This is a genomic window from Vibrio sp. MA40-2 (assembly GCF_047302445.1).
GTDB lineage: Bacteria > Pseudomonadota > Gammaproteobacteria > Enterobacterales > Vibrionaceae > Vibrio.
In genome coordinates this window covers 346029-403699 of sequence record NZ_CP178627.1, presented here as the reverse complement: position 1 = coordinate 403699, position 57671 = coordinate 346029, and the positions used below count along the sequence as shown (strand labels likewise).

The following is a 57671-nucleotide window of genomic DNA, read 5'->3' as shown; positions in this document are numbered from 1 at the left end:
TTATAGGCTGAATCCTACGCAAAATCTAACGTTAATGTAAGTAATCTGAGGTAAATAACCTCAAATTATGGCAACTTAGGGATTTTTGGGAGCCGCCCTTTTTTATAAGGTGAAAGTCTAAACTCAACATAATAGAAGCGATTATTGAGTTAAAATGTGTAATTTCATTAGATAAAAGCAAACGTTTTCTTATGAGTTAGAGCCGGTTTTTTAACCATAGATTGAATTAATAGTAGGTTTTATATCAAAACTGTCATATAACAATGGTATCTCTATTCACAGACGACTAAGAGGTAACACGTTATGAATGAACAATATCTAGAAGCTGACGGATTAGAACTACTAGATGCATTAGAAATTGGTTTTGACTTGTCAGATTATGAGTTAGATGACGATGCTTTTGATGAGGCATTGTAAAGATAGTAAAACACTAAGAACTAGCTGATATTAAGGGAAAAACAGAGGAAAAACGTATAAAAATGCATAAATCGCTTTATCAATTTTGATAGTAATCCTTGATATCTGCTACACTCTTAGGCCAAATTTCTAAGAGCTATTCGCAGATGTCCAATTCCCAACTCTCTTTTTCTGATCTAAATCTTGATCAACCACTTATTGATACCTTATCTAAGCTTGGGTTCGAACAACCAACAATGATACAAGAAAAAGCGATTCCTCATGTGCTTGAAGGAAAAGATGTCTTGGCTGGAGCCCAAACAGGAACAGGTAAGACGGCCGCTTATGGTTTACCTATTATTCACAACTTGATGCATAAAACCAAGCCGACCCACGACTCCTCGCAACGAAGAGTAAGAAGCTTGATTCTTGTGCCGACACGAGAGTTAGCGCAGCAAGTGTTCGATAGCTTGATAAGTTATGCCGAGCATTGTGATCTACGGATTGTGGTCGCGTATGGTGGAACCAGTTTACAGGTACAAAGAAACAATTTAAAAAACGGTGCAGATATTTTAGTCGCGACTCCTGGACGGTTGCTCGATCATGCTTTCACTAAAACCGTCGATTTACGCCATACAGAAACCTTAGTTCTTGATGAAGCGGATCGTATGTTAGATATGGGGTTTCTGCCGGATATAAATAGAATTTTAAAGCTGCTACCAACCGAGCGACAAACGTTGTTTTTTTCGGCAACCTTTCATGAACGAGTAAAAAAAATTGCTCATCAAATACTGACCAACCCACAACAAGAGCAAGTATCACCAAGTAACAGCACCGCACTTACGGTGTCGCAAATTGTTTATCCTGTCGATAAAAGTCGTAAAAGTGAACTGTTAGCCTATTTAATTGGCTCACGCAATTGGCAGCAGGTTTTGGTCTTTACTAAAACCAAGCAGGGCAGTGATGCATTAGTTAAAGAACTCAAGCTCGATGGTATTAAAGCGGCTTCTATTAATGGTGATAAAAGCCAAGGAGCACGACAAAAAGCCTTAGATGATTTTAAATCCGGTAAAATACGCGCTTTAATCGCTACTGATGTTGCAGCTCGTGGGCTCGATATTCATGAACTTGAATGTGTTATTAACTACGATATGCCATATAAAGCAGAAGATTATATACATCGTATTGGGCGTACAGGACGAGCTGGCAATACGGGTAAAGCAGTATCGCTATTGGCGCGCAATGAAGAATACTTATTGAAAGCAATAGAAGATTTGCTAGATGAGCGTTTACCGCAAGAGTGGTTAGAAGGCTACGAACCGAGTCTGATAGAGGAAAGTGAGCATGACCAACCGAAGCGTAAACAGAGTCGTTCTGCAGAGAAACGCAAAATGAAGTCAAAACTCAATATTCATCGTCAAAGAGGAAAGCGCAGTTAGGAATATTTTCTGAGTTCTTCGTTACAGGCTTCTGAATTGGAAAAATCACAAGCTATAGGCAATAAAAGCGAACGTAGGTTAGTTGGCTGAAGCTTATCTTGTGATTTTATATTTAGCATTGTGGACATTTGCTGGTTAAATAGTGACCAGTGCTTGAGTAGTATTTCATCTTGATTGTCGGTTTCTGGTTGCCAAACTTTATTTAGTAATGGTTTTAAACTAATAGCGGCGTGGGCAGTATATATTAGTTGCCATTTCATTTCCCAAAGCACTATCTGATGATCTGGATTAGTTTTATTGTGTTCACAAATTAACTTTTGAGTAGCGGTTTCAAAGGTGCCAGATTGGTCAATAAAGTAATCAAAAAACTTACCTTCTTGCCTAACTGCGTCAGCTATAAATTGCAAAGGCTCAGGATTAAGTAGCATGTGCGCCATTAGTTTCATAATAAAATTGTATAATACAACTTGTGCTGGTTTATCTTCAGGGAACTGATCGATGAGCGCTTGCAGATAGTTTTGCATATAAGCGTTTAACGTATCACTTACTGTATACCATATTTGCTCTTTGCTACCAAAGTGATGGCGTATTAAGCTATGAGACACTCCGGCACACTCGCTAATATTTCGTAGTGATACTTTTTCATAGCCGAATTGGCAAAACATTTTTCCGGCAGTTGCTAAAATTAGGTGTTTAGTCTCTTCTGCCGTTTGGGCACTTCTCTTGCCTTGTCTTCTACAAATCATAATCTTATCTCAAATGTTGAGCATGTATTTTAGTAAAAATAATCTTTGTCGTCATCACTTTATTATCCATTTGGAAAGTATAGTTACTTGTTATTATCAATAAGTTGAGCTTGGTAGCAGTTAAATTGGTATAAGGGCTAAGTCACTCAGTATGAGCAGCTTAATTAGATGACTAGCCAAGAGTCGTTGGTAGAAATAGTTATTTGCTTACGGCTGTAGAGAAGAGAGGCGACGACCAATGACGCCTCTTGAGAAGCCTAGTTACACAATTTTTCGAGTTGACTTAGTAGTTGGTCGATATCGCTAGAGGTTATATCTTTGTGTGTGGCAAATCTAATGGGGTTACTTGGCGTAATGAGTATGTCTTGTGCCTGTAAAGACTGCGCTATTTGTTCTAGATTGATGCTGTTATCTACTTTAGCGAATACCAAGTTGGTTTGAACATGTTCTGGCTTAAGTGAAAAGCCTTTGATATTCACTAATCCGTTAGCCAGTCGCTTAGCATTAGCATGATCGGTAGACAATTGAGCAATTTGATCGGTTAAGGCAATTTTAGCTGCCGCAGCTAAAATACCGGCTTGTCGCATACCACCGCCTAACATTTTACGTATTCTACGAGCTCTTAGAATAAATTCACTTGAGCCAAGTACCAGCGAGCCGATTGGCGCGGCTAACCCTTTAGACATACAGATAGTGATTGAATCAAAGTATTTTACGATTTCGGTTATATCTACATCTAAAGCAACGGCAGCGTTGTATACTCTTGCACCATCTAAATGCAGTTGTAGCCCATGTGAATTCGTAAATTCTCTTGCTTGTTGCAAGTAATTAAGCGGTAATACTTTGCCATTGATGGTGTTTTCGAGGCTTAGCAAGCGAGTGCGTGCAAAGTGAAAATCATCTGGCTTAATTGCTGAGTGCAACTTCTCGAAGCAAAGCGTCCCGTCCGGATTGTTCTCTATGGGTTGAGGTTGAATTGAGCCTAATACCGCGGCACCGCCCGCTTCGTATTTAAAGTTATGCGCTTGTTGCCCACATAAATACTCATCTCCTCGTTGGCAGTGAGCCATAAGTGCTAGCAAATTGGCTTGAGTACCGGATGTTGTGAATAATGCCGCTTCAAATCCATGTCGCTCAGCGGCCCATTTTTCTAGTTCATTTACGCTGGGGTCATCGCCATAAACATCATCGCCTACTGGTGCATTTGCCATCGCATTACGCATTGCTGCGGTCGGTTGTGTAACTGTATCTGAACGATAATCCATCATTATTCTCTTTTTTCTATGACTGGTTGTAGCCAAAAGTCATTAAATATAACCGCAAAGCTTGGCTTTTGAGAGGCAAGCAATCGTCTTGGAATCAATAATATACCCTTCTACAATCATATTTTCGAGTTGCTTAACTGAAAGGGACAGTACTTCAATGACTTCATCGTCATCGCAGGCATATCTTGAGGTTTTTTGTAATTGAGTTGCGACATATAAAGTTTGTCTCTCGTTACAAAATCCAGCCAATGGAATCAGGTCGCCAAGCGCTTTAAACGAGCCTGCACTGTATCCTGTTTCTTCCTCTAATTCTCGGTGTGCGCATTGTAAAGGGCTTTCATCTTTTTCTACCGTACCAGCAGGAAATTCATACAACCAATCATTTATTGAAGGTCGATACTGTTTAAGCAGTAAAATTTCACCATTATCAAAGATCGGCAAAATGACTGCTGCACCAGGGTGTTGAATAGTTGTGTGCAATACCTGCTTTTTATTGGGTAACGTAATCTCAGTTTCGACCAGAGATAAATTTTTCCATTGATGAATGAGTCGTGCCATAGCGATCTTCTTCTATTTTTATGCGTTTAATTGCTTAATAAATACTGAGGTAGTTTATTGAATCATAGCGCTGTGCACTTAATCTTGAAACTGTGTACCCAATATTGAAAACAAACTATTCAAAAATAATAATATTGTTTACTGTTATTATTTGCACCGTATTTATTTCACATATTGATGTATAGCTAGGTTTATATATAGATCGCGGTGACTAATAACACATTTGTACATGATGCTTACTGTAATCTTAGTTGTTGTTCCGTGCCATTATAGGCAATACAATAACTTTAATGATACTACGTTCTGTAAAATAACAATATATTAACAATATTGTTCGGTTTTCTATATACGTCACAACGATGGTTTTTCTATGACAACGTCTCAAACAACGTCTTATGCACAAAAAGCGCTATTGTCTGAAAGGATAAATAAATTGGTTAAAGCCCTTTCTTATGGAGTCTATGAACGAGAGGATACCATTAAGCTGTGTCTTCTGGCGGCATTATCTGGAGAGAGTGTTTTTTTATTAGGGCCTCCTGGTATCGCTAAAAGTTTAATCGCCAAACGGCTAATTCAAGCATTTGATCGCAGCAGCTACTTTGAATACCTAATGACGCGCTTTTCAACACCAGAAGAAGTATTTGGCCCATTAAGTATTCAAGAATTGAAAGACAATGGGCGATACGTTCGTCTTACTGAAGGGTATTTACCTCAAGCAGAAGTGGTGTTTTTGGATGAAATATGGAAAGCAGGGCCGGCCATTCTCAATACATTATTAACTGTTGTAAATGAAAAAACATTCAAAAATGGTAATGAAATAGAGAATGTACCGATGCGCTTGCTTGTGTCTGCGTCGAATGAGTTACCTGATGAAGACAGTGGACTAGAAGCACTTTATGACCGAATGTTGGTTCGAGTTTTTGTTAATCGAATTCAAAATAAACAAAACTTTAAAGCAATGTTGATGGTGGGCACAGAACAAGAAACCAGTGTACCGACGGAACTTACTATAACCGATCAAGAATATCACTTGTGGCAGGCCGAGCTTGACAAACTTGAGCTAAACGACGAGTGCTTTGAAAAATTGTATGAACTTAAACGCTTACTTGAAGAAAAAGACCAATCGGTGGATAGCGAATCAACAATCAGTGAGTTATACGTTTCGGATCGGCGTTGGAAAAAAGCAGTTAAATTGTTGAAAGCTAGCGCGTATTTTAATGGTAGAGATACAATAAACCCATTGGACCTTTTATTGCTCAAAGACTGTTTATGGCACAGTCCAGAATCACGCAAAGTTGTGCATGATGTTATAAGAGACTTTGCCACCAATTATGCTTTTGACCAACATATGATTAAGCAACGTATCGTTTCATGCCGTGATGGACTAGTCGACATTCAACAAACACTCGAATCACAATTTAGTATCACCCTGCAAGGCGAAGGCGCATCGGGTCTTTTGCGAAAAGGCGGTTATACCTTCAACCTATCAAATGCAAAAAATTATACTGTTGGCAGCGCACGAGGGTTAATTAAATTGGTTCTGTTACAGAGTAACATGTCGGTAAGTGAATCAGAAAAAGGTGATAGCCGTTGGATTTATATTGCTAAAGGTGAATTGGAAAAGGTGATCCGCGAAGGTGGGGGAGATGCCTACGGTTATGTGAATCAGAATACTAGTTTATGCCGACTACGGTTTGATATTAATGTTTCTGGTAGTTTAGTGATTAAAGATATCGCTAATCGCTCAGTATTAGTCGGCCTGGTTACCACTTCCGGATTGGAGCCTGCTCTGTATAGTGATTGGTGTGATCGTGCACAACATGCAGTCGAACAACTTACTCAAGCGGAACATCATTTTCGTAAGGTACGTTCTGATTTTCATGGCGCATTACCACACAGCTTTATTGACGCAGAATTACCGACTCAAATGGAAAGTAGCTTGCAGTCGTTAATGGATGAGTTAGAAGAGGTCAAACGGGACAGTGACAAGGTGACCCAGCGCATAATCAATTTGGACCAATTTTTTGCCTAGGGAAGTTTTATGTTAGGAGCTGATGGTTTAAATTTAGTTATGATGGTGGCCGAATCAGGCATCATAGATAGTGCGGTAAATGATTTAATTGGCCGCTCTCAACTGCTTATGATTCCAGAAAATAAAGCAATTCGAGCTTCCGTAAACAATCAAGTTAACAAGTGGCGCAATGGTATTAAGCGAAAAATCACCAAAGCCTGTGAAACCGATCGTTTATTAAATGAATTAAACACCTATCAAGAAGTGATTCATTTTGATGAAGATACGTTTTACCAAAAAATTGGTTCAATAGTCGAACAACTGGAATGGCACTCGCCGTTTCATACCAAAGCAAGAAAGTTATTAGAGCGTAATAAAGGGGTGCATAACCCTATGTTTGCTCACTATTTTTGTGAACAGTGGTATCAAAGTTTATCGAAAGCAATAAAAGAGGCTGAAATCGCTCAACTAGAGTCAGATAAAGAACAATTTTTAGCGGACCTTTATCAACGTGTCGAAACCATGAAAGAAATGCAAAGTGTTACCGAAGAAGGTGATATTGCTAAACTAGGTCGTTTATGGGATATGGCGGCAGCAAAGTTATCAAAAGGTGATGTTGCTGCAATGAAACGTTACGCTGATTTTCTAAAGCGCAACAAAGAATTGAAAGCGATTGCAGAAAAACTGGGGAAAATGGCTAGCAACGTTACCAACCCAGATTTATATAAAAACGCGGCTGATGATTTAAAACTAGTTGAAGAAAAAAGTGACCAAGCTGCAGATGATATTGTCGGTATTCATGAGAGTGATGATATTAGTCGAATGTTGCCAAATGAAACGATGTTTTTAGCCTATCCTGAACTTGAAGTGGTTTTCTACAAGCATCTAATTGATAAAAGATTAATGAACTATAAAGTGAAAGGCAAAGCAAGAAAACTTAAAAAAGTCACTTCTCAAAAACCAAATGCCAGCCATGTTTTAATAGAGAAGGGGCCGTTCATTATTTGTGTCGATGCGTCGGGGTCTATGTCAGGCTTTCCCGAACAATGTGCAAAAGCAATGGCTTATGCATTAATGCAAATAGCACTAGCAGAAAAAAGAGATTGTTACGTTATCTTATTTTCAACTGAGCAAATTACATATCAATTAACTAAGAATGATGGTTTGCGTGAAGTCAGTGATTTTTTGTCTTACCAGTTTCATGGTGGAACAGATTTACAACCGGTGCTAATAAAGTCGGTCGAATTAATGAACTCTGCCAGATATCGTAATGCGGATATGGTGGTAATATCCGATTTTATTGCGCCTACTCAGCCTGAAATAGTTTTAGATATGGTCTGTTCTTTACAAGCAAAGAATAATCGTTTTCACGCGATTAGTTTGTCAAAATATGGTAATCCTCAATTAATGGCTATGTTTGATCACTGTTGGCGTTATCATCCGAATATGATGGGAAGGTTACTAAAAAAATGGTAACAACTTAATGTTGTGGATATTTATCTCAAGGTCAGGTTATTTGTTATTGATTAACACTTAAGCCTGTTATTTTTAGCCAATTATTATAAAAACAAGGATAACAATAAGGAAAAAAACATTGTTAAAGCATTTTTCGGCTGTGTAATAAAATAATGTTTTATTAGCTAACATCATGAAATTTAAGCTTAATATGACATTCGGATTACAGCTGTACGCTCGAAAGTATTTGCATGAAAGTGTGAACAAGGTCAAAATCAGCGGGTTATAAGCTCAGATGATGAGCTTCCACTAGCAGAGGTTTATATGAAAGTTGTTGATATTCTCAAGCACAGAGGAGAATCTTTGACCAAGCATCACTTGGAAATCAAAGAACTTATGTCGCCTGTGATTAAAGATTACTGGAGTGACTTTGTGACCAAGGCCAATCAAAGCTCCATTTTACATTGGTTCCGCGACAGCGCGTTAGTTCCTGCAATTAATGAAGAAATTAAACCGAGTGAACAAGAAAGCTTTGATCTAAGTGATGAAGCTATTGCATTTTTAGATGAGATGCAAGATAAAATAGGCGAAGAAATTCACGTCGGTGATTGGACTCATATCAGTCAAGAGCGTATAAATTCATTCGGTAAAGTGACCGAAGATATGCAATGGATACATACGGATCCAGAGCGAGCAGAAAAAGAGTCCCCTTTTAAAACGACCATCGCACATGGTTTTTTAACCTTATCAATGCTTTCTAAAATGACCGATAGCGTGGATAGTGAAACGCCTATGTTTCCTACAGCACGTTTAGTGGTTAACGTTGGCTTAAATCAAGTACGTTTTCCTTATCCGGTTAAAGCGGGTAACCAAATTCGAACCAGAAGTAAATTGCTTAAAGTAACGCCTATCAAAAAGGGTGTTGAAGTTGAACGTGAATTGAAAGTTGAAATTGACGGAGTACGGCGCCCAGGTTGTGTAGTCGTCTCGGTTATTAGGTTGTATTTTTAATTTACAACTTAAGTTCATCTCATAGATATATACGAATATAGTTAAATCCAAATACAGTTAAAGTCAAATACATAAGCCACCGAGAATATTATATTGTCGGTGGCTTTTCTATTTGATGTGCAGAATTTAAGGTTAATTAATGCTGAATTATGCTCTGTGATGGTGGCAAACGTTTTTTAAAGACTACCGTTGTTTAAAGACTACTGTTCAGCTGGAATGTACCCATATTGTAGAATTAATTCTTTGGCACGTTTCGATTGAATGAAATCTATGAACTTTTTGCCATCTTGACTGATTTTGTCAGACTGATAGAAAACAATAAAAGGCCGCGATAGTTGATAGGATTTATTCTTAATGTTGTTGGCGTTTGCTTCTATCCCTTCGAACATTATTTCCTTAACCGTATTGTCTACCGAGCCATCAGAAATGAAGCCAATCGCTTGTGGGTTATGATTGACGATAGTTTTTACCATGCTATTACTGCTGACAACCAGATTGGTTGGGTTGATATCAGACACTAATTGTTTGTTAATGACTCGAGTTAACCCTAGTAATGATTCAAAGCTAGCTCGAGAACCAGAAGACAGCTCGCGGGTAACTACGGCGATATCAAGATCTTTTCCACCAAGTTGTTTCCAGTTAGTGATTGTTCCTTTGTAAACATCAAACAGCTGTTGGCGTGAAATATCGTTTATTTTATTAGCATGGTTTACTACCACGCCTAAGCCGTCATAAGCGATAGTTAATGTGGTTAAATCTTGCTGGTATTCAGCTTCGGTTAAGTAGCGAGAGCTCATGCCTATCTCTGCAACGCCTTTGTCTACCATGGTAATACCAGCTGTGGATCCTATACCTTGAACGGCGATGTAACGGGTGTCATATGTTGCATTGAATTCCTCAGCCAATACTTCCATGATGCGAGAAACGGATGTTGAACCCGAAATGTTCACTTGCTTTGCTTGCACCGAAGGTAACAATAAACATACTGATAATAGGGTGGTGAGAACAACACGGTACATAAAATCTCCTGACAATTATTTTTGATTAGCTAAATTGTATTTCTAAGGTATGACATTTTTATGAATGGTAAGCGATTAGTGTTTTTGTAACGGTTAGATCCATTGATAGCGATTAGTGATGGCATAGAAAGTTAATGTGCTTAAGACCAAATTAAGGGCTAAATAATAAATTAGTGTGTCTATTAACAATAAAGTGGCTATTTGTTCAATTGGCATTAATATGAGTTATACTTAGACGAACGACATTAATTATGGAGCTGAATATGCATATATCTGAGATAGAGCAATTCCGTCTTGAGAAAGCGGTTAGCGCCATGTGCTCAAGTCGAAATCAAAGTATATTAGCTGAAATGGGCAAAGCTCAGTATGAAATATATTCGGAAGGCGTAATATTTACCAAGTTATGTTTTTTGCTAGATTCTTCGCATGTAAATAACGAATATTCAATAGCGAAATTAGAATATAATTCGAGTACAAATGTCTGGGCGCTTTTTGTTGCACAACGAGATCAAAGTAGTGATGAGCTATTGGCTTGGTTACCTTACCCGCATTTAAAACCTAACACAGATTTTATGCCACTGTTGAATGAAATTGAATTAGACCCTTATCAGCTAATCTGGTAGTAAAAGAGAACGATTTTGTTCCCTTTTATGTTTACGATTTGACCTGTTGTCTAAACTCTTTTGGTGTCATCCCTTGCACACCTTTGAACGCTGTACTGAAATGCGCTGCACTTTTGAAGCCAGATTCAGTTGCGATTTGTGCAATTGATTTATTGCTTAATCTGAGTTTTGTTGCTGCGTGATTAACACGTTTGGTTTTTAATATTTGAGAAAAGCTCAAGTTTTCTGCTGCTAAGCGCCTTTTGAGAGTGGCAATGGACATGCCTAAGAAGTGCGCTGTTGTTTCTAAAGAAACATCGTTTTCGATATTTATTTCAATGAAAGCAATTACCTTTTCGGCTGTACCTTGGTTACAAGCGCTCTTGATAATAGGGAAGAAACCAGGCTCGATTGACAGCATTTCATACACGAGTGCTTGTGCTAGCGATTCCAACGTCGCTTCTGAACTGGATCCACTTTGTTTGGCATGTAATAACAGCTCCAAAATGTTTTTTGCGGTAGAGTGCTGGTCACTCAATGCAAAATTTTGTAACGGTTGTTGGTCAGCTAAAGACGCAGAGTGTTGTAAGTTGTCGCAAAACTGTCTAAATAAGCTAGGCTCAAATGTGACTATTTCTGCACTAAAATAACCATTTTTAGCGTGGGATTCTAAACAATCTATCCGTTCTGAGTGGTAAATAGAGAACTCACCCGCCTTGAGAATGCGAGATTGTTGTTCTTTTGTTTGGTAGCTCACTTCTCCATTGGAAATAAAAATGATACCGCATTGAGTTAGTGGGTAGCGGTTGGTTTTCCTGGCAATAAAAACGTCATGTTTATAGACTTTAATTCGAGACATATACTCACATTGTTTTAATAAAAAGGTGCAAATCATGCACCTTTAGTAGCATAAAAGTGTCGTTAGAATACTCTAATTACACCGATTTAAGTTCGGGAAATTGTTGGGTTGGTTTGGCGACAATATTTCGAGTTTCTATATTGACCTCACTTAATACTATTTCTAGCACATCACCAAGTTTGTAAACGTGATCATCGTCTATAGATACTATTCCTAGTTCCCAATTAAGGTCGATTCGTTCTTTGTCCGCTGTAATTAATGAGCTTGGTATAAATGCCGTTGCACCATTTTCGATGATACGCACTCTTAATCCAGCTCGGTTAATATCAAATATTTCACCATTATATTTGGTTGCCTTTTGTGGCTCATTAATTAGGCTTCTAGCATATAACCAGTCGGCGACGTTTCTCTCAGCAAATTTATGATGTTTACGAATTAATGCTAATTCGTCACCGATTTTACTGTCTAGCGGTATAGTTGGCGATACACCTAATATGTGCGCTTTTAATAATCGATGATTAATCATATCGCTATATTTGCGGATTGGTGAAGTCCAGGTCGCATAAATATCTAAACCCATAGCGTAATGTTCTGAAGGCGTTGTACTTATTTCACTGTAGGCTTGTGATTTTCTTAATCGGTTATCTAAATAGGACGTGTCTTGCGTGTTTAACCAACGTCTTAACGCGCTAAAGCCCTCTAATGTTGTGAGATTGTGTTCATCAAAGCGCTTGTCATCATCTGAAGTGGCTAATTTGCAATCAACTACTTCAGAGTTAATCAGCTGTACAACGTCTTTAATTTTTTCAGCTTTAAATCCTGAATGAGTATTAAAAATTCCAGCTGAAAATTGCTGTTTCAGAATCATACCAGCACAAATATTGGCAGTGATCATGCATTCTTCAACAATTTTATTTGCCGTTCTTCGTTGTTCTGTATGGATCGCGAGCACGTCATTGTCATCACTTAATTCAAAACGGTAGTCAGGGCGGTCTTGAAAAACCACTGCGTTACTTTGTCTCCATTCTGCTCGTGCGGCAGCCAGCGATGATAAGTCTTTAATTACCTTAGCTTCGGTGCTACTCGGTTGCCAATCTTGACTCGTTCCGTTTTCAAGCCAGTCTGAAACCTGGTCATAAATCAAGCGTGCATGAGATTGTATGCGAGCTGCAAAAAATGAGATATCGTCTTGTATCACGCCATCTTTAGAAATAGTTACAGTGCAACATAACGCGAGACGAGTTTGTTTTTCTACTAGCGAGCAGAGCTCATCGGCTAACTCTCTCGGCAACATAGGAATGTTTCTGCCAGGAAGATAGATAGTAAAACCTCGTTCTCTAGCCACTTTATCCATTTCACTATCAGCAGGGATATAAGCCGTCGGGTCAGCTATAGCGACCATGAGTTTGAAGCCACCAGATTCAAGCTGTTCTGCGTATAAAGCATCATCCATATCTTTGGTTGATTCGCCGTCTATAGTGACAAAAGGTATTTCGGTAAGATCAACTCGCTCTAAACGTTCATCATCGATTTGTTGCCAGTCATCAATTCCTGCGGGTTCACAGTTAGGCAGATCATTTTCAGCTAGCGTAACCCACCACGGGGCAATTTTATCGTTGCCATCAGTGATCTTGTTACTTATCTCAACTAAAAAGCCTTTATTATCAGATAGTGGATGCTGAACGAGATGCGCAACAACCCAATCGCCATCATGTAATTGTTGTGGACTAAAGCCTTTCTTCGCTTTGGCTTTGAATGTGACGTGTTTAAATTGAGTCTTGTCGGCTACAACATTAAGCCTTCCTTTAATCATTTTTATTCGGCCGATAAAACGATTTAGGTTTTGTTCAACTAACTGATCCGGTTCAGCGACCTCTTTTCCGTTTTCAGTCCGGATGAGGGCTACCACCTTATCACCATGAAGACACTTCTTCATATATGGAGGCGGGATAAAGAAACGAGTTTTACTGTCCACTTCAAGAAAACCAAAGCCTCTCTCAGTTGCTTTGATTACGCCTTCTTTCGTTGGGATGTTGTCCTTTATTTGCTGCTTTAATTGAGCTAGTAGGGGATTATCTTGAAACATGTTGTATTTGTCTGCTTTGATTTACTGCGCGATTCATAGTGAGCGCAAACTGGGCTGTGGGTTAACTATATCATTGCAGTGATCTATTACTACTATTTCATCTTATTTATTACTACTATTTTATCTTATTTATTACTACTAACACACTCAATTTATTACTGTTGTAATGCTTAGTTTTTATGATTATGTGTTTTTTTTTGACATTGCCGAGGAACGAGTCGTATTAATAAGCCATCGACGCCTAAGATTAACCTGTCGTTCAATAATACTGGTGCTCAGCAATATAGCGATCTAGTTCTGATTTTGATGTTTTAATAAAAAAAATAGGATTAAATTAGATAAAAGTGTGATGTATTTCAATTTTTTCTGGATTTTTTCTGCGAATTAGGGCATTATTCGCCCCCCTTAGATATGTCCCTAATGGCTTGATGCGTTTTTATACTCTTGGCTTCTGAATGGAATTGGTGCGAATGGTTCGTGCAACCATTGAAGTATTGGAATTGGAAGAGCACATGGGACCGATGAATTATTAGCAAAAATAGGATCCTAATGCAAGATTCCGATATTAAGTTCAGTGACTTAACACTGAATGACCAATTACTGTCCGCGTTAACCGACATGGGCTTTGTTTCTCCAACTCCCATCCAAGCTGCTTCAATACCATTTCTTTTAGAAGGCCGCGATGCTCTAGGTAAAGCACAAACAGGTACTGGTAAAACAGCCGCGTTTTCTTTACCGATTCTAAATAAAATTGAACTTAAACAGTATAAACCACAAGCAATCGTACTTGCGCCAACTCGTGAGCTCGCGATTCAGGTTGCGGCTGAGATCAAGAATTTAGGCCGTAATATTAAAGGACTAAAAGTGCTTGAAATTTATGGTGGCGCGTCGATCGTTGATCAAATGCGTGCACTAAAAGCTGGCACTCATATTGTTGTTGGTACGCCTGGGCGTGTACAAGATTTAATAAACCGAGATCGCCTGCATCTTGGTGAAGTAAAAACATTCGTTCTAGATGAAGCGGATGAAATGCTTAATATGGGCTTTGTAGACGATGTTACCGCTATTATGGAACATGCTCCTGAAACTGCGCAACGCGTACTGTTTTCAGCAACAATGCCTCCAATGTTGAAAAAAATTGTTGATAGATTCTTACGTGATCCAGCACGAGTTGACGTTGCGGGTGCTAACCATACTGTTGATAAAGTAGAGCAGAAGTATTGGGTTGTTAAAGGTGTAGAAAAAGACGAAGCAATGACTCGTCTATTAGAAACCGAAGAAACCGATGCATCTATTGTATTTGTACGTACTCGTCAAGATACCGAAAGACTAGCCGATTACCTTTCTGCACGTGGCTTTAAAGTTGCTGCGTTACACGGAGATATTCCACAGTCTCTTCGTGAACGTACAGTTGACCACATAAAAAAAGGTGTAATCGATATACTAGTAGCAACAGATGTTGTGGCTCGTGGTCTCGATGTACCGCGTATTACACACGTTTTCAACTACGATATTCCATTTGATGTAGAATCTTATATCCACCGTATCGGTCGTACAGGTCGTGCTGGACGTAAAGGGACTGCAATCTTACTTGTTCGTACCAATCAAATTCGTATGTTGCGTACCATTGAGCGTGTAACGAAATCAAGTATGCAAGAAATTCAATTGCCACTTCGTGATCAAGTTGCTGAGTCTCGCCTTGCTAAATTAGGTGCTGAATTAGAAAGTGAAAAAGAAAATCCTTCTTTGGTTAACTTTGCTGAGTTGGTTGAGAAGCTGCAAACATCTTTAGAAATTGATGCGACAACACTTGCTGCCATGTTGCTTCAACGTGCTCAAGGTAAAACACCTTTATTTTATAAAGGTCCTGACCCAATGATTGCGGCTATTGAACGTGATAAGAAGCGTCGTTCAGAACGTCGTGATAGTGATCGCCGTGGTGAAGGCCAAGGACGCAGCTATGGTGGCGCAACTAAAGATTGGGATACCTATCAGCTACAAGTTGGCCGTGAGCAAGGTGTTCAGGTTAAAGATATTGTAGGTGCACTGGCTAACGAACTTGGTTTAACTAAAGGGTCTATCGGTGCAATTAAATTGGCTCAAGGGCATACTTTTGTTCAGTTGCCTAAAACAATGAATTCAGACACGACTGGTAAGCTGCGTAAACTTCGTATTAGACAAAAAGAAGTATCAGCTGTTGTATGTGATTTTTCTGATTTCCGCGAGTCGCGTGGTGGCCGAAGTGAAGGTGGTCGCAGCGAAGGTGGCCGTCGTGACGGTGGTGGTTATCGTGGAAACCGTGAAGGTGGACGTGGTGGCAACAGAGGCGCAGGTAAAGATGGCGAACGTCGTTTTGACCGTAATCGTGGTGGTGACAACCGAGGTGGTTATCGTGGCGAAAGATCTTCTACTCGCGGTGCAAACACTTCTCCTCGTAGAGACGCTTAATTCACATCAGCACTCCATAAAGAATAAAAAAACCGAGCATTTGCTCGGTTTTTTTTATAAAAGAGTCAATTATAGCGATACAATTGGTTTGAAATTTAGCCCTAATGTTTGGTGCTAAATCAGCTTTTCTCTTCTCTTCTCTTCATCATCGGCACTGCCACTTAGCTTGGTTGTAGTCATCTTTTTCTTATCTATTCACTATCTATTTATTCTTCATTTACTACCTTTTTCATCTATACGTTCACTCTATACCCTGCATTATCGCTGCCAAATGATGGTTACTAATTCTTTAGATTAATTGCTCTGATGAATGGAAGTGGGCATATCAATTGTTTTAATACTATTAAAGCAAACTAAATTTAACCGATGCTAAAGTTCCTGCAAACGAAGCAAACATTAAATTGATAAATTATTTCGTTAAAACGATTATAATTTTAATTTGTATTGTTGTATGATGAATATGTTGGTTTAATTCAATACTAGTAAAAAATATAAACATGATCTTAATCAACAAAATTGCTGCTCAATGTAATTTATTTTCAATAAAAGTTGAAAGATTCAAAAATTATTGAATAATGGGCGTAGGAAATGGGGCACTGAATGTGCAGAGCTAGATAACAAAGGATACCTGTCTTATGGCAAACAAGTTTGTACTCGTGATTAACTCTGGTAGTTCGTCTTTGAAATTCGCAGTAATTGAATCAGAATCAGGTGATGCGTTATTGACTGGCTTAGGTGAATGTTTTGGTCTTGACGATTCACGCATGAGTTGGAAATACCAAGGTGAAAAAACAGAAGTTTCAATTAAAGAGGCTGGCAATCATCATCAGGCAGCTATAGCAATACTTGTAGATTTGGTAACTAAACTTGGCTTAACTGACAGCATTGTTGCTGTTGGTCACCGTGTGGTACACGGTGGCGAAATATTTAAAAAATCAGTGTTAATTGATGAAACAGTGATAAAAGATATTGAAGCAGTACAAGATCTAGCGCCACTGCATAATCCAGCTAACTTGTTAGGAATCCATGCGGCTCTTAAAGCATTCCCATCACTACCTCAAGTCGCTGTATTTGATACCGCATTCCACCAAACAATGCCTGCTAAAGCATTTACTGGTGGGATAGCTCATGAGCTTTATGAGCAATATGCGATACGTCGTTACGGTTTCCACGGTACTAGCCATTTCTATGTGAGTCGTGAAGCGGCTAAAATGCTGAATAAACCAGTTGAACAATCGAGCTTTATTTCTGTTCACCTAGGTAATGGTGCATCTGTATGTGCTGTTAGTAATGGTGAAAGCGTTGATACTTCTATGGGCTTTACTCCACTAGCTGGCTTGATGATGGGTACTCGAAGCGGTGATTTAGACCCAGGTGTAATCGAGTTTTTGCTTAAAAAAGGTTGGAGCCAAGATGAAGTTTTTGACACGCTGAATAAAAAATCTGGTTTCTTAGGAGTTTCTGGATTAACCAGCGATGCTCGCGGAATTCTTGATGCAATGGAAGAAGGGCATGCAGGGGCGAAACTTGCGTTTGAAGTATTTACTTATAGAGTAGCTAAGTACATCGGTTCTTATATGATTTCGTTAGATTCACTGGATGGTATTATTTTTACTGGAGGAATAGGTGAAAACTCTTTGCCAATTCGTAGTGAAATATTGAGTTACCTTAACCTTCTAGGCTATAAAGAAGATAGAGCGAAAAACGAAGCAGCACGATTTGGCGCCAGTGGTTTCATTACTCAAGAGGGGACACCTGTTGCAATGGTGATTCCTACTAATGAAGAGTTAGTGATTGCACAAGATGCGATTGCTTTAATTTAATTGCTTACATAACTGCAGTTAACATGTAATTATTTGCTTTACTATATAGCGGCTATCATTTGATAGCCGCTTTTTATAGTATGCTGGTCAGAATAATCTGCGGTAAAGGCTTATCGATCAATGACCATTTCTCTGTTTGAACGATTTTAAATGTTGTCAGTTGGTAAAATTAATGTACTATCTGGTGTTACAAAAAAATTATGTATGTTTTTTATCCGAATATAATTTGTGGGTATAGTTTTCGAATATAGTTCGCTGGCATAGTTCGTAGACATAGTTCGTCGGCATAGTTTGGCGACATAGTTTGTGGCTGTGTTACTGGCAGATATAAAACGGTTAATATTAGTTGGTTGAATATATGGATATAGTAATCGCTGGTACGATTTTTACCGTGCTTACAGGGCTTATGTTGTTTAGCTATCATTTAGCAACAACTAGAGTCGTTATGAGCCAACCTTCCACAGTTATTTTAGATACATCAGGTCACGTCATTTTTTTAAGCCAATCATTTCAAGACATAACATTTTTGGGTTTAACATCAGACAATTTCGTACAACTTGATTCTAATTTCCTGCAATTCTTACAACAAAATACCGACAAATCATTTCACTATAAATATCAATCTCACGATTCTAATTATTATTATTCCTTTTTTGGACAGAAAATTTATTTTCGAGGTAAAAGATGTTGGCAAATTACGGTTAATCTCGATTTGTCTAGCCTACAACATGCTCAGGAGTCTTTAGGTGAGCGCCTTGTATACAACAAAGCATTTCTACAGAGTATTATTCACAATATTCCTGACGCCGTTGGGATGACAGATGAAAATTTAGTGTATGAAGCCTGTAATCAAAGTTTTGTCGAAGCATTAGGAATCGCAGATCCAAATGAGTTGATTGGTAAGAAGTTAGATGAGGTTGCAGATAAAAGTATTGCCGAAAAATTTGCTGCATCAGATAAAAGTGTTTTAGATACTGGAGAGGAATTCCATATTGTCGATGAGGTTATCGATAAATCTGGCAATAAACAGTGGATAGAAGCTAGAAAGTTTATCTATTTTGATAGAGAAACCAATAAAAGAGGGCTTTTTATTGTCGCTCGAGATATCACGGAGGGGCAAATCGCTAAGCAAGCATTACAACAAGCTAAAGAGGAATTTAAGCGCTTAAGTTTGATTGATGGGCTGACTGATATTGGTAATCGTCGCTATTTTGATGAGACGTTACACTCTGTTTGGAACTCTCATTATATTCAACAGACACCTATGACTATAATGTTTTGTGATATAGATGAGTTTAAAGGCTTAAATGATAAATATGGCCATAGTGAAGGTGACCGAACCTTAATTAAGGTAGCTAGCGCATTGCAAAAATCACTCACCCACGAGCAAGATCGAGTGTTTAGGATAGGTGGGGAAGAGTTTGCGTTCATATTGCCAAATACTGACAAGAATAAAGCCGACATAATATCTGCTCGAATACACGAACATGTTGAAGCGCTTCAAATTGCTCATGATGAATCTAACATAAAGCCTGTTTTAACTATTAGTGTTGGTGTTATTACTTTAATTCCCCAATGCCTTGATTCCGTCGTTGATACATTAGAAATAGTCGATCAAGCGTTATATCAGGCTAAATCCAACGGTAAAAACCAAACGACCTATGCGGCGTGAATAGCATAATTTCAGTGTAAAGCTAACACATGTTTATTCCCATCTATAGATCTATAACCAAACATAGTATGTTGTGTTAACGATGCCTATCGCGTCGAATAAGTCAGTTAGCTAACCGCTTAGTAAGTCAAATATTCGTAAAATTAGAGTAACTAATATGAAAAAAATAGATCTTGATAAAGAAGTTGATAGGACGGGTAGTCACTCTCTGAAATGGGAGTTTATGAAAAAGATTTCGCCTCATGTTAATGAAGATACACTTCCGTTGTGGGTCGCTGATATGGATTTTCCCTGTGCACCCGAAATTATCGATGCGATGCGCGTTCGAGTTAATCAACAAATTTTTGGTTATAGTATGGCTGACCAAGGCTATTACCAAAGCGTACAAAGTTGGTTTCAATCGCGGTTTAATTGGTCGGTTGATACTGATGATATAGTCACTACCAGTGGTGTCATTCCGGCACTAGAAGGTCTAATTTCTATATTTTCCCAGCCGAATGAGGGCGTGATTATCCAGCCTCCGGTTTATCATATGTTTGCCACTGTTATAAACAGAACAGGGCGAGTAGTAGTAGATAACCCTTTGATCAATAAGCAAGGTGTCTATTCAATTGATTTTGACAACCTAGAGAAAAAAGCTAAAGTAGCTAGCAATAAAGTGATGTTGTTTTGTAGTCCGCATAACCCTACTGGGACCGTTTGGTCTGCGGAAGATCTGATTAAAGTCGCAAATATTTGTTTGGAGAATGATGTATTACTTGTAAGTGATGAAATTCATTTCGATTTAGTCAGAAAAGGAGTAACACACTATCCTCTAGCGTCATTACTCCCCAATGAAGATAAAATTATTACATGCACAGCGCCTAGTAAAACGTTTAATCTAGCCGGCTTACATATTTCGAATATTGTGATTCAAAACCAACATTTTAAACAGAAGTGGAATGAGAAACTTGGTCTTTCGTTACCTTCTCCTATCGCTATCTCTGCAGTTAAAGCCGCTTATACTTATGGAGAACCTTGGTTAGAGCAGGTGATCGATTATATAGACAGCAACTTTGATTTCGCTAAGTCATACTTAGAAAAAAACTTGCCGAAAGCGCAGTTTATCGTTCCTGAAGGCACCTATTTCATTTGGCTAGATTTGACTGCTTATGGTTTAACGCCAGCTAAGATAGACGATTTGATGGTAAAAAAAGCTAACGTCTTATTAGAAGGTGGAACCATGTTTGGTAAAGAAGGCAAAGGTTATCAGAGAATAAACATTGCCTGCCGTCGTGCCATACTTAGTCAAGCTTTAGACAGAATATGCAGCGCTTTTAGCGAGTAAATTATCAATGATTGATATATGCTCATCCGTAACGCCTGCTCGTCGTTGGTATTTCGGTTGAGTTCTATCATTTTCAAAAGGATGATGCCATCCTAAGGTGGTCTCAATAAAATGAATCGCGAAATTTTCGGAAATATCAAGACATCCCGCTAAAACCGTATCAACGTAGCTTTGCACTATAGGAGCTTGCTCTGTGGGGGAGTTTATGCTGTTTGTTACGTAGGCCCATACTGGCTTGGTTGAATCTAATCTACCTGGCATATCTATTTTATTATGATTGATTTTAATACGAGAATAACCAGCTTCTCTAATGTCGAAATCATTGAGTGAGCTATCATTAACTTCAAGTAAAACACCATTAACTTGACCTTCACCAATCTCAACCGCTAAAGGTGATAGCTGGTAGCTATCATCAATTAAACTCCAGTGACGGACTAGTCCACTGACTACTACGGGGATAGCCTCGCCTGTTTGTCCGGTTAGTTTCCGTGAATGGGAGTTAAGTAAGCTGCCATAGCCAAATATGTACATAGAATCTAATTTTCCTAATTAATATTAAATTACAGAATAGGGTCTTTTATTGTAAAAAAATTTCATGTCTTCATTTTGTACACTAATTGAACATGACTTACATCACATTAACAAATCAACTATGTGATTTATATCACTATTAATCTTGTCTAATAGGTTACAAATAATCATAATGTGATCTGTATCTCAATAAACTTTTTATTTAAATTTTATAAAGTGTGACATCAAATCTTATTTAATTGTTGACTTTGTTTTAATTAGATAAATGTAATAAAATTACATTGACTTTTTGCAGGTTAAATCACTTTATTTTATCTTTGTTATTTATTTATTGTGACTATTGTCACGAATGTTCGGCTATAAGTGAAAAGCACGTTTTATGTGTTAAATTTATTGTGTCGAAACAAAATACGGTTTTAGCGAACCGACAACATAAACTTTAGAACATCGAACGGGGAACTCTTATGTTATCACCAGAAGCGAAGGTCAAAGTACAGAACTTTGGTCGTTTTCTCTCCAACATGGTAATGCCAAATATTGGTGCATTCATTGCTTGGGGTTTTATTACTGCTCTATTCATTCCAACAGGTTGGATTCCAAACGAGACTTTGTCTTCAATGGTTGGTCCAATGATTACTTATTTGCTACCTCTACTTATCGGTTATACCGGTGGTAAAATGGTTGCTGGTGAACGTGGTGCCGTCGTTGGTGCTGTTACAACAATGGGTGTTATCGTTGGTACTGATATCCCAATGTTTATGGGTGCGATGATTGTTGGTCCATTAGGTGCACTTGCTATCAAGAAATTTGATGCAGCGGTTCATGGTAAAGTGAAAAGCGGCTTTGAGATGTTAGTTAACAACTTCTCAGCTGGTATCATTGGTATGATCTGTGCGATTCTAGCTTATGTTGTTGTTGGTCCAGCTGTTAAAGCGCTATCTACTGCAATGGCATCAGGTGTAAATGTTCTGGTTGAAACAGGTATACTACCTCTTACATCAATTTTTGTTGAACCAGCTAAGATCCTATTCTTAAACAACGCAATTAACCACGGTATCTTCTCGCCACTTGGTATCCAACAAGCAGAAGAAGCGGGTCGTTCAATTTTCTTCCTAATCGAAGCAAACCCAGGACCAGGTCTAGGCTTACTACTTGCTTACATGGCGTTTGGTAAAGGTGCTGCAAAACAATCTGCTGCTGGTGCGTCTATCATCCACTTCTTAGGTGGTATCCACGAAATTTATTTCCCATACGTATTAATGAACCCTCGTCTAATCCTAGCAGTTATCGCTGGTGGTTCTACAGGTGTATTCGTTAACGTAATGTTTGATTCTGGTCTTGTTTCTCCAGCATCTCCTGGCTCTATCTTTGCTGTATTGTTGATGACTCCGAAAGCTGCATTTGTTGGCGTTATTCTTTCAGTAATCGCATCGGCTGCTGTTTCATTCTTTGTTGCATCGCTACTGATGAAAACTCAAAAACAAACAGACGATGATGACTCTCTAGAAGACGCGACTAACCAAATGAAAAACATGAAGTCGACTTCAAAAGGTGCGGCTGGTACTGACATCAACATGGCTCAAGTGACCAAAATCATTGTAGCTTGTGATGCAGGTATGGGTTCAAGTGCAATGGGTGCGAGTCTTCTACGTAAGAAAGTTGAAGCGGCTAACCTACAGATTGAAGTCACAAACCTTGCGATTAACAACCTACCACAAGATGTTGATATTGTTGTTACTCATAAAGATTTAACCGACAGAGCGCGTAACCATGCTGCTTCTGCTAAACATATTTCACTGTCTAACTTCTTAGATAACGCGTTATATGACAATTTAGTCTCTGAGCTTGTTGCTGCTCAAGAGGGCGCTGCAAAAAAGCCTGAAGCATCAGTAGACACAAACTCTAGTGAAGAAGGAACACTAAAGTTATCAACTGACAACATCTTTTTAGGAATGGAAGCGTCAACTAAAGAAGAAGTTATCAAGTTTGCTGGTGAACAACTTGTTAAGTTGGGTAATGTGGCTCCCGAATATGTTGCCGGTATGCTGGCACGTGAAGAATTAGTTTCTACCTATCTGGGTGAATCTATCGCTGTTCCACACGGTACAATTGAAGCAAAACAACACGTACTAAAAACAGGTATTGTCTTCTGTCAGTTCCCTCAAGGTATTCAATGGGGTGAAGATGAAGATGATGTTGCTAAGATGGTTATTGGTATTGCCGCTCAAGGTGATGAACATATCCAAGTTATCTCAGCAATTACAAATTCACTTGACGATGACGAAGCAATTGAATGTCTGAAGTCTACATCTAATCCAGATGATGTACTTCGAATTTTAAATGGCAATTAATTCCTTTTAATCGACGCTCCTAAGCGAAGTGAACGAGGTCGGCCTTTGCCCCCAATGGCTGACCTCATTTTTGATTTTAATAACTTTTATTTTTTTGGAATACATATTATGAAAGCACTACATTTTGGCGCAGGTAACATTGGTCGTGGTTTTATTGGTAAATTACTAGCAGACGCAGGAGTAGATGTTACTTTTGCAGATGTTAATGAAGAAGTCGTTAATGGGTTGATTGCTCGCAATGAGTATCCTGTTAAGGTGGTTGGCGCAGACTGTAAAGTTGAAATGGTTACAGGCGTTACTGCATTGAATTCTACTAGCCCTGAAATTGTCGATGCCATTGTAGCCTCAGATCTCGTTACTACAGCGGTTGGACCAACAGTCTTAAAAATCATTGCGGGAACAGTGGCAGAAGCAATCGAAAAGCGCTTAGCTCAAGGCATTTCTACACCGCTTAATATTATCGCTTGTGAAAATATGGTACGCGGTACTAGTCAACTTAAAGAAGCAGTATTTGAAAAATTAAGTGACGAAGTGAAACCAAAAGTTGAAGAATTGGTTGGATTCGTTGATTCAGCAGTTGACCGAATTGTTCCTCCAGCAGAAGAGGGAGAAACCGATCCTCTAGCCGTGACGGTAGAAACATTCAGTGAGTGGATTGTTGACCAGACTCAATTTAAAGGTGATATTCCAAACATTCCAGGTATGGAATGCACCGATAACCTAATGGCATTTGTTGAGCGTAAATTGTTCACCCTTAATACAGGTCACTGTGTTACGGCTTATTTAGGTTGTCTTGCTGGTCACAACACCATTCGTGAAGCTATTGAAGATCAAACTATTAAAGCTGACGTAAAACAAGCAATGGAAGAAAGTGGTGAGGTTCTAATTCGTCGCTACGGTTTTGAACCTGCCGCACATGCTGCGTATATTGAAAAAATTCTAGGACGTTTTGCTAACCCATATCTTGTTGATGAAGTTGATCGTGTTGGTCGTCAGCCATTACGTAAACTTGGTGCAGGTGATCGCTTGATCAAACCATTACTTGGTACGATAGAGTATGGCACAGCAAACAAAACGTTACTTAAAGGTGTTGCAGCAGCGTTGAAATACACCAATAATTCAGACCCGCAAGCTGTAGAGCTACAAGAGTCACTAAAAGCAGAAGGCGTGAAAGCAACACTTGCTAAATATACAGGCCTTGACGTTGATGGCGAAGAAATAGCCTACGTCGATGCGTTGTATGCTCAGCTTTAAGTAATCTTATAAGGGAGGACGGGCAGTCCTTCCTTATACTCTATGTAGTAAAGACAAAATATGGTAGATACAGTAGACGAAACCGAAGTAATTGAAAAACTGAATAGTACAACCTCCGTTAGGGCATTTTTTGTCGTAGCCGTCAGTGTTTTCAACGAAGCAGTTGAAGGTCTAATGCATAGAATATTTCAAAAAGATAACTTTGCCGTACAATCAGTCGTTGGTCCTTTACTACATGATACAGGACCGTTAGGTGACGTTAGTGTAAGGTTGAAATTACTTTTTGGTTTAGGTGTTATTCCTGATGCTGTTTATCATGATATTGAAGATATAATTAAGTTACAGAATAATCTTAATGCCGATTTATCTGATCACGCATTTACAACTCCTATAGTTTTAGAGTCGATTCAAAATTTGAGACTGATAAAAAAAATGGGTGTGGTTCATTTTGAACAATTAGAACCAGATGGTGATGTCGATATCGAATTTTACCAAATGCAACAAGCTAGACAACAACAGGTTATAAAATCCAGCTTAGCGCTTGCTGTGGTGGAGATATGCCACGAACTAAATAAGGATAGTCCTTTCTAATCTTGCCATGTAAGCTCCGAATCGTTACTGGAGACGTCTAGATTGGGAAGGGCATTTTTTGCCAATTTCTTATCTTCATCCCACTAATCATTAGGTTAAGTTACATACCCATATTTAATTTATTTTCCTTTTCAGAGCCTAAAGAATTTGACTGTATAAATACACAGTAATATGATTGCGCTTGTTTAGGTTGATTTTTAATCTGCGTGGCGGTCTATCGTCTTACTTAATAATAAGTGTATGTTATGAACTTTATTGAAACCCAAAATTATAAAACGCCCTATGGTGAACTACTTCTTGCTAGCTTTCAAAACAAGTTATGCATGTGTGACTGGCGTTATAGAAAAATGCGAACCGCTATAGATAACCGGATTGCAAGTAAATTGGGTGCAACATTTGTCGAAAAAGATAATGCTGTATTGCAGCAAACTAGAAACCAATTTGAAGAATACTTTCAATCAAAACGTCGTGAATTTGATTTACCATTGCTGTTTATTGGCACCGCTTTTCAAAAGCAAGTTTGGCAACAACTTATGCAAGTGGAGTTTGGTGATACATCGAGTTATTTAGAATTGGCACAAGGAATAGGCAATAAAAATGCAGTACGTGCTGTTGCTAATGCTAATGGAGCCAATGCTTTGTCCATTGTTGTTCCATGCCACCGTATTATAGGCAGTAATGGTCAGTTAGTTGGTTATGCTGGTGGCTTAGAAACGAAAAGAAAATTGCTGATGCTTGAGCAAGATATGTTTGCTCCATCATAGTTTCCAATCCTTTTGTTTTAGTTCGAGTAATGATGCATATAATGGACTTCCACCGATGGCCTGAGCAATAAATGTCGCACCAAAACACGTTACCATGGTTGGTAGAATAAGTTGATAATTATTAGAGATCTCGACAACCAATACCACCCCAGTAAGCGGTGTACGTAAACTCCCAGCTATCAACGCTCCCATACTAGCCACTGCGTAAATCCCTGCATCGGTTGCTATATCAGGTGCAATATCATGTATTAGCACTCCGTAAGTTAAGCCAAAAAACGTCCCTAAGGTTAGAATTGGAGCAAAAATCCCCCCCGGAGCGCCAGAACCAAAGCACGCAATGGTGCCAAACATTCTTAACGCAAAAAATAATGCCATAACCATCCATGGAGCCGGAGTAGAAAAAAGCTGTGCGATGGCTGGTAAACTGCCTCCGGATAAAATAGGGTAAGTAACATGCAGTAACGAGAATAGCGCACCAAACAAAGCGCCCGTCGTCACTAAACGTAGCATGCTTGTTCCATGGTAATGTTTAAACCAGCTGGTGGTATGAAGAATCATTTTATTAAAATAGACGCCAATAATTCCGAACAACATGCCCAAAGCCGCAAATGTAGGTAAAGATTGAAGTTGTGGTGTATCAAAGGTAGGAATTAATAAAACCGCATTTTGGCCATTTAAATATTCCATCACAATAGTGGCAGCTATTACGGCCAACGTAACACATTTTACCGAGGTAAAATTATAACTAAACTGTCGTCGCATCTCTTCATTTACAAACAAAATTGCGGTTAAAGGGGTATTAAATGCCGCGGCAAGACCAGCAGCTGACCCTGCTGCAACTAGGATATGTTGGGCATGTTCAAATTTATGTGCCTTACTTGCTACCATACGACCAACAGCGCCACCTAATTGAATAGAAGGTCCACCTCGTCCTAAAATCATACCAGAGCCAATGGCAAGTGTTGCGGATACAAACTTAACCGGTAAAATTCGATACCAACGGATATCGTGTTCGCCAGCCAATGCTCCTTCAATATGAGGAATACCACTGCCTTCTGCTTCCGGAGCGAATCGATAAGTGAGCCAAAACCCGAGTGCAGCCATAGAAGCCCCACTGAAAACGATAATGGCAGCTTGAACTAAGAATTGGTCTGGTGAACTATAATCAAGTAGAGATATGCGAAATTCCAGTATCCAATTAATAAAAATATTAAAGTAAGACACAACTATACCGGCTAATGTTCCAACGATCCCTGATAACAGAACGACAGCAAAGTAGTCGCTTTGATTAGAAAAAAAATTAGGGATAAGCGTTGGCCGAGAAATTTTTGCCATAATATAAACATCATCTCTATAGTTGGTCGTTAAATGAAAGCGTGCTGCATAAGTGGCGAAATAATAACATATATTTCTAGTGGGTTTATGAGTAATAATTTTTAAAAGCGGTAAACTTACATCACAGTTTTGCTATTTCATTTCGGCAAATATTGCTTTTTTGTAAATACCAACCAAACTTAAAAAGTAAGGCAAAGCCAACCTACTTACATGGAGTTAATTTTGTTGTCTTACAGACATTTTGTTTTTACACACAATATGGATTAAGTGAAATATTATTTATAATCCTCGTTATTTGTTGGAACGTTTCGTTGACTGTTTCCATACGCATACTCACGATTGAGTCTCGAGGTGTTTTAAGGCGTACACAAAGTTGTACGTCTTTTGCATTTTATAATCTTCGAATATCTCTTATACTCCTTAGCCTATACAGGAGTACACTATGTCACAGCAGGTCCCAACCAATATTATCACTGGCTTTTTAGGCACAGGAAAAACAACCGCTATTTTAAGTTTGCTCAAACGAAAACCAAGTAACGAATCATGGGCGGTATTAGTTAACGAGTTTGGCGAAATCGGAATTGACGGCGCAATGCTTTCTGATAGTGGTGCATTCGTCAAGGAAGTACCAGGAGGATGTATGTGTTGTACTGCCGGCGTGCCTATGTCGGTCGGTGTAAATGCACTACTGCGTATGAAACCTGACAGGTTAATTATTGAACCCACTGGTTTAGGCCATCCTAAAGAAGTCATAGCGATCTTAACTTCACCACAGTACCGTGATTATGTTGATCTTAAGGCTACTATTGCGTTGGTTGATCCAAGTTATTTTTCTGATGATAGATATACCACTAATCAAAACTTCAATGACCAATTGGATAGTGCTGATATTGTTATTGCTAATAAAGCGGATACCAGTTCAGATTCAGACTTAGCAGAATTTCAAGCCTGGTTTGATAAACAACAACCGAGTAAAGCCGCCTCGAGTCTGGCCACTCAAGGGGAATTTGATTTGCAATTTCTGGATGTGGTTCGAAGTGAACAAAATCAACCTTCACATATCGAAACGCATCATCATGACCATGCCAGTATGGAGCCGCAATTTTCGATACCACCAGGTCAAAACTACAGTCGAAAAGAGAACAAAGGGCAGGGGTACTTTAGTTGTGGATGGTTATTTGCACCAGAAATAGTGTTCAGCTTTGACGATATGTTTTCAATGTTAAGTTCGTTAACAGCAGAACGAGTAAAGGGAGTGATCAACACTGAGAAAGGGTGTTTTGCCTACAATGTATCCAATGGCGTTGTGTCAGTAAATGAACTTTCATTAAGTGGTTTTGAATCACGAATTGAAGTTATTGATAGCTGTTTATTGCCGTGGGATCAATTGGAAGGCGTGCTATTACAACTAACAGAAATGTAATGCTCGAAAAATAGAATAATGAGAATTAACAATAGAGAGCTTGTGCCGAGCTCTCTATTGTTCAGCGATAATAATTACCTATTTGATAAAACAGAGTTAACGATGTTAACGTTTATTTCTTAAGTAACGCTTACGACGTTCTTCTTTTTTCTTTATCTGAGCTTCTTGTTTACGCGCTGTTTCAATTTCAACTTCAATCAATTCTTGAGTTATCATACTTGGTAACTCTAGTGTCACTTTACCTAATGTTCCGCTACGCAATTCATGCAACAAGATTTCCGATGCTTTATGGAGATCGACTCTGCCTCCCGCTCGTAAACAGCCACGTTTAGCGCCGATTGCTTCCATTAATTCAATTTCACTATCAGAGAGGCTATCAAGTTGATAACGCTCTTTTAACAGCTCTGGATACTGTTTGGCTAAATATTCAACGGTGTAAAATGCCACATCTTCATATTCCATTGCTGTATCTTTCACGGCACCAGTTGCTGCTAACCTGAAACCACTATGAGGGTTTTCTACCTTTGGCCATAAAATGCCAGGTGTGTCTGACAATACAATGCCATTTTGCAGGTTGATGCGCTGTTGTCGGCGTGTTACCGCTGGTTGATTACCCGTTTGTGCAATCGTTCGGCCTGCTAACGAATTGATAATGGTTGATTTACCGACGTTTGGAATACCCATAATCATAGTGCGAATGTTTTTTCCCATATCTTCACGATGAGGGGCAAGTTTACGACACAACTCCATGATTTTTTGCACTTCAGCAGGATTAGACGTGGTAATCGCCATGGCTTTAACGCCTTGCTCTTTCTCTAAGTGTTCGATCCAAAGTTGGGTTAACTCTGGATCAGATAGATCACGTTTATTTAAAACTTTGACACAAGGTTTGTCCCCACGAAGTGAAGATATCAATGGGTTCTCACTACTAAACGGTATTCGAGCATCTAAAACTTCAATAATGACATCGATCTGAGGAATAACTTCTTCAATTTCCTTACGAGCCTTGTGCATGTGGCCCGGAAACCATTGAATTGCGTTGTTAACCATTTGAGTTTATTACCTTTACGTTTTTATGTGTCGCTATGAAGTACTAACAATTGAAATGAACCTAGATAGTAGCAGCATTAGCAATTAAGAATTGTCGGCATTGTACCAGTAATGCTTTTTGAAAGACATTTGAAAGTATGCGATGAGAATTTATTACGAGGTAATTTGTACTAGATGCACCAAGTACAAGTGGAATGCAATACCGACCAAATAATAGCAGTAATTAAGTGGAGAATATCGAAAGCTGATAGAAACGATAGTTTGTTAAAATCAGCTGGTATTATGGTTTAGCTGCTATACGTTTTGAGAAACGCTTGGTGTCGCATCTGTTTCCTTTTTCGCCCAATAACCGGCGAGAACTGAACCACTAATGTTGTGCCAAACTGAAAAAATGGTCCCAGCAATTGCAGCGGTAGGTGCAAAGAATTTCATCGCTAACGCGGTCGCTAGGCCAGAATTTTGTAAGCCTACTTCGAAAGCAATCGTACGGCATATCTTTTCATCGAAACCAATTTTCTTTGGTATCCAATACCCCATCAACAAACCGATAGAATTATGCAGTACTACCGCTAACGCAACCATAGGGCCGACTTCAACCAGTTTTCCTGCATTTAGAGCAACAACAATAGCAATAATAACCACAATTGCTGTCATCGATATTAAAGGAAACACTGGGTTGAATTTCTCTATGTGTTGGTGGAACAAAGAATTGATGACGACACCGATTAATACAGGAACCAGTACTACTTTTATCAAACTAATGATCATACCTGTTACTGGGATATCGACCGCTTTGCCCGCTAAAGCCTCTACTAACAATGGCGTAAATATTACGCCTAGAAGTGTACTAATTGCGGTCATAGTGATAGAGAGTGCAACATCGCCTTTGGCTAAAAAACACATGACGTTACTGCTGGTGCCGCCAGCCACACAACCCACTAAAATTAAACCTACTGTCAAGTCGGCATCAAAGTTGAGTAATATCGCGATAGCGAGCGCAACCAAAGGCATAACGGAGAATTGCAAAATGATTCCAGTGGTTACGGCGCCGATATTATTACGAATATTACTAAAATCTTTAGGTCTTAAAGTTAAGCCCATTGCCAGCATAATAAGGGTTAGCAACGGAACGATGGCACTTTTTAATCCCACAAATAAGTTTGGCTGTAGGAAAGCAACCGTTGAAAAAAGAATCGCCCACAAAGGGAATAAATTGGTAAACATCCTGATCATATTATTATCCAGTTAATAAAGTTCTACGGGGGAGTGGCTATTGATAACATGCTTTACTTATTTACGCTAGTTTCTCGCATGATAGTTGGATATATCTTCTATAAATTAGTAGGTTATCAATAATTTTAGTCTCATAGCTCAGTATGGTGACCATACCATGTCTGTATGCTGCATTTAACTTGCTGGTGTTTATGAATCGATTAGTGTTAAGGAATCGGGTCGTTTCAGCTTGCCGGTTGGCTGTAACTAAACCAATTGTTGTCAATGTTAAAATCAAAACTATTATTGTTTTGTAACTCAATTTTGTGCATTTTTAGTTGAGCGTACAGTTGTGCGCTGATATTCTAGCGCACAACTGTTCTCTCAATTGATAAGGATAGCGGGAAAGGTTATGGATATAAGTAACAAACCACCGTTAATTTGGTTAAATGTTTTTGTTTTTGCACTAACAGCTATATTGGCGTTAGTTGCAGCCCCTGTATATGGATATTATCAAGGTTATGGATGGGAGCATGCAATTTGGCTAGCTATTGCTTACAGTTTTTGTAACTTATCTATTACCGCTGGCTACCATCGTTTATGGGCGCATAAAGCCTATCAATCACACGCAGCTTTACGTTATATTTACGCGATAGGTGGCGCATTTGCTTTACAAAATAGTGCATTGCACTGGGCGTCAGATCATCGTCCACATCATAAATTTGTCGACCACACAGATAAAGACCCTTATGCAGCAACCAGAGGTTTTTGGTATTCGCATATAGGTTGGATGTTGAGAAATTATTCTGAACAGGATTATGACGATTACAGTAATTGTCGCGATCTACAAAAAGATAACGTGGTTATGTGGCAACACAAGCATTACTTATCGCTGGCGTTACTGACTAATCTTGGTATACCAATTCTGCTCGGTCTTATTTATCAAGACGTGGTAGGTATGTTACTCATTGTTGGTGCTCTGCGGTTATTTTTGAGTCACCACTCCACCTTCTTCATTAATTCATTAGCTCATATATGGGGTTCACAACCTTACACCACCAAAAATACCGCACGTGACAATGGATTTTTAGCTATTTTGACGTTTGGCGAAGGCTATCACAACTTCCACCATATTTTTGAAAGTGACTATCGCAATGGGATTTACTGGTGGCAGTACGATCCAACCAAATGGTTAATTAAAGGCTGTTCGTGGTTAGGGTTAGCTACCAACCTAAGAGTCACACCAACACTAAGAATTGAAAAAGCCAAAGCGTTAGCTTTACTAAGCAAAGCAAAAAGCAATTTGGATACGCAACCTCATAACGCTCAAATAAAGGTTCGTTTGCAAGATGAATGTGAGTTGTTGGTCAAATATATGAACGATTATTACGATATTAAGAAAAAACTACTGGAAGGCAAAAAAGAGACGTTAATTAAACATTACGAACACTCTGTTTTAAAAGTAGAATACGAGCAAATTAAGATACGTTTTTACCAACAACAAGTGTCTTGGAATCAGATGGTAAAACAGTATGCATAAGCGGTTTCATGTATAGCCGTTATTTTCTAGCGTGAAGCTAGCATTGTGGATGTTAACAATAAAAAACCAGAACTCGATAACGTTCTGGTTTTTTTGACTTGTTGTGTATTCATTACGTGTAATTATAAGCATTCTTATAAGTGCGCTTATGCATATTTAATTGTTACCAATGAACTTTACACTTGAATTTATTAAGGTTTTTAAAAGGTCCAGCTTATAAGACTAATAGGCAGTTCCTAATTTAATTTACTGCAATTAACCTGTAATCTAGACGTCTTAAAGTCTTGAGTATCGAACTAAGTTACTATACATTACTAATGTTACCCGTAACGCAGTGCTTGACTGAACGAATGCCTTTGATGTTTTGGTCGTATATATTTGATAAAACCGACCCTAGGCTACAGACTCAAAAATGTTTCAATTAACAGTTAACAACTGTATGAGAGTACTATGAACAATATAGAAGATATAGTGAATCCAGAAAACAATACTATTGTAATATTCGGTGCTTCTGGCGATTTAACTCATCGAAAACTAATTCCTGCCTTGTATCATTTGTTTGCTAATAAAATGTTACCAGAAGACTTTGCCATACTTGGTGTCAGTAGAACGTCATTTGATGACGCAAGCTTCAAGGCTAAATTAAAACAATCATTGATTGATAATGAAAAAGTCGATCTTGAATTACTTGATGTATTTTGTGAACACTTATACTACGTGGCCATTAATACTTCTGAAACGAGTGAATACGCCATATTGAAAGATAAACTGTCGTCTATTAAAGACAAGCATCACACAAATGGTAATACAGTTTATTATCTCTCAACTCCGCCTAGTCTATACGGAATTATTCCAGAATGTTTAGCCGAAAATGGCCTAAATGATGAAACAGAAGGCTGGAAAAACTTAATCATAGAGAAACCATTTGGTTATGATTTAGAGTCTGCACAAAATCTTGATAAACAAATCCACGCTTGTTTTAAAGAGCACCAAATCTATCGTATCGATCATTACCTTGGTAAAGAAACCGTGCAAAACTTGCTAGTTATGCGCTTTTCTAACGCCATGTTCGAACCGTTATGGAATATGAGATTTATTGACCACGTTGAAATTACTTCTGCCGAATTTTTAGGAGTAGAAGAGCGCGGTGGTTATTACGATGGTGCGGGTGCGGTTAGAGATATGTTCCAAAACCATTTGTTGCAAGTGCTTGCAATGGTTGGAATGGAACCACCTGCAGTTATTAATGCCGATTCTATCCGAGATGAAGCCGTTAAAGTGATGCAATGTTTTAGGCCGTTAAGTGAAGATGACCTACAGAACAATCTTGTATTAGGCCAATATACAGAGTCCGTAGTTCGTGGCAATTTATTACCAGGATACAGAGAAGAACACGGTGTTTCTGATGACTCACGTACCGAAACTTACGTTGGTCTGAAAATGTTTATTGATAACTGGCGTTGGGCTGGTGTGCCTTTTTATGTCCGCACTGGCAAGCGTTTACCAACTCGAGTAACCGAAGTTGTCATCCACTTTAAAAATACTCCGCATCCAGTATTTGGTATTAACGCACCGGAAAATAAACTGATTATCCGTATTCAACCTGATGAAGGCATATTACTCAGTTTCGGCCTGAAAAAGCCAGGTGCAGGTTTTGAAGCAAAAGAAGTATCGATGGATTTCCATTACGATGACCTAGAAGAAAGCAATATGCTTACTGCCTATGAGAGGCTGATATTAGACTGTATGAAGGGTGATGCCACTTTATTTGCTCGTTCGGATGCGGTTGAAGCTTGTTGGGAGTTCGTGCAACCAATTCTAGATTATAAAGAAAACCTAGAGCATTTATTTGGCTATGCAGCGGGCACTTGGGGACCGATAGAGGCTGATAAGTTACTTACCGATGATGGCCGTAAATGGCGTTTCCCATGTAAAAACTTAACTAACACCGATTATTGTGAATTATAAATATGAACTATAAAGTATTCAAAACTCCTGAAAATGTTGTTAAATCTCTTGCTGATACGATGCAAGAACTGAGCTTAGAGAATCGAGCCATCCATATTTCACTTTCAGGTGGAAGCACGCCTAAGTTGTTATTTAAAACACTTGCCGCTGCGCCTTATAATCAATCAATTGAGTGGAAAAATCTCCACTTCTGGTGGGGAGATGAACGATGTGTGGCGCCAACCGATCCAGAGAGTAACTATGGTGAAGCTCATTCACTGTTATTCAGTGTTGTTGATATCCCTGAACAAAATATCCACAGAATTATTGGTGAAGATGATCCTCAAGCAGAAGTATTGCGATTTTCTGCCGAAATGGAGCAAGTTATTAGCCAGAAAAATGGTTTGCCGGAATTTGATTGGATTTTACTAGGTATGGGAACAGACGGTCATACTGCCTCTTTATTTCCAAATCAAACTGATTTTTCTGAGCAAGCTATTGCCGTGGTTGCAACCCACCCAGAAAGTGGCCAAGTGCGAGTGTCCAAAAGCGCGAGATTATTAGAAAACGCCAAGCGATTAACCTATCTTGTGTTGGGTGAAAGTAAAGCTGAAATATTACGAGAAATAGAAACGACGCCAGCAGATGAATTGATTTATCCTGCGGCAAAAATTCAATCAAACCATGGTCAGACGGAATGGTTTTTAGATTTACAGGCAGCAAAAATGCTGACGAAAGGAGAGTAAAGAATGAAAGGTGATATCGGTGTAATCGGCTTAGCGGTTATGGGACAGAATTTAATCCTTAATATGAATGACCATGGCTTTAACGTTGTTGCATATAATCGTACCGTATCTAAAGTTGATGAATTTATTGAAGGGCCAGCTAAGGGAACCAATATTGTTGGCGCATCTTCAATGCAAGATTTAGTTGATAAATTAGCCTCGCCTAGAAAAGTAATGTTAATGGTAAGAGCTGGTGACGTTGTCGATCAGTTTATTGATCAACTCGTTCCTTTGTTAGATGTAGGCGATATTATCATTGATGGTGGTAACTCAAATTATCCAGATACTAATCGTCGCGTTGCGTCACTTAAAGATAAAGGGATCCATTTTGTCGGTACTGGTGTATCTGGCGGTGAAGAAGGGGCTCGATTTGGACCTTCAATCATGCCTGGTGGTTCGCCAGAAGCATGGCCATTTGTTAAGCCTATTTTCCAAGCGATTTCTGCAAAAACAGAATCAGGTGAAGCATGTTGTGATTGGGTTGGTAAAGATGGGTCTGGCCACTTTGTTAAAATGGTGCACAATGGGATTGAATACGGTGATATGCAACTTATAAGTGAAGCTTATCACTTTATGAAAGAAGGTTTACAGTTATCTCATCAAGAGATGCAAGCCATTTTCGAAGAGTGGAAGTCAACAGAATTAGATAGCTACCTTATTGATATCACCACCGATATTCTTGGATATAAAGATGAAGATGGTGAGCCACTGGTTGAGAAAATTCTTGATTCAGCTGGTCAGAAAGGTACCGGTAAATGGACAGGGATCAATGCACTGGATCTAGGTATTCCTTTAACTTTAATCACAGAGTCTGTTTTCGCTCGCTGTCTTTCTTCACTCAAAGAGCAAAGAGTTGATGCTGAAGCACTATTCGGTAAAACCATTGCTCCGATTGAAGGTGATAAGAAGGAGTGGGTTGAAGCAATTAGACAAGCGCTTTTAGCTTCAAAAATCATCTCTTACGCTCAAGGTTTTATGTTAATTCGTGAAGCTTCAGAAGAGAATAATTGGGATCTTAACTTTGGTAACGTTGCATTAATGTGGCGTGGTGGCTGTATTATCCGTAGTGCTTTCTTGGGTAATATTCGTGACGCGTACCAAACCAATCCTGACATTCAATTCTTAGGTTCAGATTTGTACTTTAAAGAAATCTTGATGTCTTCGATGCCGGCTTGGCGTAAAGTTGCTTCTAAAGCAATGGAGATCGGTTTGCCTATGCCAACGATGACTTCTGCATTGACGTTCCTTGATGGTTATACAACATCACGTCTTCCAGCAAATATGATCCAAGCACAACGTGATTATTTTGGCGCACATACTTATCAGCGCATCGACCAACCAAGTGGTGAGTTTTTCCACACTAATTGGACTGGGACTGGTGGTGATACAGCGTCAACGACCTACGACGTTTAATCAATCGTTACCTTATATCAGTTAATTAAGGTTTAGGTTTAAAAAAGGGATGTGGCTTATGAGCCACATCCCTTTTTAGTCAACTTGTTTTAACTCAAAGTGTTACGCTTACGTCCCGCAAATTTAAACGTATGATAAAGTCGGAATCTAAAAATTGAAACGGGTTTGAACCATCAATTGACTACCATAAACACCATTGTTAAGTAGTGAAGCGCCAACAACAAGCTGCTGGGTAGAATGGAATCTAGCACCACCTTCCCAAATGAAATGTGTTTCGTCACTGTCGACCAGCATGCCTGCCTTACCATGTAGTTCTATATTTTCTAAAAACCACATTCTAAGACCAAAGTTAAATTCAGGTAGAATATCATCGCCAATTATATCGTTGCCGTCATCTTTTACATTATGAACTAACATTTGCCCGGTAATATCAAAAAACTGATCGATAGGGCCATTAAAACCAATACCACCAGCGAAATCATAGTCGCCTTCAAATTCACTATCGGCACGGAGAATAAAATGAGCATTTTCCATAAACTGCATGCTATACCCCACACCATAGGTTGTTGGCCCAACACCCAACCTAAAGTCTAACGTGTTGTAGAGAAAATTGTTTGCCGAAGCATTACCGATTGAACATAAGCATAAACTTATCAGTGCAAGTGTGCGAGCCGTAGTTGACATGAAAACTCCATTTACGAATTAGGCGTTATTATTTATGTTTAGCAAATTATATGCCAATGTTTATTGCATTGTTCTTTCCTTTGTACAACTGACTTCGTAATAATAAGTTGGGACTAAAAAGTTGTTTTTTTGACGCCACTAGATAGATGGTAATTATTTGACGTATTATTGACGTAGTCGTTAAGCATTTTATTGTTGATTAATTTCGTCAATATTTTGATTTTTGCTTTGACAACAGCTCTTATCCCACCAGCGTATTGGTTCACGGATAATTGGTATTACCTGTTAATTTTAGTCATAACTCTAATTAAACACTAGTTTTGGCGAAAAATAATCACGATTTGGTTATCATAGCCAATCAGCGCAACCAGATAGAACGCAATTGAAAGGAAAACAATGATTAAACACATCGCCTTGCTGTTAATGTGGGCTTGTTTAGCGTTTAATGCTAAAGCCGAACAGACGCGGATCAACATTTATGCTGCCGCCTCGATGACCAATGTTATTTCTCAACTTGCCGAGGATTATTCTCAAAAGACGGGAACTCAAGTTGTAACCATTTTTGCCGGATCCTCATCTTTAGCAAGGCAAATTCAAAACGGCGCGCCTGCGGATATATTTATTTCTGCCAATAACAAATGGGTAGATTACCTAGTTGAAAAAGACGTAATTACCAAAGAGCACGTGCAAAAATTAGTGGAAAATGAGTTGATTTTAGTCAGCCCTAGTTCAAGACCCGTTGACGAATTTGATCTGTCGGATGCGGACCAATGGCGAGAGTTGTTGACCCATGAAAGGTTGGCTCTAGGACAGACCGAATCTGTACCTGCCGGAATTTATGCTAAGGAGTCACTGATTAATTTAGGTGTATGGCAACAAATAAACAACAGAATAGCACCAACTAATTCGGTTCGATCCGCATTAGCCTTAGTTGAAAGAGGTGAAGCAGGGGTTGGCATTGTGTATAAAACAGATATTTTTCAAAATGATAAAGTAAAATTGGTTGCTGACTTTGCTAGTTCACTGCACCAACCTATTATTTATCCGCTTGCACTACTAAATGATCAACCAGAAGTAAGTGCATTTGCCCAATATTTATTGAGTGATGAAGCTAAACAAGTGTTTGTTCTATTTGGATTTTATTAATTCTCGGATGCAAATAATTATGCCTATTCGTCGTCAGGATAAATGGATTAAAAACGGAGTGATGAATCTTGTCTGACTTTGAAATACAAGCGCTCATTTTGAGTATGAAAATTGCCTTTGTTGCGGTTATCGGATTAATTCCTATCGGAATTTTATTAGCGTGGTTGTTAGCTAAAAAAAATTTCGTAGGCAAGCGGTTGTTAGATAGTGTTATTCATCTTCCTTTAGTTCTGCCACCGGTTGTGATTGGCTACTTATTACTGGTTTTAATGGGTAGAGAAGGTGTTATTGGTTCCTTTTTACTTGAAACGTTTGGTATTAGCTTTAGTTTTAGTTGGCGTGGTGCGGCTTTAGCTTCTGCGGTTGTCGCGTTACCTTTGATGGTTCGTGCGGTTCGATTAAGTATTGAATTGGTCGATCCTAAATTAGAACAAGCAGCAAGAACATTGGGCGCATCGTCTTTTAAAGTGTTTTATACCATTACCTTGCCATTAACATTGCCCGGTATTGTAACGGGTACCATGCTTTCCTTTGCTCGAAGTTTGGGAGAATTTGGTGCCACAATTACATTTGTTTCTAATATCCCAGCAGAAACACAAACCTTACCTTTAGCGATGTATAGTTTTATTGAAACGCCCGGCGCAGAATTTGCTGCTGCTCGTTTATGTGTCATTTCTATTGCCGTGGCTTTAGTGTCGCTATTTATTTCTGATTGGTTAAGCCGTCGGACTCAAAAACGGTTAGGGAATGTAAAAGCACAATGATTAATATAAAATTAAACCACAAGCTTGGTGATATTTGTCTCGACGTGAATGAAAGTATTCCATCCCGTGGTATCACCGCAATATTTGGTCGTTCCGGCTCAGGAAAAACGTCACTGATTAACGCAATAGCAGGTTTGATTGTACCAGACCGCGGTCAAATAACCGTCAGAGAAAAGCGGCTATTTGATGATAAAACCAACCTTAATGTTGCAGTCAACAAGCGTAATATTGGTTATGTATTTCAGGATGCAAGACTGTTTCCTCATTATCGCGTCAAGGCTAACTTACTCTATGGTGCAAAGAGTTCTATCGAGCAGACAATGTTTGATCGTATTGTCGATCTACTCAATTTGTCACATTTATTAAAACGTTACCCTGCTGAGCTTTCTGGTGGAGAGAAGCAACGGGTTGCCATTGCGCGGGCACTATTTTCTCAGCCAGATATGTTATTGATGGACGAGCCATTGGCCTCTTTAGATTTACCAAGGAAGAAAGAGGTCATGCCGTTTCTAGAAAAACTAGCGCAAGAGGTCGATATTCCGATTTTGTATGTGACGCATAGCTTGAGTGAAATACTTCGCTTAGCCGATCACATTATACTGTTAGAGCAAGGGCGAGTTGTAACCAGTGGTCGCTTAGAAAATATTTGGGGCTCTGATGTAATGCGACCTTGGCAACCTTTTTCGGAACAAAGCTCATTATTTGAGGTAAGGTTACAATGCCATCATGACAAATATGCACTTTCGCAAGTCAGTTTGAATAAGCAAACAAGTTTGTGGGTTCAACGTGTGCATCAACCGCTAAATTCGGCGTTACGCCTGCAGATTAGAGCTAATGACGTGTCCATCACGTTAACAAGAGCACAGCAAACTTCCATTCGTAACATTTTGTCCGCTAAAATTACCACAATCACCCCTATAGAAGCAGAACAAGGCGAGCAGAACATGGCGGTAAAACTCGACCTTGGCAATGATTGTTATTTGGTTGCCAATATCACTCGATGGGCATTTGATGAGTTAGCTCTTATTGAAGGACAAGCGGTGTTTGCACAGATAAAAGGAGTAAGTGTGACGCAAAAAGATTTGGCGATGAAACCTGCAGTTATCGCTAATGTACTATAGAAATGCTGCTATAGAGATCACTTGATAGACCTGTTGAGATAAATAGGTTGGCAAAGGGATTGAAGTCGATTTTATGTCTTTCAATCCCGTGTTGTTTTTAGATTATCGACTTCATCTATTACTGGATTGTAATTATTTGTTAAGTGCAGTATCAAGCCATTGATTAAACTGAGTCTTTGCCACCGCACCATTTAACATGTCTATTTGTTTACCATTTTTAAATAGCATTATCGTAGGAATACTTCTTATTCTATATTGACCAGCAATTGTTTGATTGGCTTCGGTATCAACTTTCACAAATCTCATTGACCCCATTCTTTCGCTAGCGACATCTTGAAAAACAGGTGCAAAACCAACGCATGGATTACACCAAGGGGCCCAAAAATCAATCACTACAGGTTGCTCTGATGTTAAAAGGGCGGCCAAGTTTGCTTCTGTACCTTCTATTGGTTTTCCGTCGAATAGGGCAGATTTACATTTCCCACACGTAGCCGCTTCTGAAACCCGTTGTAACGGAACTCGGTTGAGACCGTTGCACGATGGGCATCGGGTGTTGAATGCTGTCATTATTTTCTCCTTTAAATTCACTCTTATAACTGAGCGTATATCAGCGTATACTTGTATAGTATAATCAAACACAAAAAAATAACATACGAGCAGGAGATTATATGGCGCAGCACTATGCAGAAATAACGGGGTGGGGAAAGTGTATCCCTCCAGCGGTTTTATCGAACGATGATCTTAGTACTTTTTTACAAACGTCCGATGATTGGATCCGCTCCCGCACCGGTATAGAAAATCGTCGTATAAGTCATGTCGATACATCTGAACTGGCAACAGTGGCTGCAAAACAAGCACTAGCGTGTGCAGGTATTACAGCCGATCAGCTTGATGTAATTATTGTCGCAACGTGTTCTGCTGATTCGCTTATTCCCAATATAGCGTCTAAAGTTCAACAAAACCTTGGTGTTGTTGGGGCCGCAGCTTTTGATTTGAACGCGGCCTGTACCGGGTTTGTTTACGGGTTGGAAACGGCCACTCGCTTAATTCAAGCCGGTAACTATAAACACGCACTGGTTATTGGTGCAGAAAGATTGTCGTTTTTTATAGATTGGAGTCAACGAGATACGGCAGTACTTTTTGGAGATGGAGCAGGTGCGGCTATATTGAGTCGAACAGAGCAACCACTTGGATTACAGCAGGCGCGTATTGGCTGTGACTCGGCTGGCCGTGATATTTTATCCGTGCCTAAATTCGGTACGAGTATGGATCGATTTGCTGCGGAAAATGGCTATTTTGATTTTAACTTTATTGGACGAGATATCTTCAAACGCGCAGTGAAAGGAATGGGAGGAGCCGCACAAACCGTTTTGCACTCGTCCGGTTTAAAAATCGAAGATATTGATGTACTTATTCCTCATCAAGCGAATATTCGTATTATTCAAACGCTAGCTGATTTGGCGGGTATCGATCAACAGCGTGCTTTTGTTAATATACAAAAATATGGTAATACGTCCGCAGCGACAGTGCCTATTGCATTATGTGAAGCGGTGGAACAAGGTAAAATTAAAGCGGGTGATAACATTTTACTAGCAGCATTTGGTGCGGGATTAACTTGGGGTGCGGGCTTAGTTAAATGGGGTGATAGAGTCACAGCGATTAATCAAAGCGATGCAGCACTTCCTCCATGTGATAAAACCGCCTTACAACTGATAGCCGATAATAAAAATCACTGCTTTAACCGACCAGAATAGAGTAGTAGTCGACTTAATAAAGCAGAAATTTTAGTAAAACAGACAGGTTCTGCAAATAGCTTTGTCAACCTACTGATTATTTGTAACAAGCCCACTTGGGGCTTGTTACATTTTGGTCAAACCAAACTTACTGTTGTGCAAATATAACGGTTCTGTAGCCACCAATTAAATTACGTGCTTTATAACCATTATTTACTAATTGACGGTAAGCGACGTTACCGCGTAACCCTACAGCGCATAAGATTATGATTTCTTTATCTTTATCCAACTCATTTATGCGATGTCTCAGCTCATCTACTGGGATGTTGATTGCACCTGAAAGAGTACCAAACTGTTCTATTTCTTCATGTACACGTACATCTAAAATTATGTGATTGTCTGTTAAGGTATCTAACTCATCGAAATGAATTGCTTTGGCATCGCCATTTTCAATATTGTTGGCTACAAATGCAGCCTGATTAATCACATCTTTTGCACTTCCGAATGGTGGAGCATAGGTAAGTTCAAGATGTTGTAGTTGGTCAATAGTCATTCCAGCTCGTTGAGCTACCGCCATAATATCAATACGCTTATCGACACCGTCTTTACCTGCTGCTTGAGCACCAAGAATTTTCTTTGTGTCTGGACAATAAAGCATCTTAAATGAAACAATCTCCGCACCCGGATAATAGCTCGCATGACTAGCAGTATGTACATACACTTTTTTGTACGGAATGCCTTCACGCTTTAGAGTTTTCTCATTCTTACCAGTAGAAGCAACGGCTAAATCGAAGATCTTACAAATGGCGGTTCCTTGTGTTCCCTGGTAAGTTTGCTCGCGGCCAAACATGTTGTCAGCCGCCATTCGACCTTGACGGTTTGCAGGACCAGCAAGCGGAACGATAGTGGGATTACCTGTAATAAAATCGGCTTCTTCAATTGCATCGCCCACTGCATAAATAGATGGATCGCTGGTTTGCATTGTTGGCGCAGTCCAAATACCACCTAGATCTCCTATTTTTAAACCTGCTTCTTGAGCTAGTTTGATTTCTGGTCGAACGCCAATCGCCATAACCAGTATTTCAGTCTGGATTATTTCACCATTGCTTAGGTTGAGATTCAAGTGTCCTTGAATATGAGGGTGTTGGTCTACTTCTCCGCTTTCAATGTTTGGTACGTGCGGTTGTTGAATATATTCCACTGCTTCTAGTGCAACGCCCAAACGTAAATCGACGCCTTTTTCTTTAATTTCAGCGTGAGCAAAGCCTGCCATTTCACGGTCAACAGGTGTCATAACTTGGTCAGCTAGTTCTACAAGAGTCGTTTTAATACCAAGTTGATGGAACGCTTCCATCATTTCTAAGCCAATAAAACCACCACCAACAACCGTGGCATGTTCTGGGCGGTTCATGCGGATAGTATTTAGGATCTTATCCATATCTGGAATATTGCGCAGAGAATGCGTAATAGGGTTGTTGATGCCAGGGATAGGGGGAACAATTGGGCCTGCGCCAGGGCTTAGTACTAAGAAATCGTAGCTTTCAGTATATTCAGAGCCGTCTAGTACGTTCTTAACAGTAACGGATTTGTTTGCTTTATCGATGCTAACAACTTCGCTCATTGTACGAACATCAACATTGAATCTTGCAAGGAAACTCTGCGGGGTTTGCAGCAGTAAGTTTGCTCTTTCGGTGATATCGCCGCCTATATGATAAGGTAAGCCGCAATTGGCAAACGAAACAAATTCACCACGCTCAAACATAATAATTTCAGCATTTTCGCTAAGACGACGAGCACGAGCAGCTGCAGACGCGCCACCTGCTACTCCACCAATGATGACTATTTTTGTCATTGTTAATAACTCCAAATTATATAAAAAGATAAACAATAACTACGCAATATATAGGCGGTTATTGTTTATCTCTCCAAGTTAATATTTGTTGTGGATAGCCTTACGGCTTATTTCAGTCCAATCTTTTTTAATAAGAATGCAGCGGGGCAAAATCCAGTAAATGCGCTCTGAACTAAGTTTAAACCGATAAAGACAGTTAACCATACGAAAGAAGAGTGAACGAAAGTAGTCAAAATAACCGATAGTAAAATCATAATTCCTGCTGCTATTCTAACGCCATTTTCTATTGTCATAATATGCCTTCCTTGTTTTGCTGTTATTTCGTGTCACAGTTAAGTCTCAACTTGAACTTCAAAAAACTATAAACCTCTAAATTAGTATTGTCTAATGTTATTTTAAAAAAACCATAATATTCTAATTAAGCATTGACTAATTAACATATATTAGTAAAATCTAAATAAATAGATTAACAATAAAAAGCTTTGTGCTGAACAGTTGCTACCAACAGTAACAATAGGCCGCTGCTGATTACAATGAGTGGTTAACTATCTTGAGAGAACAGTGTTATGGATATGATTAAAATGCAGCAAAACACACAAAAAGTGTCTGAATTGCTGAAAACAATGGCGCACCCTGAAAGACTGATGGTGTTATGCCAATTAACACAAGGTGAAGTAGGGGTTGGTGAGCTGCAACAGAGATCAGACCTTAGTCAATCTGCTTTTTCACAGCATCTCACTGTATTGCGTAAACATGGCCTCATTAATGCCAGAAAAGAGTCACAACATGTTTACTATTCATTGTCAGATCAGCGTATTTCAGCGTTGATTAGTAATTTACATCAACTTTATTGTGTTTAATTAAGAGGTTATTAGAGGTATATGATGAGTTTTTCCATTCCGTGGGAGTCGCTATTTGGCGGTGTACTATTAGGTATATCTGCTTCGGTGTTGTTGTTAATGAACGGCAAAATCGCTGGTATAAGTGGAATTTTAACTGGCTTATTAACTCCGAAGCGAACCGACTATTCATGGCGTCTACTTTTTTTCATTGGAATGATGTTGGGCGGTATGCTTGCTGGGATGTTGTTTAATGCGTCTATCCCGGGTGAGTTTTCTGCTAGTCCGTGGCTGTTAGCGTTATCGGGGTTACTAGTTGGTATTGGTACCAAGCTTGGTAACGGCTGCACCAGTGGTCATGGTATTTGTGGCATCGGGCGTTTCTCGTTCCGTTCTATAGTTGCCACGTTCACTTTTATGCTGGTTGCTGCGTTAACGGTATTCTTTCGTCTGCACGTCTTATAACTCACGGTGTTTTGGAGCGAGTATGTTTGCTTTTGTTTCTTTATTTTGCGGTATTTTATTTGGCTTAGGTATGGCCGTGTCCGGAATGGTTGACCCAGATAATGTAGTTGGGTTTCTTGATGTGGCTGGAAATTGGTCGCCCGATGTAATGTTTGTGATGGGCGGAGCACTTTCAGTGTTCATACCGGTTTATTTATTTGTTATTAAGACAAGGAGTAAACCGATTTTTGCAACTGAATTTGGTTTGCCTATTCGAGATAAAATTGATGCTCGCTTAATCACTGGGGCCGCAATATTCGGGCTCGGTTGGGGCTTGGTAGGCTTGTGCCCTGGACCAGTCGTTTCTTCTTTATTAGCAGGTAACATTGGTGTGGTGATTTTCTTTGCCAGTATGATGGTTGGGTTAGGTGCGGTAAGTTTATTGACCCATATCAACAACAATTCAAATTCAGCAGAGCAAGTTGTAACGAGTAACTAACCTTTAAGAAACGGCTTAATGAGTGAAACCGAACGTCAATTGTTGAGGAGTACTAATGAAAAAGGAACTAAGTGGTGGATTTGTTCATAAAGTAATGAACAGTTATTTTCCTCCAATATTGATTGTACTAACCTTGGCTATTGGCGTGATGTCGTTAATTCTGACGCCAAAAGAAGAAGACCCACAAATTATTGTTCCGATGGCGGATGTGATTATCCAAGCTCCTGGTTTAAGTGCCAAGCAAGTCGAGAAACAAGTTACTGAGCCTATAGAAAAGCTGCTTAGTCAAATCGATGGTGTTGAAACGGTTTATTCGACATCAATGCATGGCGCAGCACAGGTAATTATTAAGTTTTACGTAGGCCAAGATAGAGAAGAGGCATTGGTTAAGCTATACAATAAGCTTTATTCTAATCAAGATAATGTCCCGACATCGGTTACTAGTTGGATTGTAAAACCTATTGAAATTGACGATGTACCTATCGTTGTGGCGGCATTGTATTCAGAAAGTCCGGCTGATCTATCCAATTATGAATTACGACGTATTGCCCAACAAACCACTCAACGTTTAAAGGCGCTCGATAGTACCAATGTGGTTGAAGTGATTGGCGGTCAATCTAGGATCATCGAGATTGAACTCGATAGCTCGGCAATGGCAAGCCGAAAAACAACCATAGATGACTTAAAAAGTGCTTTTTCTGTTAGCCATACTAAGCAAGATGCAGGGTTGATTCATCAATCGGGTAACGCCTACCAGCTTGAATCGGGACAATTTTTTACTCGGGCAAAACAGCTTGAAGCACTTGTGGTTAATGTCGTGGATGGTAAACCAGTTTTTTTGCGTGATGTTGCCGACATTTCCGATGGACCAGAAGAAGCGGTAAATGATACCTGGTTTCAGCTGCCCTCCAGCAATGGGATGATAAGTGAGCCATTACCTGCGGTATATATTTCAGTAGCGAAGCAGAAAGGAGCGAATGCGGTCTCTGTTGCGCATGACGTCCTAAAAGAATTAGACCAATTAAGTTCTCGACAGCTTCCCGAAGGCGTCAAGCTCAGTATTATTCGAAATTACGGTCAAACGGCTGACAATAAGGTCTCTAATCTAGTATCTAGCCTCGCTATTTCAATTTTAACGGTGGTGGTATTTGTCGGCCTATTTTTAAATTGGCGAAGCGCGCTGGTTGTTGGTATTGCAATTCCAATCAGTTATGGCGCTGCGCTTGGTATGGACTTAGCATTTGGCTACTCTATTAATCGAGTTACGTTATTTGCCTTAATATTGGCTCTTGGTCTAATCGTTGATGATCCAATCGCCAGCATAGATAACATCGAGCGTTATTTAAAACAGAAATCAATATCTCGCACTAAAGCCATTGTATTGGCCATGATGGAAATTCGTAGCGCATTGCTAATGTCGACGGTTGCGATTGTCATCGTATTTACGCCGATGTTTTTTATTACAGGAATGATGGGACCTTACATGGCTCCACTCGCTTTCAATGTTCCCATTAGTGTAATATTTAGTACGATCGTTGCGTTTATGATTACGCCATGGCTAGCTCGTAAACTTCTCGTCAGAGCGACAAATGAAGGGATATATGATGTAAAAAATAGCCTCCTTTTCAAAGGTTATCAGGCTGTTTTGCTGCCGTTACTGAAAAGTCGTATCAGAAGTTGGCTATTTCTGGGGTGTGTTGCAGCGTTATTTATCGGCGCTGCTGTGCTTCCCGCTTTGCGGCTCGTTCCATTGAAGTTGCTTCCTTACGATAATAAAAATGAATTCCAATTAGTACTCAACATGCCAGAGCAAACTAATTTTGTAGAAACATCTAATGTGTTGCGTGATTTTTCGAATTACCTAGTTAGCGTACCTGATGTTGTTTCCGTGTCAGCATTTGCCGGTATTGCTTCACCGATGGACTTTAATGGTATGGTTCGACATTATTATATGCGCAACCAAGCCCATCAAGGTGAATTAAGAATTGTGTTGGCGGATAAAGATGAAAGGCGTCACCAATCTCATCAATTAGTTACTAGGCTTAGATCTGACCTAGAACGTATTGCTCAGCAATATAACGCCGATATTCAGCTAGTTGAAGTGCCTCCCGGTCCTCCCGTTATCGCGACACTGACTGCGGAAATTTACGCAGATGAAACCACAAGTTATCAGGATTTACAGGCGCAAGCGTTAAAAGTGGCGACAAGATTAGAACGGGAGCAGTTTGTCTCTGAAGTTGATACTTCAATTCAAGGAAAGTACGACACCTGGCGTTTTATTGTCGATCGTGAAAAAGCCGCCTTATCTGGTGTTTCTGTTTACGACATTAATCAAACCATCATTGCGGCCAACAATGGAGTGGTGTTGGCTAATTTACAAGCTGAACGAGAAATTACGCCGCTTTCAGTGAAATTACGGTTGGCTCACAATGATCGTGACCAGTTGAATAAACTGACCGACTTATACGTGAGAGGCCGAGCTGGCATCGCTAAGAACGAAGTACAAGGTTCGTTAGTTGATGCGCCTCAACCTCTTGTTCAGCTTTCAGAGCTGGGCACTTTTGTTAAGCAAGCCAGGCAACAACCTATTTATCACAAGAACCTCGAACCTGTTGTTTATGTTTATGCTGAATCAGTTGGTCGCGTACCCGGAGAAATTGTTGCAGACGTTTTAGCTGATCAAGATGAACCAGAATCGTCAAGTCAAACCAGTATAGCGCAGCGAACTTATTTTAATAACGGTGCAGGAGATGGTTGGAGTGTGGCGCAAGGTATCAAGGTAGTGTGGAGTGGTGAAGGAGAATGGAAGATAACGGTTGATGTATTTAGAGATCTCGGTATTGCGTATGCCGTTGCTTTATTAGGTGTGTTTGTCGTTATGTTAATTCAAACCGGTCTACCTGCGGTATCGGGAATTATTATGTTAGCCATTCCGTTAACAGTAATAGGGATTATGCCGGGGTTTTGGCTACTAAACTCGATAAGTGAAGATATAAATGGCTATCCAGACCCTGCTTTGTTTACTGCTACCGCGATGATCGGCATGATTGCACTTGCAGGAATCGTAGTAAGAAACTCTTTGGTTCTTATAGAATTTATTCAACAATCGTTAGCCGAAGGCAAAGCGCTCACCGAGGCCCTTGTCGAGTCTGGAGCGGTACGAATGCGACCGATTTTATTGACTGCAGGAACAACGTTACTGGGTAACGTTGTGATCACTTTAGACCCTATTTTTAATGGTTTAGCATGGTCAATAATATTTGGTATCACCGCATCCACTATATTTACTTTGTTGGTTATACCCGTGGTGTATAAGCTCGCCTATGGCAATGTAAACGGCCATGGTCTATCGGTACAAGATGAGGATCTCACATGAACAAGTCAAAAATTCTTCTAGGCTTAGTGTCATTCACGGTTTTAGCGACTCTGTTTTTGTATATGTCGGGTTACTTTACCAATAAGTTATCTGAGCAAAGAATAGTGGTTGTTAGTGATTATCCAGAGTTAGAGACGGCGATAATCCAACAACAATTAATACCGGTTGATTATCAATTCACCGGCACCGTTGTAGCTGACCAAAAGGCGATCATTTCTGCACGACTAACCGCGAGTATTGCGGAAGTTATGGTTAATGTAGGAGCGAAAGTAAAGCAAGGCGATGTGTTAATGCGTCTAGAAAGTAGAGACCTAAATGCGAGATTACAACAAACAGAGCAAACTCTTTTTTCTGCGCAAGCACAATTGAGCGCAGCAGAAAAAGAATATGACCGAGTGAAAGAACTGGTGGCTAAAAAACTACTATCGCAATCGCAATTTGATCAGGTGGAAAGCCAACTAAAAATCGCCCAAGCAAATGTTAAACAAGCGCAAGCAAGCGTAAATGAAGCGGAAACAACATTAAGCTTTAGTGCGATAACTGCGCCGTTTGACGGCCTTATTACACAAAAAAATGTCAATATGGGTGATACCGCTTCACCGGGAATGCCTTTGTTGACAATGTATAACCCCAAAAAACTTCAGCTTGAAGTTTATATTTCTGAAGCACAAATTAAAAATGTCACATTGGGTATGAATCTACAGTATCAATTACCAACGTATGCTATTCAAGGTGAAGGCGAAGTCGTGCAAATTAGCCCTTCTGCCAATTCACTTTCACGAAGTTTTATGGTTAAGCTGAATATTGATTCATCAACCTTAATTTATCCGGGCGTATATGGAAAAGTGATAGTGTACGGAGAGAAACAACCCGCTTTGCTGGTACCTAAAAATGCAGTTTATCAAGTAGGCCAATTAGATTATGTCAAAGTGGTGCAGAATGGGCTGATTGTTAGTCGATTAGTACAAATCAACGATAATTTTTTGGTTAGGAAAGGTTTAGCTATTGGTGATGAAGTTGTCTTACAACCCTTGCGATATCATTAAAATAACGATGTCAATAAAAATAACCATGTCATTAACGTCGCTGTGTTACTCAAATCGCTAGACCAATAAAGCGATGTAACTACGGAAATATAGCCGTTGATAACGGGCAATGGTCACTTAATCGGTAAGTTAGCACATCATTGGTTGAGAATATCTGCTGGTTAACAATGCCATGAGTTAAATGCTTGCTGAGTAGAATATGATCAATAAGCGAGCGAAATTGATGGGTGGCCTTGTTGTTTCTATTTGAACGGATTATACAGTCTGCTTGGCTGGTTGCACTGGCAAGATTAACGTATTGTTTAATGTCAGTACTTATATCGATATACAACCAATCATTTGGATAGGCGAGATTGTGGTTAAAATCTCCAGCAACAACGAAACTTTGTTTTGCTTCGACTCTTTGCTTAAGCCATTTATTAACTAACAAAGCCTGTTGTTTAAGCAAGTTACAGTCTCTGGTTCGTTTGTATTGAGCTGGACATCCTGCTTTTAAATGCAGCGAAAGCAAATGTATATCTGAAGCCTCGTTTGAACCTTGTACGATTACATAGGATGCAAATCTCAATTTGCTAGTGTTTTGCGTCATTACGAGGTCGGCAGGATCGATAACATTGATAGTTTGTTTAATAGCAAAACCAGTGTACTGATTGATATCGTCGAATTGACGAGATTTGAAGGTCGGACTAGCACGATCGGACAGGTAGATAACGTAACGATTACCAACAATATTTTTTATCGCTTGAATTGAATCTACTTCTTGAAATGCTAATACGTCGGGTGAAACTTTATTAAAGTATTGGGCGAGAACTTGCGTGTCGCGGCTATTTCTATTAGTCAAAGGGGCAACGGTATTCTCATCAGTGGTTAACCATTGTAAATTCCAACTTGTTACCACTAACGGTTTTGTGGATAACTCAAGCGCGGCATTCAGGGTTTGTGGATGAAATAGCCACAGTAGGAAAAATAGCCTGACATAGTTAAATTTGGTCATATTTTGTGCCGTTGTAATAATGAGTTATCGATAACGCTCATCTTATCAAGAGATTAAAAACTTCAAGTATTTTTCGCTCAATTTTGCATGAATAATGTATTTATTTTTGCATTGAGATCTTATACAAAAAGATCGTCTGTTGTTGTCATTCACTTAGTTTTTATTGATCTAAATCAAGACCCTAGAAGCACTCATCCTTTTAAATACACGCACAATATGTAGTGTGCATTTTTAATATTAATACCCTATATTGTGCTTTGTTAGTAATCTGTGGATATCTAGGGTAAGGAGATACAGTGAATACAGTCGTGATTAAACGGGATGGCTCCCGTGCCCCATTTGCAAAGGATCGCATCGTTACTGCCGTTAAAAGTGCGTCGAGCTTTATTGATAATGATGTGACGGCCTATGCAGAACAAGTGGCACAGGCAGTAGAGACCAAACTACTCGATCACGCTGAAGTTGATATTGTCGAAATACAAACGTTAGTTGAAAACGAAATGATGCAAGGACCTTATAAGGGAATGGCACGTTCTTATATAGAATATCGTCACGATCGTGATATGGCTCGCGACAAGAAAAGCGCCTTAACTAAAGAAATTCAAGGCTTAATAGAACAAAGTAATGCTGATCTCCTTAATGAAAATGCCAATAAAGACGGCAAAGTCATTCCTACTCAACGCGATCTATTAGCCGGTATTGTTGCCAAACACTACGCTAAAACTCATATTCTACCGCGTGATATTGTTAAAGCACATGATGAAGGTGATATTCATTATCATGATCTCGACTATGCGCCTTTCTTTCCGATGTTTAACTGCATGCTTATTGATCTTAAAGGTATGTTAACTCATGGCTTTAAAATGGGTAATGCGGAAATCGATACGCCCAAGTCGATTTCAACTGCAACTGCTGTCACTGCTCAAATTATTGCTCAAGTTGCGTCTCATATTTACGGTGGAACGACTATAAATGCTATCGATGAAATTCTAGAACCATATGTACTTGCAAGCTATCAGAAGCATTTAGAGGTGGCCAAAGAGTGGAGTATTGATAGTCCGGAGTCATTCGCAACATCACGCACAGAGAAAGAATGCTACGATGCGTTTCAATCGTTAGAGTATGAAGTTAATACCTTGCATACTGCAAATGGGCAAACGCCATTTGTGACTTTTGGTTTTGGTTTGGGAACCAGTTGGGCGGCTAAATTGATTCAAGCATCGATACTTAAAAATCGTATTGCGGGTTTAGGTAAAAACAGTAAAACAGCCGTTTTCCCCAAATTGGTGTTTGCTATTAAAAATGGCTTAAATCATAAAGCGTCTGATCCTAATTACGATATCAAGCAGTTGGCATTAGAATGCGCATCTAAGCGTATGTATCCCGATATATTGAATTACGACAAAGTAGTAGATGTTACTGGCTCTTTTAAAACTCCTATGGGTTGTCGCAGTTTTTTGAACGTGTATCAGGAAAATGACGAATTGGTTCACGATGGACGGAATAATCTCGGTGTGGTCAGTCTTAATTTGCCGCGTATTGCGATACAAGCAAATGGAGATGAAGACAAGTTCTATGATTTGCTCGACGATAAACTAAAACTTGCTCGTAAAGCACTAGAAACACGTATCAACCGTTTGGAGTCAGTAAAAGCCAGAGTGGCGCCTATTCTGTATATGGAAGGGGCTTGTGGTGTTCGTTTAAAACCCGATGATTCCGTGGCGGAAATTTTTAAAAATGGCCGTGCTTCTATTTCTTTAGGTTACATCGGCATTCATGAAACGATCAATGCGTTATATAAAAGCAAAGAACATGTTTATGATAATCCAACTTTAAATGCCAAAGCAATTCAATTGGTTACAAGGATGAAGGATGCGGTTGATGCATGGAGAGACGAAACGGGCTATGCCTTCAGTTTATATGCAACACCAAGCGAAAATTTATGCAATCGTTTTTGTCGCATTGATGCTAAAGAATTTGGTGTGATAGAAGGTGTTACTGATAAAGGTTACTACACGAATAGCTTCCATCTCGATGTAGAGAAACAAGTTAACCCTTACGATAAAATAGACTTTGAAATGCCTTATCCAGAGTTATCGACTGGTGGTTTCATCTGCTATGGTGAGTTTCCAAATATGCAACGGAACATTGAAGCATTAGAAAATGTTTGGGACTACAGCTACAGTAGAGTGCCATATTATGGCACGAATACTCCAATAGACGAGTGTTATGAATGTGGCTTTACTGGCGAATTTGATTGTACTAGTAAAGGATTTACTTGCCCTAAGTGTGGTAACCACGATTCGACTAAAGTATCTGTGACACGACGAGTATGCGGATATTTAGGTAGCCCAGATGCACGACCTTTTAACTTGGGTAAACAAGAAGAAGTTAAACGCAGAGTTAAGCATTTGTAATTGTTATGAACTATCATCAATACCATCAAATTGACGTTGTAAATGGCGAGGGGACACGTTGTACTTTATTCGTGTCCGGTTGCGAACACAATTGTAAAGGTTGTTATAACAAAGCCACCCATAATCCAAACTCTGGCCTTTTATTTACCCAAGCGATGGAAGACCAGATCATTGCTGATTTGCAAGATACGCGAATTTATCGACGCGGACTTTCGTTGTCTGGCGGTGACCCACTTCACCCGGCAAATCTAGCAGCAATTTATCAATTGGTGTTGAGAGTAAAGAAACAGTGCCCAGACAAAGATATTTGGATGTGGACAGGTTATACGCTCGGTGAATTGTCCCAACAGCAGCGTAAAATTGTTCAGTTAGTTGATGTGTTGATTGATGGCAAATTTGAACAAGACAAGTATGATCCAGAACTACTGTGGCGTGGATCTAGCAATCAAGTTATTCACCAGTTCAAGTCAGATCAAATTTGAGCTTATTCGCTGAATTGAATATTTAATAGTAGATATTCAATTCGTACTAATAGCTGAGCTTGTTAGTGTGCACACCCTGCATGGTCGTCACCGGATTATTGTGATGATACTTTCCTTAGTACAATAACGCCGAGTGAAGCTAAGCGGAAGTCACGATGAGGATGTATAAACCAGTCGACTATTAACAAAATTTGAAGCATCCATGATGTAAGATTTATATTTGTTGACACGCTTAAATAGTCCTTTCACTTGGCTTAATCTATGTGTATGATTTTTTCATGCTTTAATTTGCTAAATCAATGCGAGCGCAATAGTGTTTAGGCAGTATTTTCGTTCGTGGTTATCTACTATCTATCAAGGAATGTGATTCAATGTTTGCACATTTACCAACGCCTCAGCAGGACGCTATTCTTTCTCTTTCAGTTGCTTATCGTAGTGACCCTCGTACAGAAAAAGTCGATTTAGGTATCGGTGTATATAAAAATAATTTAGGTGAAACACCGATTATGCTGGCGATTCAAGAGGCGCAAAAAAAGCTGCTTGAAAGTCAAACCACTAAATCGTACGTAGGGTTAGCAGGTTGTGAAGAATTCAACTCTAGCATGGTTAAGCTATTGCTATCAGGAACTTCTGCGCTTGACCGTGTAACTGCAATTCAAACTCCCGGTGCAAGTGGTGCTTTACGTATGTTAGCTGACTTAATGAAAGTGGCTAATCCAAAAACCACCGTTTGGTTGAGTAATCCAAGTTATGTTAACCATAAACCAGTGATGGAAGCGGCAGGTTTAAAGGTGAAATATTATCGTTATTTTAATCCACAGACTAAGCAGGTTGATGTGGATGGTATGTTAACCGATATAGCAACTGCTGGCCCAGATGATGTTGTTCTAATGCATGGCTGTTGTCATAACCCAACTGGAGCCGATGTTGATTTTTCGGTGTGGAAAACGGTAACTGAACTTTCGCAAAAAAATGGCTTTATACCGTTTGTCGATATAGCTTACCAAGGTTTCGGTCAAGGCTTGGAAAAAGATGCGGAAGGCTTGCAATTTATGGCGAATAATATTGAAGAAATGTTAATTACAACGTCCTGTTCAAAAAACTTTGGTTTGTATCGAGAACGCACAGGCGCAGCGATGGTTGTTGGTAAATCATTAGAGCATGCAGTCAACGCCAAAGGTAAATTACTGCAATTAGCCAGAGCAACCTATACCATGCCGCCTGATCATGGTGCTGCTTTAGTTAAAACAGTACTTAATGATTCTGAGTTGACTCATATGTGGAAAGAGGAACTTAATTCTATGCGACTAAGGCTAGTGAATTTAAGAGATCTGTTGTGTAATGAATTACGTGTTGCTCATCAATCGGAACAATTCGACTTTATAAAATCGCATCAAGGTATGTTTACTGTTTTAGGCTTTTCTGCTCAACAAATGCAGGTTTTAAAAGATGACTATGGTATTTACGGTGTTGCTGATGGTCGAATTAATATTGCGGGTTTAACAGAGAAAGATATTCCTTATGTAGCGAATGCTATAGCCAAAATAGCCTAAATTAGCCGCTATACTGATACTGGACTAAAATAACGCAGAGTTAGAGGAAGAAACCGTGAATAAATCCTTGTTACCAGTTTGTTTGTGCTTAAGTTTGGTTGCTTGTACTAGTAATCAACAAGATACTTTGGCGCAATCGTCCACAGATAGCGTATCTAAAACGGTCGTTGTTGACAAAACGGAGGTTTTGCCAGTTGGTGATACTGCCACGGTAGCAAAAAACAATGCTGTGGTATCAAATAATCCAGATCATTCTGCGGTGACGAAAGAAGTTAAAAAACCGATAGCAAAAGCGAAACCAAAGCCAAAACCGATAAGTTCAGAACCAACAAAAACACAACAAGGTAAACTTATTTTAGGCTCAGAAGAGTGGGTATATCTTCCGGGTCTAGATAAAAGCTTTATGGCAAAAGTGGACACAGGCGCAACGACTTCGTCCATTAGTGCTGTAGATATTTTACCTTTCGAAAGAGAAGGCAAGGAGTGGGTTAAATTCCGAGTAGAGCACAAGAATATTTCTACAGAGGAGATCAGCTTACCTGTTTTACGTTGGGCAAAGATCAAACAAGCGAACAGTACCGAAGCCGAAAAACGTCCTATAGTTACTGCATGGGTACAAGTAGGGGATGTTAAAGAGAAAGCAGATTTTACTTTAACTGACCGAAAGCATTTATCGTATCCTGTTCTTTTGGGGCAAAGCTATGTGCGTGATATTGCAGTAGTGGACATAGGCCGTAAGTTAGTACAACCGAAGAAAAAATAAGTGCCGTTTGCAAATAAAAAATCGTAATTCTTGTGATTGGAATTGCGATTTTTATTTGCTTTGTTTCTTCGTTTGGTAAGCAAAAATAGTTAATGTAAATAATGCTCCTAAGGTATCGCATAACATATCTTTTTGTGCGTCCCATATGTCACCCTGTGACCCTAAAAAGGCAATGCCTTCTTCACCTCCAGCAAGCTCTGCATACCACCATTCAATAATTTCATATGCTGCTGCGGTACTCATAACGGCGAAAAGACCAAATAAACCAGCGATCAATCTATTACAGTGATTATGACGGTATAGATATTCGGCAATAGGGTAGGCATAGAAACCAATTGAAAAATGGGCGACCCGGTCAAAATGATTACGTTCAGATCCGAGTAGATCATTAAACCAGTCGAACGGGACTTCAGCAAACGTATATTTGGCACCAATCGTATGCAGATAAAGCCATATAAACATACAGATATAAGCTGTAGGGCTAAATTGTAATGATCTACTTAATAGCAAAATAGCGATAAAAATCGAGATGACCGGGATAATTTCGGCGATCCACACCGCTCTCGACGCAGGGTCAAAGGCTGAGAAGATAAAAACCAAGGCATAAAGTAAATTTAGCGCTATTAGCGTATTACTATAGCGTTTTTGCTGCGTAGGAGAGGCGTGATTCATTATTCACCATTTTATTTTAATTCTTAAAACTGGCTTTTCGCATTCGGTTAAGAATAGCTAAAACCTCAAGAGCTCTTGGTTTGGCAAGATCACCATAATTTGGCATAGATAAGAACCAGTCATCATGTAAAAGCGTTTCTATCTCTTGCAATGGTTGTTTTGTCCAACCAGGTTTTTGCGCTAATTGAAACCAGATCCAACCGACCGCGTTAACTTGACTCGAGTTTTCTATTTGGGCTAGTGCAGTGATATCAACAAACTCCTTACCAAATCTAAGCGACTCTTTTCCTTTTGCTGTTACTCTAAATTTGCCATCGGATAATATTTTCTGTAGGCCTATTAAATGCAACGAACGTGGCGGAAACTGCGCCAA

Annotated in this window: 48 protein-coding genes (1 of these 48 only partly in view); 31 read left to right on the top strand and 17 right to left on the bottom strand. The window is 39.4% G+C overall.

Going from position 1 to position 57671, the window contains the following annotated elements:
* Positions 1-563: 563 nt before the first annotated feature.
* Entirely contained in the window at positions 564-1835 is a 1272-nt protein-coding gene (locus ACLKML_RS01695; RefSeq protein WP_413283363.1) for a DEAD/DEAH box helicase, read from the top strand.
* Here the strand turns inward: ACLKML_RS01695 and ACLKML_RS01690 are convergent.
* The 3 genes from ACLKML_RS01690 to ACLKML_RS01680 all read right to left on the bottom strand — a co-directional run bounded on the left by ACLKML_RS01690 (position 1832) and on the right by ACLKML_RS01680 (position 4404).
* On the bottom strand, positions 1832-2581 hold the full coding sequence (locus tag ACLKML_RS01690) for a TetR/AcrR family transcriptional regulator (RefSeq protein WP_413283362.1): 750 nt from the start codon (positions 2579-2581) through the stop codon (positions 1832-1834). The genes ACLKML_RS01695 and ACLKML_RS01690 overlap by 4 nt on opposite strands.
* 257 nt (positions 2582-2838) lie before the next feature.
* Positions 2839-3846, bottom strand: a complete 1008-nt coding sequence (gene ltaE, locus ACLKML_RS01685) for a low-specificity L-threonine aldolase (RefSeq protein ID WP_413283715.1) — start codon at positions 3844-3846, stop codon at positions 2839-2841.
* Positions 3847-3888: 42 nt separating this feature from the next.
* The gene (locus ACLKML_RS01680) at positions 3889-4404 is read right to left on the bottom strand and encodes an NUDIX hydrolase (RefSeq protein ID WP_413283361.1); all 516 of its coding nucleotides are present in this window, start codon (positions 4402-4404) and stop codon (positions 3889-3891) included.
* Between the two features lie 370 nt (positions 4405-4774).
* Here ACLKML_RS01680 and ACLKML_RS01675 point away from each other — a divergent pair, with 370 nt between their 5' ends.
* The 3 genes from ACLKML_RS01675 (at position 4775) to ACLKML_RS01665 (ending at position 8881) form a co-directional block, all read left to right on the top strand.
* A complete protein-coding gene (locus tag ACLKML_RS01675) occupies positions 4775-6436 on the top strand; it encodes an ATPase RavA domain-containing protein (protein WP_413283360.1) in 1662 nt (553 codons plus the stop codon).
* Between the two features lie 9 nt (positions 6437-6445).
* Entirely contained in the window at positions 6446-7891 is a 1446-nt protein-coding gene (gene viaA, locus ACLKML_RS01670) for an ATPase RavA stimulator ViaA (protein WP_413283359.1), read from the top strand.
* 303 nt (positions 7892-8194) lie between these two features.
* Complete coding sequence (locus ACLKML_RS01665; RefSeq protein ID WP_413283358.1) at positions 8195-8881, top strand: MaoC family dehydratase; 687 nt, start codon at positions 8195-8197, stop codon at positions 8879-8881.
* Between the two features lie 200 nt (positions 8882-9081).
* Here ACLKML_RS01665 and ACLKML_RS01660 read toward each other — a convergent pair whose 3' ends face one another.
* Positions 9082-9900, bottom strand: coding sequence for a phosphate ABC transporter substrate-binding protein (locus tag ACLKML_RS01660; RefSeq protein ID WP_413283357.1), 819 nt, complete (start codon positions 9898-9900; stop codon positions 9082-9084).
* 263 nt (positions 9901-10163) lie between these two features.
* Between ACLKML_RS01660 and ACLKML_RS01655 the strand changes: the two genes are divergently transcribed.
* The gene (locus ACLKML_RS01655; protein ID WP_413283356.1) at positions 10164-10523 is read left to right on the top strand and encodes a DUF3024 domain-containing protein; all 360 of its coding nucleotides are present in this window, start codon (positions 10164-10166) and stop codon (positions 10521-10523) included.
* Positions 10524-10554: 31 nt separating this feature from the next.
* On the opposite strand, the gene ACLKML_RS01650 is transcribed toward ACLKML_RS01655, so the two are convergent.
* Together ACLKML_RS01650 and rnb are read right to left on the bottom strand one after the other, a co-directional pair.
* On the bottom strand, positions 10555-11361 hold the full coding sequence (locus ACLKML_RS01650; protein WP_413283355.1) for a helix-turn-helix domain-containing protein: 807 nt from the start codon (positions 11359-11361) through the stop codon (positions 10555-10557).
* A gap of 76 nt (positions 11362-11437) precedes the next feature.
* Positions 11438-13447, bottom strand: coding sequence for an exoribonuclease II (gene rnb, locus ACLKML_RS01645; RefSeq protein ID WP_413283354.1), 2010 nt, complete (start codon positions 13445-13447; stop codon positions 11438-11440).
* 549 nt (positions 13448-13996) lie between these two features.
* Here rnb and ACLKML_RS01640 point away from each other — a divergent pair.
* The 4 genes from ACLKML_RS01640 to ACLKML_RS01625 all read left to right on the top strand — a co-directional run bounded on the left by ACLKML_RS01640 (position 13997) and on the right by ACLKML_RS01625 (position 20717).
* Positions 13997-15895: a DEAD/DEAH box helicase gene (locus ACLKML_RS01640; protein ID WP_413283353.1), complete on the top strand. Its 1899-nt coding sequence runs from the start codon at positions 13997-13999 to the stop codon at positions 15893-15895.
* 635 nt (positions 15896-16530) lie between these two features.
* On the top strand, positions 16531-17718 hold the full coding sequence (locus ACLKML_RS01635) for an acetate/propionate family kinase (RefSeq protein ID WP_413283352.1): 1188 nt from the start codon (positions 16531-16533) through the stop codon (positions 17716-17718).
* A gap of 358 nt (positions 17719-18076) precedes the next feature.
* Positions 18077-19390: a diguanylate cyclase domain-containing protein gene (locus ACLKML_RS01630; RefSeq protein WP_413283351.1), complete on the top strand. Its 1314-nt coding sequence runs from the start codon at positions 18077-18079 to the stop codon at positions 19388-19390.
* Between the two features lie 157 nt (positions 19391-19547).
* Positions 19548-20717 carry a MalY/PatB family protein gene (locus tag ACLKML_RS01625; protein ID WP_413283350.1) on the top strand — a complete coding sequence of 390 codons (1170 nt, stop codon included), beginning with the start codon at positions 19548-19550 and terminating at the stop codon, positions 20715-20717.
* Here ACLKML_RS01625 and ACLKML_RS01620 read toward each other — a convergent pair.
* Complete coding sequence (locus ACLKML_RS01620; protein WP_413283349.1) at positions 20685-21248, bottom strand: gamma-glutamylcyclotransferase family protein; 564 nt, start codon at positions 21246-21248, stop codon at positions 20685-20687. The genes ACLKML_RS01625 and ACLKML_RS01620 overlap by 33 nt on opposite strands.
* 464 nt (positions 21249-21712) lie before the next feature.
* On the opposite strand from ACLKML_RS01620, the gene ACLKML_RS01615 reads away from it, so the two are divergent.
* The 4 genes from ACLKML_RS01615 to ACLKML_RS01600 all read left to right on the top strand — a co-directional run bounded on the left by ACLKML_RS01615 (position 21713) and on the right by ACLKML_RS01600 (position 26208).
* Positions 21713-23599 (top strand): PTS mannitol transporter subunit IICBA, encoded by a 1887-nt coding sequence (locus ACLKML_RS01615; RefSeq protein WP_413283348.1) that lies wholly within the window; start codon positions 21713-21715, stop codon positions 23597-23599.
* A 108-nt stretch (positions 23600-23707) separates the two neighbouring features.
* The gene (locus tag ACLKML_RS01610; protein WP_413283347.1) at positions 23708-24853 is read left to right on the top strand and encodes a mannitol-1-phosphate 5-dehydrogenase; all 1146 of its coding nucleotides are present in this window, start codon (positions 23708-23710) and stop codon (positions 24851-24853) included.
* Positions 24854-24913: 60 nt separating this feature from the next.
* A complete protein-coding gene (locus tag ACLKML_RS01605; RefSeq protein ID WP_413283346.1) occupies positions 24914-25444 on the top strand; it encodes an MltR family transcriptional regulator in 531 nt (176 codons plus the stop codon).
* A gap of 245 nt (positions 25445-25689) precedes the next feature.
* Complete coding sequence (locus ACLKML_RS01600) at positions 25690-26208, top strand: methylated-DNA--[protein]-cysteine S-methyltransferase (protein WP_413283345.1); 519 nt, start codon at positions 25690-25692, stop codon at positions 26206-26208.
* Here ACLKML_RS01600 and clcA read toward each other — a convergent pair.
* Positions 26203-27543, bottom strand: coding sequence for a H(+)/Cl(-) exchange transporter ClcA (clcA, locus tag ACLKML_RS01595; RefSeq protein ID WP_413283344.1), 1341 nt, complete (start codon positions 27541-27543; stop codon positions 26203-26205). The genes ACLKML_RS01600 and clcA overlap by 6 nt on opposite strands.
* Before the next feature lie 442 nt (positions 27544-27985).
* On the opposite strand from clcA, the gene ACLKML_RS01590 reads away from it, so the two are divergent.
* Positions 27986-28966 (top strand): CobW family GTP-binding protein, encoded by a 981-nt coding sequence (locus ACLKML_RS01590; protein WP_413283343.1) that lies wholly within the window; start codon positions 27986-27988, stop codon positions 28964-28966.
* Between the two features lie 105 nt (positions 28967-29071).
* Here ACLKML_RS01590 and ylqF read toward each other — a convergent pair whose 3' ends face one another.
* Complete coding sequence (ylqF, locus tag ACLKML_RS01585; RefSeq protein ID WP_317715892.1) at positions 29072-30016, bottom strand: ribosome biogenesis GTPase YlqF; 945 nt, start codon at positions 30014-30016, stop codon at positions 29072-29074.
* Between the two features lie 294 nt (positions 30017-30310).
* Entirely contained in the window at positions 30311-31249 is a 939-nt protein-coding gene (locus ACLKML_RS01580) for a bile acid:sodium symporter family protein (protein ID WP_413283342.1), read from the bottom strand.
* Positions 31250-31640: 391 nt separating this feature from the next.
* On the opposite strand from ACLKML_RS01580, the gene ACLKML_RS01575 reads away from it, so the two are divergent.
* The 4 genes from ACLKML_RS01575 to gnd all read left to right on the top strand — a co-directional run bounded on the left by ACLKML_RS01575 (position 31641) and on the right by gnd (position 36913).
* Positions 31641-32768 carry an acyl-CoA desaturase gene (locus ACLKML_RS01575; protein WP_413283341.1) on the top strand — a complete coding sequence of 376 codons (1128 nt, stop codon included), beginning with the start codon at positions 31641-31643 and terminating at the stop codon, positions 32766-32768.
* Positions 32769-33236: 468 nt separating this feature from the next.
* Positions 33237-34736 carry a glucose-6-phosphate dehydrogenase gene (zwf, locus tag ACLKML_RS01570; RefSeq protein ID WP_413283714.1) on the top strand — a complete coding sequence of 500 codons (1500 nt, stop codon included), beginning with the start codon at positions 33237-33239 and terminating at the stop codon, positions 34734-34736.
* A gap of 2 nt (positions 34737-34738) precedes the next feature.
* Positions 34739-35461, top strand: a complete 723-nt coding sequence (pgl, locus tag ACLKML_RS01565; RefSeq protein ID WP_413283340.1) for a 6-phosphogluconolactonase — start codon at positions 34739-34741, stop codon at positions 35459-35461.
* 3 nt (positions 35462-35464) lie between these two features.
* Positions 35465-36913, top strand: coding sequence for a decarboxylating NADP(+)-dependent phosphogluconate dehydrogenase (gene gnd, locus ACLKML_RS01560; RefSeq protein WP_413283339.1), 1449 nt, complete (start codon positions 35465-35467; stop codon positions 36911-36913).
* A 147-nt stretch (positions 36914-37060) separates the two neighbouring features.
* Here gnd and ACLKML_RS01555 read toward each other — a convergent pair whose 3' ends face one another.
* Positions 37061-37597, bottom strand: a complete 537-nt coding sequence (locus tag ACLKML_RS01555) for a hypothetical protein (protein ID WP_413283338.1) — start codon at positions 37595-37597, stop codon at positions 37061-37063.
* Between the two features lie 396 nt (positions 37598-37993).
* Here ACLKML_RS01555 and modA point away from each other — a divergent pair, with 396 nt between their 5' ends.
* The 3 genes from modA to modC all read left to right on the top strand — a co-directional run bounded on the left by modA (position 37994) and on the right by modC (position 40628).
* A complete protein-coding gene (modA, locus tag ACLKML_RS01550; RefSeq protein WP_413283337.1) occupies positions 37994-38743 on the top strand; it encodes a molybdate ABC transporter substrate-binding protein in 750 nt (249 codons plus the stop codon).
* Between the two features lie 104 nt (positions 38744-38847).
* Entirely contained in the window at positions 38848-39507 is a 660-nt protein-coding gene (modB, locus tag ACLKML_RS01545; protein ID WP_413283713.1) for a molybdate ABC transporter permease subunit, read from the top strand.
* Entirely contained in the window at positions 39504-40628 is a 1125-nt protein-coding gene (gene modC, locus ACLKML_RS01540) for a molybdenum ABC transporter ATP-binding protein ModC (protein WP_413283336.1), read from the top strand. Before modB ends, modC begins: the two co-directional genes overlap by 4 nt.
* Before the next feature lie 132 nt (positions 40629-40760).
* On the opposite strand, the gene trxC is transcribed toward modC, so the two are convergent.
* Positions 40761-41195, bottom strand: coding sequence for a thioredoxin TrxC (gene trxC / locus ACLKML_RS01535; RefSeq protein ID WP_413283335.1), 435 nt, complete (start codon positions 41193-41195; stop codon positions 40761-40763).
* 101 nt (positions 41196-41296) lie between these two features.
* Between trxC and ACLKML_RS01530 the strand changes: the two genes are divergently transcribed.
* The gene (locus ACLKML_RS01530) at positions 41297-42382 is read left to right on the top strand and encodes a ketoacyl-ACP synthase III (protein WP_413283334.1); all 1086 of its coding nucleotides are present in this window, start codon (positions 41297-41299) and stop codon (positions 42380-42382) included.
* 127 nt (positions 42383-42509) lie between these two features.
* Here ACLKML_RS01530 and ACLKML_RS01525 read toward each other — a convergent pair whose 3' ends face one another.
* Positions 42510-44213: an FAD-dependent oxidoreductase gene (locus tag ACLKML_RS01525; RefSeq protein ID WP_413283333.1), complete on the bottom strand. Its 1704-nt coding sequence runs from the start codon at positions 44211-44213 to the stop codon at positions 42510-42512.
* A 107-nt stretch (positions 44214-44320) separates the two neighbouring features.
* Positions 44321-44506 (bottom strand): DUF2892 domain-containing protein, encoded by a 186-nt coding sequence (locus ACLKML_RS01520; protein ID WP_413283332.1) that lies wholly within the window; start codon positions 44504-44506, stop codon positions 44321-44323.
* Positions 44507-44779: 273 nt separating this feature from the next.
* On the opposite strand from ACLKML_RS01520, the gene ACLKML_RS01515 reads away from it, so the two are divergent.
* From ACLKML_RS01515 to ACLKML_RS01495, 5 genes are read left to right on the top strand one after another with little or no spacing between them, the layout of a single operon-like run.
* Positions 44780-45073 (top strand): ArsR/SmtB family transcription factor, encoded by a 294-nt coding sequence (locus tag ACLKML_RS01515; RefSeq protein ID WP_413283331.1) that lies wholly within the window; start codon positions 44780-44782, stop codon positions 45071-45073.
* Between the two features lie 24 nt (positions 45074-45097).
* Complete coding sequence (locus tag ACLKML_RS01510; RefSeq protein WP_413283712.1) at positions 45098-45517, top strand: YeeE/YedE family protein; 420 nt, start codon at positions 45098-45100, stop codon at positions 45515-45517.
* Between the two features lie 22 nt (positions 45518-45539).
* On the top strand, positions 45540-45995 hold the full coding sequence (locus ACLKML_RS01505) for a DUF6691 family protein (RefSeq protein WP_413283330.1): 456 nt from the start codon (positions 45540-45542) through the stop codon (positions 45993-45995).
* 55 nt (positions 45996-46050) lie between these two features.
* Positions 46051-49371: an efflux RND transporter permease subunit gene (locus ACLKML_RS01500; RefSeq protein WP_413283329.1), complete on the top strand. Its 3321-nt coding sequence runs from the start codon at positions 46051-46053 to the stop codon at positions 49369-49371.
* Entirely contained in the window at positions 49368-50417 is a 1050-nt protein-coding gene (locus ACLKML_RS01495) for an efflux RND transporter periplasmic adaptor subunit (RefSeq protein ID WP_413283328.1), read from the top strand. Before ACLKML_RS01500 ends, ACLKML_RS01495 begins: the two co-directional genes overlap by 4 nt.
* A gap of 79 nt (positions 50418-50496) precedes the next feature.
* On the opposite strand, the gene ACLKML_RS01490 is transcribed toward ACLKML_RS01495, so the two are convergent.
* On the bottom strand, positions 50497-51411 hold the full coding sequence (locus ACLKML_RS01490) for an endonuclease/exonuclease/phosphatase family protein (protein ID WP_413283327.1): 915 nt from the start codon (positions 51409-51411) through the stop codon (positions 50497-50499).
* A gap of 296 nt (positions 51412-51707) precedes the next feature.
* On the opposite strand from ACLKML_RS01490, the gene nrdD reads away from it, so the two are divergent.
* From nrdD to ACLKML_RS01470, 4 genes are all read left to right on the top strand, one after another.
* Positions 51708-53828, top strand: a complete 2121-nt coding sequence (nrdD, locus tag ACLKML_RS01485) for an anaerobic ribonucleoside-triphosphate reductase (protein WP_413283326.1) — start codon at positions 51708-51710, stop codon at positions 53826-53828.
* A 5-nt stretch (positions 53829-53833) separates the two neighbouring features.
* On the top strand, positions 53834-54310 hold the full coding sequence (gene nrdG, locus ACLKML_RS01480) for an anaerobic ribonucleoside-triphosphate reductase-activating protein (protein WP_413283325.1): 477 nt from the start codon (positions 53834-53836) through the stop codon (positions 54308-54310).
* Positions 54311-54681: 371 nt separating this feature from the next.
* The gene (locus ACLKML_RS01475; protein WP_413283324.1) at positions 54682-55863 is read left to right on the top strand and encodes an aromatic amino acid transaminase; all 1182 of its coding nucleotides are present in this window, start codon (positions 54682-54684) and stop codon (positions 55861-55863) included.
* Positions 55864-55918: 55 nt separating this feature from the next.
* Positions 55919-56626 (top strand): ATP-dependent zinc protease, encoded by a 708-nt coding sequence (locus ACLKML_RS01470; RefSeq protein WP_413283323.1) that lies wholly within the window; start codon positions 55919-55921, stop codon positions 56624-56626.
* Positions 56627-56677: 51 nt separating this feature from the next.
* Here the strand turns inward: ACLKML_RS01470 and ACLKML_RS01465 are convergent, their stop codons facing one another.
* Both ACLKML_RS01465 and ACLKML_RS01460 read right to left on the bottom strand, forming a co-directional pair.
* Complete coding sequence (locus tag ACLKML_RS01465; RefSeq protein ID WP_413283322.1) at positions 56678-57298, bottom strand: DUF2238 domain-containing protein; 621 nt, start codon at positions 57296-57298, stop codon at positions 56678-56680.
* 16 nt (positions 57299-57314) lie between these two features.
* Positions 57315-57671, bottom strand: the end of a protein-coding gene (locus ACLKML_RS01460) for a P-loop domain-containing protein (RefSeq protein WP_413283321.1). 1293 nt of this gene lie beyond the right edge of the window; 357 of the gene's 1650 nt are visible here — the last part of the coding sequence; its start codon lies beyond the right edge, outside the window; the stop codon is at positions 57315-57317.

Coding starts and splice junctions, on each gene's coding strand:
- ACLKML_RS01630 (WP_413283351.1), top strand. CDS start 18,077: ATGGATATAGTAATCGCTGGTACGATTTTTACCGTGCTTACAGGGCTT.
- ACLKML_RS01635 (WP_413283352.1), top strand. CDS start 16,531: ATGGCAAACAAGTTTGTACTCGTGATTAACTCTGGTAGTTCGTCTTTG.
- ACLKML_RS01505 (WP_413283330.1), top strand. CDS start 45,540: ATGTTTGCTTTTGTTTCTTTATTTTGCGGTATTTTATTTGGCTTAGGT.
- ylqF (WP_317715892.1), bottom strand. CDS start 30,016: ATGGTTAACAACGCAATTCAATGGTTTCCGGGCCACATGCACAAGGCT.
- ACLKML_RS01530 (WP_413283334.1), top strand. CDS start 41,297: ATGGCGCAGCACTATGCAGAAATAACGGGGTGGGGAAAGTGTATCCCT.
- rnb (WP_413283354.1), bottom strand. CDS start 13,447: ATGTTTCAAGATAATCCCCTACTAGCTCAATTAAAGCAGCAAATAAAG.
- ACLKML_RS01660 (WP_413283357.1), bottom strand. CDS start 9,900: ATGTACCGTGTTGTTCTCACCACCCTATTATCAGTATGTTTATTGTTA.
- ACLKML_RS01495 (WP_413283328.1), top strand. CDS start 49,368: ATGAACAAGTCAAAAATTCTTCTAGGCTTAGTGTCATTCACGGTTTTA.
- ACLKML_RS01490 (WP_413283327.1), bottom strand. CDS start 51,411: ATGACCAAATTTAACTATGTCAGGCTATTTTTCCTACTGTGGCTATTT.
- ACLKML_RS01465 (WP_413283322.1), bottom strand. CDS start 57,298: ATGAATCACGCCTCTCCTACGCAGCAAAAACGCTATAGTAATACGCTA.
- ACLKML_RS01680 (WP_413283361.1), bottom strand. CDS start 4,404: ATGGCACGACTCATTCATCAATGGAAAAATTTATCTCTGGTCGAAACT.
- ACLKML_RS01500 (WP_413283329.1), top strand. CDS start 46,051: ATGAAAAAGGAACTAAGTGGTGGATTTGTTCATAAAGTAATGAACAGT.
- ACLKML_RS01605 (WP_413283346.1), top strand. CDS start 24,914: ATGGTAGATACAGTAGACGAAACCGAAGTAATTGAAAAACTGAATAGT.
- ACLKML_RS01510 (WP_413283712.1), top strand. CDS start 45,098: ATGAGTTTTTCCATTCCGTGGGAGTCGCTATTTGGCGGTGTACTATTA.
- ACLKML_RS01690 (WP_413283362.1), bottom strand. CDS start 2,581: ATGATTTGTAGAAGACAAGGCAAGAGAAGTGCCCAAACGGCAGAAGAG.
- ACLKML_RS01695 (WP_413283363.1), top strand. CDS start 564: ATGTCCAATTCCCAACTCTCTTTTTCTGATCTAAATCTTGATCAACCA.
- gnd (WP_413283339.1), top strand. CDS start 35,465: ATGAAAGGTGATATCGGTGTAATCGGCTTAGCGGTTATGGGACAGAAT.
- ACLKML_RS01620 (WP_413283349.1), bottom strand. CDS start 21,248: ATGTACATATTTGGCTATGGCAGCTTACTTAACTCCCATTCACGGAAA.
- ACLKML_RS01640 (WP_413283353.1), top strand. CDS start 13,997: ATGCAAGATTCCGATATTAAGTTCAGTGACTTAACACTGAATGACCAA.
- viaA (WP_413283359.1), top strand. CDS start 6,446: ATGTTAGGAGCTGATGGTTTAAATTTAGTTATGATGGTGGCCGAATCA.
- clcA (WP_413283344.1), bottom strand. CDS start 27,543: ATGGCAAAAATTTCTCGGCCAACGCTTATCCCTAATTTTTTTTCTAAT.
- ACLKML_RS01475 (WP_413283324.1), top strand. CDS start 54,682: ATGTTTGCACATTTACCAACGCCTCAGCAGGACGCTATTCTTTCTCTT.
- modA (WP_413283337.1), top strand. CDS start 37,994: ATGATTAAACACATCGCCTTGCTGTTAATGTGGGCTTGTTTAGCGTTT.
- modC (WP_413283336.1), top strand. CDS start 39,504: ATGATTAATATAAAATTAAACCACAAGCTTGGTGATATTTGTCTCGAC.
- pgl (WP_413283340.1), top strand. CDS start 34,739: ATGAACTATAAAGTATTCAAAACTCCTGAAAATGTTGTTAAATCTCTT.
- ACLKML_RS01580 (WP_413283342.1), bottom strand. CDS start 31,249: ATGATCAGGATGTTTACCAATTTATTCCCTTTGTGGGCGATTCTTTTT.
- ACLKML_RS01665 (WP_413283358.1), top strand. CDS start 8,195: ATGAAAGTTGTTGATATTCTCAAGCACAGAGGAGAATCTTTGACCAAG.
- ACLKML_RS01610 (WP_413283347.1), top strand. CDS start 23,708: ATGAAAGCACTACATTTTGGCGCAGGTAACATTGGTCGTGGTTTTATT.
- ACLKML_RS01515 (WP_413283331.1), top strand. CDS start 44,780: ATGGATATGATTAAAATGCAGCAAAACACACAAAAAGTGTCTGAATTG.
- ACLKML_RS01650 (WP_413283355.1), bottom strand. CDS start 11,361: ATGTCTCGAATTAAAGTCTATAAACATGACGTTTTTATTGCCAGGAAA.
- ACLKML_RS01520 (WP_413283332.1), bottom strand. CDS start 44,506: ATGACAATAGAAAATGGCGTTAGAATAGCAGCAGGAATTATGATTTTA.
- ACLKML_RS01615 (WP_413283348.1), top strand. CDS start 21,713: ATGTTATCACCAGAAGCGAAGGTCAAAGTACAGAACTTTGGTCGTTTT.
- nrdG (WP_413283325.1), top strand. CDS start 53,834: ATGAACTATCATCAATACCATCAAATTGACGTTGTAAATGGCGAGGGG.
- ACLKML_RS01625 (WP_413283350.1), top strand. CDS start 19,548: ATGAAAAAAATAGATCTTGATAAAGAAGTTGATAGGACGGGTAGTCAC.
- ACLKML_RS01525 (WP_413283333.1), bottom strand. CDS start 44,213: ATGACAAAAATAGTCATCATTGGTGGAGTAGCAGGTGGCGCGTCTGCA.
- ACLKML_RS01600 (WP_413283345.1), top strand. CDS start 25,690: ATGAACTTTATTGAAACCCAAAATTATAAAACGCCCTATGGTGAACTA.
- ACLKML_RS01655 (WP_413283356.1), top strand. CDS start 10,164: ATGCATATATCTGAGATAGAGCAATTCCGTCTTGAGAAAGCGGTTAGC.
- ACLKML_RS01590 (WP_413283343.1), top strand. CDS start 27,986: ATGTCACAGCAGGTCCCAACCAATATTATCACTGGCTTTTTAGGCACA.
- ACLKML_RS01675 (WP_413283360.1), top strand. CDS start 4,775: ATGACAACGTCTCAAACAACGTCTTATGCACAAAAAGCGCTATTGTCT.
- ltaE (WP_413283715.1), bottom strand. CDS start 3,846: ATGGATTATCGTTCAGATACAGTTACACAACCGACCGCAGCAATGCGT.
- ACLKML_RS01575 (WP_413283341.1), top strand. CDS start 31,641: ATGGATATAAGTAACAAACCACCGTTAATTTGGTTAAATGTTTTTGTT.
- ACLKML_RS01555 (WP_413283338.1), bottom strand. CDS start 37,597: ATGTCAACTACGGCTCGCACACTTGCACTGATAAGTTTATGCTTATGT.
- modB (WP_413283713.1), top strand. CDS start 38,848: ATGAAAATTGCCTTTGTTGCGGTTATCGGATTAATTCCTATCGGAATT.
- trxC (WP_413283335.1), bottom strand. CDS start 41,195: ATGACAGCATTCAACACCCGATGCCCATCGTGCAACGGTCTCAACCGA.